This is a genomic window from Maribrevibacterium harenarium, from assembly GCF_006385675.1.
Lineage (GTDB): Bacteria > Pseudomonadota > Gammaproteobacteria > Pseudomonadales > Marinomonadaceae > Marinomonas > Marinomonas harenarium.
On sequence record NZ_VFRR01000001.1, the window covers coordinates 112,277 to 169,947 of the forward strand.

At 48.2% G+C, this 57,671-nt stretch carries 48 protein-coding genes (2 of these 48 running past the window's edge); 24 read left to right on the forward strand and 24 right to left on the reverse strand.

Annotated elements, in window-relative coordinates:
- A protein-coding gene (locus FJM67_RS00605; RefSeq protein ID WP_140586675.1) for an efflux RND transporter periplasmic adaptor subunit crosses the window boundary here: on the reverse strand, positions 1 to 405 show its beginning. Its footprint begins 690 nt before the window's first position; only the first 405 of its 1,095 coding nucleotides appear in the window; its start codon is at positions 403 to 405; the stop codon falls past the left edge of the window.
- 249 nt (positions 406 to 654) lie between these two features.
- Here FJM67_RS00605 and FJM67_RS00610 point away from each other — a divergent pair, with 249 nt between their 5' ends.
- The 4 genes from FJM67_RS00610 to FJM67_RS00625 are packed head-to-tail and all read left to right on the forward strand — an operon-like array spanning position 655 to position 7,592.
- The gene (locus tag FJM67_RS00610) at positions 655 to 2,559 is read left to right on the forward strand and encodes an ATP-binding cassette domain-containing protein (protein WP_140586677.1); all 1,905 of its coding nucleotides are present in this window, start codon (positions 655 to 657) and stop codon (positions 2,557 to 2,559) included.
- Positions 2,560 to 2,562: 3 nt separating this feature from the next.
- A complete protein-coding gene (locus FJM67_RS00615) occupies positions 2,563 to 3,150 on the forward strand; it encodes a DUF2760 domain-containing protein (RefSeq protein ID WP_140586678.1) in 588 nt (195 codons plus the stop codon).
- Positions 3,151 to 4,908 (forward strand): Hsp70 family protein, encoded by a 1,758-nt coding sequence (locus tag FJM67_RS00620; RefSeq protein ID WP_140586680.1) that lies wholly within the window; start codon positions 3,151 to 3,153, stop codon positions 4,906 to 4,908.
- Positions 4,905 to 7,592, forward strand: coding sequence for a hsp70 family protein (locus tag FJM67_RS00625; RefSeq protein ID WP_140586682.1), 2,688 nt, complete (start codon positions 4,905 to 4,907; stop codon positions 7,590 to 7,592). Before FJM67_RS00620 ends, FJM67_RS00625 begins: the two co-directional genes overlap by 4 nt.
- A gap of 43 nt (positions 7,593 to 7,635) precedes the next feature.
- Here FJM67_RS00625 and FJM67_RS00630 read toward each other — a convergent pair whose 3' ends face one another.
- The 3 genes from FJM67_RS00630 to FJM67_RS00640 all read right to left on the reverse strand — a co-directional run bounded on the left by FJM67_RS00630 (position 7,636) and on the right by FJM67_RS00640 (position 9,537).
- The gene (locus FJM67_RS00630) at positions 7,636 to 8,286 is read right to left on the reverse strand and encodes a GGDEF domain-containing protein (protein WP_181161393.1); all 651 of its coding nucleotides are present in this window, start codon (positions 8,284 to 8,286) and stop codon (positions 7,636 to 7,638) included.
- Between the two features lie 33 nt (positions 8,287 to 8,319).
- Positions 8,320 to 8,637 carry a hypothetical protein gene (locus tag FJM67_RS00635; protein WP_140586686.1) on the reverse strand — a complete coding sequence of 106 codons (318 nt, stop codon included), beginning with the start codon at positions 8,635 to 8,637 and terminating at the stop codon, positions 8,320 to 8,322.
- Between the two features lie 402 nt (positions 8,638 to 9,039).
- Positions 9,040 to 9,537 carry a hypothetical protein gene (locus FJM67_RS00640; protein ID WP_140586688.1) on the reverse strand — a complete coding sequence of 166 codons (498 nt, stop codon included), beginning with the start codon at positions 9,535 to 9,537 and terminating at the stop codon, positions 9,040 to 9,042.
- A 33-nt stretch (positions 9,538 to 9,570) separates the two neighbouring features.
- Here FJM67_RS00640 and FJM67_RS00645 point away from each other — a divergent pair, with 33 nt between their 5' ends.
- Positions 9,571 to 10,713, forward strand: coding sequence for a M14 family metallopeptidase (locus FJM67_RS00645; RefSeq protein ID WP_140586690.1), 1,143 nt, complete (start codon positions 9,571 to 9,573; stop codon positions 10,711 to 10,713).
- A 67-nt stretch (positions 10,714 to 10,780) separates the two neighbouring features.
- On the opposite strand, the gene FJM67_RS00650 is transcribed toward FJM67_RS00645, so the two are convergent.
- Both FJM67_RS00650 and FJM67_RS00655 read right to left on the reverse strand, forming a co-directional pair.
- Positions 10,781 to 11,254, reverse strand: coding sequence for a DUF934 domain-containing protein (locus tag FJM67_RS00650; protein ID WP_140586692.1), 474 nt, complete (start codon positions 11,252 to 11,254; stop codon positions 10,781 to 10,783).
- On the reverse strand, positions 11,238 to 12,899 hold the full coding sequence (locus FJM67_RS00655) for a nitrite/sulfite reductase (RefSeq protein WP_140586694.1): 1,662 nt from the start codon (positions 12,897 to 12,899) through the stop codon (positions 11,238 to 11,240). Before FJM67_RS00655 ends, FJM67_RS00650 begins: the two co-directional genes overlap by 17 nt.
- A 219-nt stretch (positions 12,900 to 13,118) precedes the next feature.
- On the opposite strand from FJM67_RS00655, the gene nfuA reads away from it, so the two are divergent.
- Positions 13,119 to 13,700, forward strand: coding sequence for a Fe-S biogenesis protein NfuA (gene nfuA, locus FJM67_RS00660; protein WP_140586696.1), 582 nt, complete (start codon positions 13,119 to 13,121; stop codon positions 13,698 to 13,700).
- Positions 13,701 to 13,762: 62 nt separating this feature from the next.
- On the opposite strand, the gene FJM67_RS00665 is transcribed toward nfuA, so the two are convergent.
- A complete protein-coding gene (locus FJM67_RS00665; RefSeq protein ID WP_140586698.1) occupies positions 13,763 to 14,839 on the reverse strand; it encodes a 3-deoxy-7-phosphoheptulonate synthase in 1,077 nt (358 codons plus the stop codon).
- Positions 14,840 to 14,960: 121 nt separating this feature from the next.
- Positions 14,961 to 15,722, reverse strand: coding sequence for a sulfite exporter TauE/SafE family protein (locus FJM67_RS00670; protein WP_140586700.1), 762 nt, complete (start codon positions 15,720 to 15,722; stop codon positions 14,961 to 14,963).
- 109 nt (positions 15,723 to 15,831) lie between these two features.
- Between FJM67_RS00670 and cysB the strand changes: the two genes are divergently transcribed.
- Positions 15,832 to 16,806, forward strand: coding sequence for an HTH-type transcriptional regulator CysB (gene cysB / locus FJM67_RS00675; RefSeq protein ID WP_140586702.1), 975 nt, complete (start codon positions 15,832 to 15,834; stop codon positions 16,804 to 16,806).
- A 46-nt stretch (positions 16,807 to 16,852) separates the two neighbouring features.
- Here cysB and FJM67_RS00680 read toward each other — a convergent pair whose 3' ends face one another.
- Positions 16,853 to 17,656 (reverse strand): ATP-grasp domain-containing protein, encoded by an 804-nt coding sequence (locus FJM67_RS00680; protein ID WP_235889951.1) that lies wholly within the window; start codon positions 17,654 to 17,656, stop codon positions 16,853 to 16,855.
- A 158-nt stretch (positions 17,657 to 17,814) separates the two neighbouring features.
- Between FJM67_RS00680 and FJM67_RS00685 the strand changes: the two genes are divergently transcribed.
- The 5 genes from FJM67_RS00685 to FJM67_RS00705 all read left to right on the forward strand — a co-directional run bounded on the left by FJM67_RS00685 (position 17,815) and on the right by FJM67_RS00705 (position 22,784).
- Positions 17,815 to 18,525, forward strand: a complete 711-nt coding sequence (locus FJM67_RS00685; protein ID WP_235889952.1) for a ZIP family metal transporter — start codon at positions 17,815 to 17,817, stop codon at positions 18,523 to 18,525.
- Positions 18,526 to 18,612: 87 nt separating this feature from the next.
- On the forward strand, positions 18,613 to 19,776 hold the full coding sequence (locus tag FJM67_RS00690) for a benzoate/H(+) symporter BenE family transporter (RefSeq protein ID WP_140586704.1): 1,164 nt from the start codon (positions 18,613 to 18,615) through the stop codon (positions 19,774 to 19,776).
- Positions 19,776 to 20,417, forward strand: coding sequence for a GntR family transcriptional regulator (locus FJM67_RS00695; RefSeq protein WP_140586706.1), 642 nt, complete (start codon positions 19,776 to 19,778; stop codon positions 20,415 to 20,417). The genes FJM67_RS00690 and FJM67_RS00695 overlap by 1 nt, the downstream gene beginning before the upstream one ends.
- 14 nt (positions 20,418 to 20,431) lie before the next feature.
- Positions 20,432 to 22,102: a tetratricopeptide repeat-containing response regulator gene (locus tag FJM67_RS00700; protein WP_140586708.1), complete on the forward strand. Its 1,671-nt coding sequence runs from the start codon at positions 20,432 to 20,434 to the stop codon at positions 22,100 to 22,102.
- A 10-nt stretch (positions 22,103 to 22,112) separates the two neighbouring features.
- Complete coding sequence (locus tag FJM67_RS00705) at positions 22,113 to 22,784, forward strand: sensor histidine kinase (RefSeq protein WP_140586709.1); 672 nt, start codon at positions 22,113 to 22,115, stop codon at positions 22,782 to 22,784.
- A 31-nt stretch (positions 22,785 to 22,815) separates the two neighbouring features.
- Here FJM67_RS00705 and FJM67_RS00710 read toward each other — a convergent pair whose 3' ends face one another.
- The 12 genes from FJM67_RS00710 to nadC form a co-directional block, all read right to left on the reverse strand.
- Complete coding sequence (locus tag FJM67_RS00710; protein WP_140586711.1) at positions 22,816 to 23,478, reverse strand: sensor histidine kinase; 663 nt, start codon at positions 23,476 to 23,478, stop codon at positions 22,816 to 22,818.
- Positions 23,479 to 24,699 (reverse strand): response regulator, encoded by a 1,221-nt coding sequence (locus FJM67_RS00715; protein WP_140586713.1) that lies wholly within the window; start codon positions 24,697 to 24,699, stop codon positions 23,479 to 23,481.
- A gap of 16 nt (positions 24,700 to 24,715) precedes the next feature.
- Entirely contained in the window at positions 24,716 to 24,940 is a 225-nt protein-coding gene (locus FJM67_RS00720) for a DNA gyrase inhibitor YacG (protein WP_140586715.1), read from the reverse strand.
- Positions 24,937 to 25,533 carry a dephospho-CoA kinase gene (gene coaE, locus FJM67_RS00725; RefSeq protein ID WP_140586717.1) on the reverse strand — a complete coding sequence of 199 codons (597 nt, stop codon included), beginning with the start codon at positions 25,531 to 25,533 and terminating at the stop codon, positions 24,937 to 24,939. Before coaE ends, FJM67_RS00720 begins: the two co-directional genes overlap by 4 nt.
- Positions 25,524 to 26,330: a prepilin peptidase gene (locus FJM67_RS00730; protein ID WP_140586718.1), complete on the reverse strand. Its 807-nt coding sequence runs from the start codon at positions 26,328 to 26,330 to the stop codon at positions 25,524 to 25,526. Before FJM67_RS00730 ends, coaE begins: the two co-directional genes overlap by 10 nt.
- On the reverse strand, positions 26,323 to 27,363 hold the full coding sequence (locus tag FJM67_RS00735) for a type II secretion system F family protein (protein WP_140586720.1): 1,041 nt from the start codon (positions 27,361 to 27,363) through the stop codon (positions 26,323 to 26,325). Before FJM67_RS00735 ends, FJM67_RS00730 begins: the two co-directional genes overlap by 8 nt.
- Positions 27,364 to 27,366: 3 nt before the next feature.
- The gene (locus FJM67_RS00740) at positions 27,367 to 28,281 is read right to left on the reverse strand and encodes a GspE/PulE family protein (protein ID WP_140586722.1); all 915 of its coding nucleotides are present in this window, start codon (positions 28,279 to 28,281) and stop codon (positions 27,367 to 27,369) included.
- An 8-nt stretch (positions 28,282 to 28,289) separates the two neighbouring features.
- Positions 28,290 to 28,721, reverse strand: coding sequence for a pilin (locus FJM67_RS00745; protein WP_140586724.1), 432 nt, complete (start codon positions 28,719 to 28,721; stop codon positions 28,290 to 28,292).
- Positions 28,722 to 28,777: 56 nt separating this feature from the next.
- Positions 28,778 to 29,542, reverse strand: coding sequence for a putative metalloprotease CJM1_0395 family protein (locus FJM67_RS00750; protein WP_140586726.1), 765 nt, complete (start codon positions 29,540 to 29,542; stop codon positions 28,778 to 28,780).
- Positions 29,543 to 29,610: 68 nt separating this feature from the next.
- Positions 29,611 to 31,707, reverse strand: a complete 2,097-nt coding sequence (gene pta, locus FJM67_RS00755; RefSeq protein WP_140586728.1) for a phosphate acetyltransferase — start codon at positions 31,705 to 31,707, stop codon at positions 29,611 to 29,613.
- A gap of 44 nt (positions 31,708 to 31,751) precedes the next feature.
- A complete protein-coding gene (locus FJM67_RS00760; protein WP_140586730.1) occupies positions 31,752 to 32,948 on the reverse strand; it encodes an acetate/propionate family kinase in 1,197 nt (398 codons plus the stop codon).
- Entirely contained in the window at positions 32,945 to 33,808 is an 864-nt protein-coding gene (gene nadC, locus FJM67_RS00765) for a carboxylating nicotinate-nucleotide diphosphorylase (RefSeq protein WP_140586732.1), read from the reverse strand. The genes FJM67_RS00760 and nadC overlap by 4 nt, the downstream gene beginning before the upstream one ends.
- 742 nt (positions 33,809 to 34,550) lie before the next feature.
- Here nadC and aceE point away from each other — a divergent pair.
- On the forward strand, positions 34,551 to 37,211 hold the full coding sequence (aceE, locus tag FJM67_RS00770; protein WP_140586734.1) for a pyruvate dehydrogenase (acetyl-transferring), homodimeric type: 2,661 nt from the start codon (positions 34,551 to 34,553) through the stop codon (positions 37,209 to 37,211).
- 85 nt (positions 37,212 to 37,296) lie between these two features.
- Positions 37,297 to 39,249, forward strand: coding sequence for a dihydrolipoyllysine-residue acetyltransferase (gene aceF, locus FJM67_RS00775; RefSeq protein ID WP_140586735.1), 1,953 nt, complete (start codon positions 37,297 to 37,299; stop codon positions 39,247 to 39,249).
- Positions 39,250 to 39,291: 42 nt separating this feature from the next.
- Here aceF and FJM67_RS00780 read toward each other — a convergent pair whose 3' ends face one another.
- Positions 39,292 to 40,413 carry a patatin-like phospholipase family protein gene (locus tag FJM67_RS00780; RefSeq protein ID WP_140586737.1) on the reverse strand — a complete coding sequence of 374 codons (1,122 nt, stop codon included), beginning with the start codon at positions 40,411 to 40,413 and terminating at the stop codon, positions 39,292 to 39,294.
- Positions 40,414 to 40,901: 488 nt separating this feature from the next.
- On the opposite strand from FJM67_RS00780, the gene FJM67_RS00785 reads away from it, so the two are divergent.
- Positions 40,902 to 43,049, forward strand: a complete 2,148-nt coding sequence (locus FJM67_RS00785) for a methyl-accepting chemotaxis protein (protein WP_140586739.1) — start codon at positions 40,902 to 40,904, stop codon at positions 43,047 to 43,049.
- A gap of 142 nt (positions 43,050 to 43,191) precedes the next feature.
- Positions 43,192 to 44,835, forward strand: a complete 1,644-nt coding sequence (gene pgm, locus FJM67_RS00790) for a phosphoglucomutase (alpha-D-glucose-1,6-bisphosphate-dependent) (RefSeq protein WP_140586741.1) — start codon at positions 43,192 to 43,194, stop codon at positions 44,833 to 44,835.
- A 39-nt stretch (positions 44,836 to 44,874) separates the two neighbouring features.
- On the opposite strand, the gene FJM67_RS00795 is transcribed toward pgm, so the two are convergent.
- A complete protein-coding gene (locus tag FJM67_RS00795) occupies positions 44,875 to 45,609 on the reverse strand; it encodes a spermidine synthase (protein WP_140586742.1) in 735 nt (244 codons plus the stop codon).
- A gap of 49 nt (positions 45,610 to 45,658) precedes the next feature.
- On the reverse strand, positions 45,659 to 48,724 hold the full coding sequence (gene ydiJ / locus FJM67_RS00800; RefSeq protein ID WP_140586744.1) for a D-2-hydroxyglutarate dehydrogenase YdiJ: 3,066 nt from the start codon (positions 48,722 to 48,724) through the stop codon (positions 45,659 to 45,661).
- Positions 48,725 to 48,828: 104 nt separating this feature from the next.
- Here ydiJ and FJM67_RS00805 point away from each other — a divergent pair, with 104 nt between their 5' ends.
- From FJM67_RS00805 to metH, 8 genes are all read left to right on the forward strand, one after another.
- Positions 48,829 to 49,743 (forward strand): 1-aminocyclopropane-1-carboxylate deaminase/D-cysteine desulfhydrase, encoded by a 915-nt coding sequence (locus FJM67_RS00805; RefSeq protein WP_181161394.1) that lies wholly within the window; start codon positions 48,829 to 48,831, stop codon positions 49,741 to 49,743.
- Between the two features lie 186 nt (positions 49,744 to 49,929).
- Positions 49,930 to 50,811 (forward strand): NAD(+) kinase, encoded by an 882-nt coding sequence (locus FJM67_RS00810; protein ID WP_140586748.1) that lies wholly within the window; start codon positions 49,930 to 49,932, stop codon positions 50,809 to 50,811.
- Positions 50,812 to 50,891: 80 nt separating this feature from the next.
- Positions 50,892 to 51,752, forward strand: coding sequence for a rhomboid family intramembrane serine protease (locus tag FJM67_RS00815; protein ID WP_140586749.1), 861 nt, complete (start codon positions 50,892 to 50,894; stop codon positions 51,750 to 51,752).
- A gap of 15 nt (positions 51,753 to 51,767) precedes the next feature.
- Positions 51,768 to 52,046, forward strand: a complete 279-nt coding sequence (locus FJM67_RS00820; protein ID WP_140586751.1) for a YeaC family protein — start codon at positions 51,768 to 51,770, stop codon at positions 52,044 to 52,046.
- On the forward strand, positions 52,043 to 52,864 hold the full coding sequence (locus FJM67_RS00825; RefSeq protein ID WP_140586752.1) for a DUF2797 domain-containing protein: 822 nt from the start codon (positions 52,043 to 52,045) through the stop codon (positions 52,862 to 52,864). The genes FJM67_RS00820 and FJM67_RS00825 overlap by 4 nt, the downstream gene beginning before the upstream one ends.
- 9 nt (positions 52,865 to 52,873) lie before the next feature.
- Positions 52,874 to 55,513 carry an aminopeptidase N gene (gene pepN / locus FJM67_RS00830; RefSeq protein WP_140586754.1) on the forward strand — a complete coding sequence of 880 codons (2,640 nt, stop codon included), beginning with the start codon at positions 52,874 to 52,876 and terminating at the stop codon, positions 55,511 to 55,513.
- Between the two features lie 204 nt (positions 55,514 to 55,717).
- Positions 55,718 to 57,517, forward strand: a complete 1,800-nt coding sequence (locus tag FJM67_RS00835) for a hypothetical protein (protein WP_140586755.1) — start codon at positions 55,718 to 55,720, stop codon at positions 57,515 to 57,517.
- Between the two features lie 145 nt (positions 57,518 to 57,662).
- Positions 57,663 to 57,671, forward strand: partial view of a methionine synthase gene (metH, locus tag FJM67_RS00840; RefSeq protein WP_140586757.1) — the 5' portion only. The gene runs 3,723 nt beyond the window's last position; only the first 9 of its 3,732 coding nucleotides appear in the window; it begins with the start codon at positions 57,663 to 57,665; its stop codon lies beyond the right edge, outside the window.

Here is a 57,671-nt window from a genome sequence, read left to right on the forward strand (position 1 = left end):
CTCTAGTACGCGTTGTTTGACTAACGAACGAGCTTCCACAATATTGGCTTCAAGGGCGCGAGTGTCCATTTTCAAGACAGCGGCGCCTTTTTCCACCAACTGCCCCTTTTTCACCAATACCTCCGTTACTTTTCCGCCAACAGCAGGAGTGAGCGTAAGTGTGTCCGTGGCTTGCGTGTGACCGCTCAAAGGTAACGTATTAGCGACGTATTCCGCCGTGATGGTTTTAGCTTGAACCTTTGCTAGTAAGCGCTGCTCCGGGTTCTCGGCAACTGGTGCTTTAGGTGGCGGAGTGGTATTACCTTGCGCAGTAGTAATGCCATTACCGCCAGCGACCATCCAAAATACCGCGGCCGACGTTAAGGCAACCGCGGATATTGGACCAACTCGATTTTTTAGACCCATTCGTTACTCCATTAGACAAAGATCGGTTAAAAGTATTTGGGAAGTATATGCGTAATTAAACGTAATTTTGACCATCATACCTAGTTATTACAGATAAAATGTAAAAATAAGGCGTAAGTGGCGTTAATTAACGATAGGTGTCATACGTAACCGATACTCTTTTGGGTCCCATGCCGTTTTGGAGCGTTAACCGAGCTGCAAATAAGTGGTAACATCGGCGCTCAAATTTGATAAAGCAGTATCCATTCTATGAGTTTGTTAACCCTTGATAGTGTCTCAGTTGCCTTTGGCCACAACCCATTGCTAGATCATGTTAGCTTTGCTGCCGAGCGGGGTGAGCGTATAGCCGTAATCGGGCGCAATGGCACCGGTAAATCCACCCTGTTAAAAGTGATCGCTGGTGACATCATTCCCGATGATGGAGTGGTGCGTATTGAAGGCGGTATGCGAGTCGCCCAATTGCCTCAAGAACTTCCCGAAGCGGCTAACAAAACCGTACGTGAAGTGGTCAGTGAAGGGGCTGGGAATTTGCACCTGCTGATGCAACGTTATCAACAACTGCTAACCGATATCAGTGTCGATCATCATGATGAATTGATGGAAATTCAGGGCGAGCTAGACAAACGCCAAGGATGGGATTTAGAGCAACGAGTCACCCACATGTTGCAGCGTCTCGACCTTCCTGGCGAAAAACTCATGGCAGAGTTATCCGGGGGCTGGCGTCGACGGGTGATTCTGGCTCAGGCGTTATTATCAAATCCAGATATATTGCTATTGGATGAGCCCACCAACCACTTAGACGTACCCACCATCGAATGGATGGAGGGACAGTTAAAAAGCTTTAACGGTCTTATTCTACTCATCACCCACGACCGACGCTTTCTGGAAAATGTTGCGACTCGCATCATCGAGTTAGACCGCGGCTCATTGTTGTCTTTTAATGGTGGCTTGACTGCCTTTTTAGAATTTAAAGATAAGCAGTTAGAAGAAGAAGCCCGCAATAATGCCTTATTTGACAAAAAGCTGGCGGAAGAGGAAGTTTGGATTCGCCAAGGCATAAAAGCGCGCCGTACTCGTAATGAGGGTCGGGTTCGGGCTCTGAAAGCCTTGCGAGAAGAGCGCAAGGCTCGTATTGAGCGCCAAGGCAACGCCAAAATACAGATCAGTAAAAATGAAAAATCTGGCAAGCTGGTAGCTGAACTTACACAAGTCAGCCATGGATTTGCTGGTCGGACTCTATTTAAACCATTTGATATTACTATCCAGCGCGGCGACCGAGTAGGACTTATCGGAGCCAATGGTTGCGGCAAAAGTACCTTCCTCAAAATCCTGTTAGGACAACTCACACCAGACCAAGGTGAGGTTCGCCTAGGTACTAAGTTGGATGTGGCTTACTTTGATCAGCTCAGGGAGCAACTGGATCCAGAAAAATCAGTTATTGACAACGTAGGAGATGGCAAGGATACCATCGAGATCAACGGTCGCTCTCGGCATCTAATCGGTTATTTGCAAGACTTTCTATTTCCGCCAGAACGGGCCCGTACCCCAGTCAAAGCCCTGTCCGGTGGTGAGCGTAACCGAGTGTTGCTAGCTAAGTTATTTACCAAACCTGCAAACCTGCTGGTGATGGACGAGCCCACCAATGATTTAGATGTGGAGACCTTGGAACTACTCGAAGAGTTGCTGGTGGAATACGATGGTACCTTGATCCTAGTTAGCCACGATCGGGCATTCTTGGACAACGTGGTATCCAGTACGATTGCTTTCGAAGGTAATGGTTCGGTTAGAGAATATGTTGGTGGCTACCTAGACTGGCTCCGCCAAGGTGGCAAGTTTACTGAAGCTGAGCCCCAACAGGGCCCGTCTAAAGCAACTAATGTTGAAAAAGACAAGCCTGCTAAAGCCTCTACGCCAGTGAAGAGCAAAGCGAAGCTGAGTTACAAGCTGCAACGGGAATTGGATGCTATGCCAGATACTATCGCTGAGTTAGAGGCAAACTTGGAGCGATTAAATGAAATTACTTCCGCTGCAGATTTTTATAGCCAAGAATCACAAACAGTACAGCAAATGCTTGAACAACTCGCCCAAGCAGAAGCCAAGCTTGAAGAAGCTATGGAGCGTTGGGTTGAATTAGAAGAAATGCAAAACGGATAACACATGAGCAAAACAATTTCCCCTGTTGGCTTTTTGCCACGTTTTTTTGGTGCTTTTGGGCAATTTTTTAAATATTTGGGCAGCGGCAACTACGCCGCACGTTGCCAGTTAATTGGGGCTGGCGAGAAGTTTGCCTTTGAGCAGGCTCCGGAAGTAGTTACCGAAACAGTCGAAGTGATACGTGAAGTGGAAAAGCCCACGTTAATGAGTGCCAGTTCTGATGGCGCGCTACAGCTATTACAGCTATTGCAGCAAGAGGCACGCTTTATTGATTTTGTGCAGGAGCCAATAGATGCCTATACGGATGCCGAAGTAGGTGCTGCCGCTCGACAGATTCATGCGGGTTGTAGCAAAGTTGCTCTGCAATACTTTAGTTGGGATAAGGCCTATCAAGGGGATGAAGGTGCCCGGGTAGAAGTGCCTGCTGGCTATGATCCACACCAAATTCGTTTAGAAGGTCGAATCCAAGGGGAGGGGCCATTTGCTGGTACCTTAATCCATCCCGGTTGGACGGTAACTCAAGTAGACCTGCCCCAAATCGCGGATACAGCAGCCCTTAAAATCATCGCGCCAGCTCAGGTGGAGGTGTAAATGGCACAATACTTTGTTGGCATCGACTTAGGAACAACCCATTGCGCCGTATTTTATGGTTGTCATGGGCAATCTGAATTAACTCAGTTGCTTATTCCACAGCTCACCGCACCGGGTAGAGTCGAAGCGCGACCACTTTTGCCATCTTTTGTATACACCCCCCATGCAAGCGAACTGCTAGATAGCGATCGCATTCTGCCATGGGGACGTAGCGAGACAAACGTGATCGTGGGGCAGCTCGCCCGAGATTTGGGCGCAAAGTCCCAAGGGCGGATGGTACAGAGCGCCAAAAGCTGGCTTTGTCACAGCAATGTGTCGGCAGACGAAGCAATATTGCCGGTCGACGCCGTTGACGATATCGATAAGATGTCGGCGAAAACAGCGTTAGAACACATCCTTTTCCACCTCGTTGCCGCATGGAACCATGCCTTCGCCGATGCTCCTTTAACAGAGCAAGAAGTGGTCATTACGGTGCCAGCCTCATTTGCCCCCGCAGCCCGGGTGAATACTGAGCAGGTTGCCCAGAATTTGGGCATCAATGCGCGTCTTATGGAAGAACCCCTAGCTGCTTTTTATGCATGGCTGGCGGATACCCCAGATTGGCAAAGCCAATTAGAGGTGGGCGATCAGGTATTAGTGGTGGATATCGGTGGTGGCACCACAGATTTATCTTTGATTGCTGTAACAGAAAATGCCGGTGAATTAGACCTAGAACGTATCGCCGTTGGAAGGCATATTTTGCTTGGCGGTGACAATATGGATATGGCCCTGACCTATCATGTTGCCAATAAGTTAGCGCAACAAGGTAAAACTCTGGAGTCGTGGCAAATCACCGGTTTGACCCAAGCTTGTTGTCAAGCGAAAGAGAGCTTGCTTGACGTTGGCGGCCCGGAAGAATTTTCCGTTACCGTCCCTAGTCGGGGGCGGAGTTTGTTTAACAATGCTATCACCAGCACGCTGAATAAAGACGAAGTGGTACAACTGGTGCTTGAAGGCTTCTTTCCGCAGGTCACCTTGGACGATCAGGTGCAGCAAGGGCCGCGGGAGGGTTTTGCGACCCTTAATTTGGATTATGAACGTGATCCAGCGATCACACGCCATATTTTAGATTTCTTGCGGCGCTCTGAAGCTCTCCCAACGAAGGTGCTCTTTAATGGCGGCGTGTTTAATGCCAAGCCAATTGCCGATTTGTTGCTACAACGTCTGCGCTCACTGCTGCCGGCGGATTGTGTTCTTGATCAGTTGCAACCTGCCCATTTGGATCACGCGGTCGCGAAAGGGGCAACCTACTATCAATACACCAAAGTAAACGGTGGCTTGAAGGTTAAGAATGGTCTAGCGGCAAACTACTATATTGGTATTGCTAGTCCAATGCCAGCTATCCCGGGAATGGCTCCGCCAGTGGATGCTTTGTGTATTGCACCGCTCGGTTTGGAAGAGGGGGGCGACGAGCAAGTGTTACCGAATGAGTTTTCATTGATCGTCGGCGAAACGGTGCGGTTTCGCTTCTTCCAATCGAATCACGCTCAAGCAGATCGCCTTGGTAATCTGATTAATTCCTTTGGTGTCGCCGCCTTGATCGAATTGCCACCGATAGAGCTAACCTTAGCAGCGGGCGAGTCTGCCCCTGGAGACATGGTGCGAGTCTACCTTTCTTGCCAAGTAAATGATCTCGGCATCTTGATGTTGCGCGCCCATGAGGTAAACAGTGATCGAAGTTGGCAAATTGAGTTTACCGTACGGGAGAGTAACGGGTGAGTCAGTTTCAAATTGGCATAGACTTGGGTACCACCAACTGTGTGCTGGCCTACCGACCAATGGAGGGTGGAGCTGCCCAAGTCTTGCAAATACCGCAGCGTATGGCGGACGGTTCGGTGCGGTCGTTTCCGTCTTTACCCAGCGCGATTTATCTGATCGGCAAAGATGAGCAAGGCGCTTTAGGTCAAGGCTTACCTTGGTCTAAATTGGAACAGCAGGGGTATATCGTCGGTAAGGGTGCCTTAGAGTTGGGGCAGCGCCGGTCTGGGCAGTTGGTGCAAAGCGCCAAAAGCTGGCTCAGTCATCGGCTGGTAGACCGACGCGAAGCGGTATTGCCATGGGGTAGTGATATTCCGAATAAAGTTTCGCCATTTAATGCGACGCAAATACTGCTGACTTACTTGGCTGACGTTTGGCGACATTCGTTTCCTGATGCGCCAATGCACGAACAGATGGTAGCGCTAACCTTACCGGCGTCCTTTGACGAAGACGCTCGGGCACTAACCTTGGCAGCAGCCAACGCCGCAGGTTTAACCAACTTATTCCTGCTGGAAGAGCCACAAGCAGCAAGCTATCACTATTTAGCGAACATAGATAATCACGACCAGTTAGCCCAAGCAAAGATGATGCTGGTGGTGGACATCGGTGGTGGCACAACAGATTTTAGTCTGGTGCGGATACGCTCCACCAATGACGGCAAAATTGCGCTTGCTCGAGTCGCTGTTGGTGATCATCTATTGCTTGGTGGTGACAACTTGGATCAAGCGTTAGCGTATCAACTAGATCCTCAGCAGATCGCGGGATTGTCCGCCACGCGTCTTGCCTCGGTGGTACAGCAAACGCGACAAGCGAAAGAATTGTTGCTATCCGACGGCGGCCCAGCCCAAGCAATCTTAACGGTTCTGGGGGCTGGAAGTCGCTTAATTGGAGGCTCGCAAAAATTTGTCGTAGAGCGCGATAAGTTGGTTGAGCAATTACAGTCCGGCTTTTTGCCCCTGTGTGACTTTTCCGACCAAGTGATTAAGTCCGGGTATGCCGTTCATACCCTGGGGTTGCCTTACGAGCAGGATGCTGCATTCACTCGTCATTTAGCTCAATTTCTTCGTACCCATCGCAGTGATATCGAACAAGCCTGTGACAGTGCCGTGCCAGATTTGGTTCTATTTAACGGTGGATTATTCAATAGCCCTCTTATTCGTAGCAGACTGATCGAGGCATTAAATCACTGGCGTGAAACCCCGGTCTCCATTTGTGGTTATGACGCTCCTAATGAAGGCGTAGCCCTCGGTGCTGTCCAGTATTTGCGCGCATTACAAGGGGACAGCTTACGCATAGAGAGCGGTGCGCCACATCATTTGTTGCTGCAAGTTGATGAGGACAAGTTTGTCACCTTGTTAGCGAAGGGAACTCTAACCGGAGCGGATGTTACACTGGAGCAGCGTTTTGTCGCCAAGATTGGTGATAGTGTTCAGTTCCCGCTTTATCGCGCCGATGATGCGTTCCAATTAGCAAGCGGTGACTTGGTCACTAATGAGCCTGACCGCATCCACTATGTCTCCAAATTGATTACGGAGCTGGACGGTGGTCACGGGGAAAACCTAGAAGTCTCTCTTAGCGCCTGCCTTACTGAAGTCGGGGTACTGCGGGTTTCTATCAGGAGTGGGGATGGACGCCAATGGGAATTGCATTTCGCCGCTCAAACTACTGGCAAAGCCTCTGTAGATGAAAGCCAAAGCAGTTTAGCGCTACATAAAAATATTGGTCAGGCGGAAGAGCTACTAGCCCACTGTTTTACCGCGGCGGGTCAAAAGGCTGATCCGGATTTGATAAAGTCTCTAAGAGGAAAGCTGGAGTCCCTGTTAGGGCCCCGTGAAAGCTGGAATCTCCCGACCTTACGTCGTTTAGGGGATAAATTTTTGGCGCTTAAATCAGGAAGAGGGAAATCCGCTGCCCACGAGCGTAACTGGTTACAATTGATCGGGTTCTGTCTGCGGCCTGGATACGGTGCCGAAGGGGATGAGCAGCGTATTCAAGCGTTAATTAATGCCACTCAAAATGGAGTGAAATTCGATGAAGCGGCGGTGTGGTCCCAGTATTGGACCTGTTATCGTCGAGTCGCTGGAGGTTTGGATGTTGCTCGTCAGCAGCATTTGTACCAACAGTTTGCTAAGTACTTTTCACCGGCGGGGCAACGTTCCCGAGCTTTGCAAAGTGAGCTACCTAAACGTGCTGCCGATGACCTCATTCGCCTAGTGGGGGCCCTAGAGCGGCTGCCTGAAAGTACCAAATTAGAATGCTCAGATTGGCTAATAAAGCGATTGGCTAAATCGAGTGAGCCTGATACCGGGTGGTGGACAGTGGGGCGTTTGTTCTCTCGACGCTTGCTACTTTCGGACGTCCAAGTGGCCTCCCAAGAGCGGGCGTTAAAAATGGTTCAAAAAGCACTGCAAGAGGACTGGCGTAAACGCAAGCAAGCAGGATTAGCTGCCGTGCTAATGGTGCAACCTAACGATGATGAGCCGTCAGAGATAGTAGCGCTACGTAACAAAGTGTCTGCGAAACTGACGAAAGAAAAGTGCCCAGATGCTTGGTTAGAGCGATTACAGCCATCAGGCGAATTCGATGATGAAGGTTTATCCCAGTTGCTTGGGGAATCCTTGCCGATAGGGTTACAGCTGGTGTAGCAGTTAAAATGGGCGACACAATGTCGCCCATTGTTCTTTGCAATTAGAAAAGGTCGATATCACCGGATTCAAGCTCTTCCTCTTCCACAAGTCCCCGCGCCTTCATGTCTTCATAGAAAGTAATCTGGTTGCGTCCGTTGTCTTTACTAAAGTAAAGCGCTTTATCGGCGTGGTCTAACAGGGTAATGTGAAATACCGTGTGATCGAAGCGCGTAGCGCCAATGCTGACACTGAGCTTTTCCCCTTCATTTACTAGGATACGTTCCACCGCTAAACGAAGGTTCTCGAGTGACTGCATGCATTCCTGTTTCGTTTGATCTTTCAGTACCACTACAAATTCTTCGCCACCGAAGCGGAATAATAAATCAGTCGGTTTAAAGGCCTGTTGTAGTGTGCGCGCCATGTGGATCAGGATTTCATCCCCATAGAGATGCCCATATTTGTCATTGATATGCTTAAACAAATCAATGTCAATGATGGCTAGCCAAGTACAGGGCGCCTGGTCCCCTTCCTGAGACATTGGGTCTGAAAAATGTTGATAAAGCTTGACGATTGACTCATCGAAGGTTTTGCGATTCATCAAGCCAGTCAACTCATCTGTCTGAGATTCTGCCAACAAATTACTGAAATTATTGTAGATGCTGAGCATACCTTTAATGATATATAACTCTGATTTGTTCAGCTTCTTATCCAATCCCATCACCAAAAACTGCGACTGTTGACGTGATTACTTCAGTAGATGGCAGTAAAAGTAAGTATCGCCGCTAGTGCTGACATGTTCCTCTAGGCTCCAGCTATGCATGTACTCGACGGCATCACTTACTACCTCTGGAATGACAATATTCTTATATTTGTATTGGCAGGTATCACTAACGATAGAGATCTGACTCACCGGTCGATCTCTATGGTCAAAATTGATAATGGATGCGTCCTGCGTTGCAAACATGCTCTTGATGCTTTTCAGCAAACTAAATGCCAATAGCTCTTTGTCACGTTGGGAAGTGAAATGCTCAATGTGGTGAAGCAAATTGTTGGATGTCGTCACGCAGTTTGTACCTATGTTTCGCTTTATCATCTCTCGACCAAAGTCGATGATTTTTATAATCGTCAGGCTAAATAATATCGCACCAGACTGAGGTATGCATGGGGTAAGTGAATGAGGTTACATTTTATTCCATTTGCATGGGTCTAAAGTGAGTTTGCATTCATTTTAATGCATAGGCGCTTACAAAAACATCGATCCAGCAATAAACCATATATATTAATAACTTATTGGTATTATTGCTGAGATCGAACCATCAACTGGCTGATTGAAGGTGATTAAGTTAATTTTAAGGTAATTAAATGTAAGTATTTGTTTGCCAGACAAAGTATCGCCTCTGAATCAAATGCTAAAGCTAAGTCGACTTACTTTTTCTAAAGTATGTGGTATTTCGCATTTTGTCGGTTAGGTAAGGTCGGGCAGTAGGTTGTTGTCAGCCGCGAGTTGCAAGATCAACAGTACTTGTTCATCTGGTGACATAAGGTGTAGCGGAGTAGAAAGTTCTTCACCTTCGATAATTGCGTGGAAATTTTCCCCCTGAAGTTGATACCATTCGCTAACAGATCGTACTTCGAAGCTAGGGTCTTGGTGTTTAACAGCAAAAATAGCTTCAACCAGTGGTGAGACCTGTTCAGGTTCTAAGGCATAGACTACATCGGTATCTAATTCGCTTAACCACTCTGTCAAAATATCTTGAGCCTCGTGGCCAAACTCGTAAAGTTGCTGTTCAGATATATGTTGGGCATTAGGTTCAATTGGCGCTTGCTCAAGCCACTCATCATCTGGAATAACCAATACTTCTTTGATTTCCCCATCGTGGTTAGACCAAGTAAAAAGCACAGGATAGATTGGATCATCGGCAGAGTTAGCGACAGCTGCAATGAATATCGGTAAACTTGACATAATGACTGAATAACACCTTTGTTAGGGATTTTTATGACGAATCATATCAGAATCAGTAGTTTTTTCGATGCTGGCAATATCGAAGTAGTTGATGCCAAAGCGCCCGAAGACATCCGCCTACGTATTCGTAAAGACAGCCAGTCCGAGTTTCTGCAGTGGTTCTATTTTCGCTTGCAGGGCGGTATGGGTGAAAATTGTGTTATGGTCTTGGAGAATGCCCAACAAGCCGCCTTTGCCGAAGGTTGGGAAGGATACCAAGCTGTTGCGTCATATGATAGAGAATACTGGTTTCGAGTGCCAACCAAGTACGTCAATGGTCAGCTAGTCATCGAACATACGCCTGATCAGGACAGTGTTTACTACGCCTATTTTGCTCCTTACAGCTACGAGCGCCATCTCGATATGTTGTCTTGGGCGGCTTCCCATGAGGACTGTATCACCCATCATCTAGGAGAGACGGCCCAAGGTAGAGATATAACCTTACTGGAAGTGAGCAAAACCCAAGGGTTAGCCAAAAACATTTGGATTATTGCTCGTCAGCATCCAGGGGAAACCATGGCGGAGTGGTTTGTAGAAGGTCTGCTAGAGCGTCTCTTTGATGAAAATCACCCAGTTGCGCGAGCGCTGCTACAGCAATGCCGCTTTTATATCGTTCCCAACATGAATCCAGATGGCGCGGCCTTGGGGAATCTGCGGGTAAATAGCAAAGGCGTGAACCTAAACCGTGAGTGGAACCGTGCCACTATGGAGCGCAGTCCAGAAGTACTTGCAGTACAGAAAAAAATGGCGGAGACCGGGGTCGACCTATTTCTCGATATTCATGGTGATGAGTCCATACCGGCGAATTTCGTAGATGGTTGCTCCGAAGTGCCAAATTTCACTGAGTCTATGGCAAAAGCTGAACAATTGTTTACCGACACTTTACTTGCGGTGAGTCCTGATTTTCAAACGGAACTGGGGTATGAAAAAGACCGCTACGGGGAGGCCAACCTATCCCTTGCATCTAAATGGGTTGGTAACACCTATGAATGTTTGTCCTTAACCCTAGAAATGCCGTTTAAAGATCATGATCCATTGCCTGACCCAATCACGGGCTGGTCACCAGAGCGCGCCAAAATATTGGGTGCGGATGTGCTCTACCCAATTTATCAGGTTATAAATGCCAAATTGGCTTGAAAGGCATAACTGATAAAAAAGGGGCCTAATCGCTGTTCGATTAGACCCCTTTTTATTGATTACCAAACTAGCTGCGACGTAAGAACAGCGGACGTGGGTCATGAACATCACCTTGGTAGGCAATGCTAAATGGCTTATGCAGTTTAAGCGCTTTTTCCAGGTCGACTTCTGGAGCGAACAGGAAGCTGCTGAACCCCACCCGTAACAAATAACCAAGTTGATCAGGGATGAATCCGCCTACGGCACGAACATCTCCGGTGTAGCCAAGGCGCTCGCGCAACAGACGGGCATAACTAAAACCGCGGCCGTCTGCAAAAGCTGGGAAGTGAACAGCGATAACATCAAATTGGGTAAGGTCGACATCCGCTAGCGCTTCCGTACCTTCGCCCGCATCGATCCAAATACCAGCAACCGTTGGCTTGTTTTCCAACCAAAACTGCATCGGCACGATACTATTGCTATCGATGGTTTGTTGCTCGACATCTTGAACCCATTCCTGGGAAGTGGTGACGATCTCGCCGTTCTTAATTAACTTTGGCATATGCCGCCTCCTTGAATGGTGCCATGCCGATGCGGCGGTAAGTGTCAATAAAGCGTTCTTCTTCAGTTCGATTAGCGATGTAAACACCGATAATTTTCTGGAGTACGCCGGCAATATCTTCTTGTGCAAAAGAGGGGCCTAGAATCTTACCGATAGAGGCATCATGACCAGATGCGCCTCCGAGGGAGATTTGGTAGAACTCTTCCCCTTTTTTGTCGACGCCAAGGATACCGATGTTACCCACATGGTGGTGACCACAAGCATTCATACAGCCAGAAATATTCAAATCCACGTCGCCAATATCATAGAGGTAATCTAAGTCAGCAAAGGCGTTTTGCACCTGTTCAGCGATAGGAATAGATTTGGCGTTAGCAAGAGCACAGTAGTCTCCGCCAGGGCAGCAAATCATATCGGTTAGTAGGCCCAGCGTGGGTGTAGCGAAACCATACTCTTTGGCCGCCTCCCAAACTTCGACTAATTGGTCTTGGCGAACATCTGCCAAAACGAGATTCTGTTCGTGACTAACACGCAGTTCACCAAAGCTGTATCTATCAGCCATTTCAGCGGCTTTGTCCATTTGCTCGGCGGTGGCATCACCGGGCGCTTGTCCCGCTTTCTTCAGTGTTAGTGTCACGATACGGTAGCCAGCTTGCTTGTGAGCAAAGGTGTTACGTTCAAACCAACGGGCAAAACCAGGACTTTGCGCCAGTTTTTCTTGCAGTGAATCAGGTTGGTCTGCTAGCGCTTCGTATGCAGGTGCCGTAAAGAAGCCCTGTAGGCGCTCGAACTCGGACATGGGTACTGTGCTTTCTTTACCGCGTAAATGGGCCCATTCCGCATCAACTCGGCGACGAAACTCGTCGATTCCTAGTGCTTTTACTAGGATTTTAATACGCGCTTTGTATTTGTTGTCACGACGACCATGTTGGTTGTAAACGCGAATAATCGCATCTAGATAGGTAAGTAGGTCTGCCCGTGGTACAAATTCGCTGATTACTTCGCCTACCATTGGCGTACGACCTAAGCCACCACCAACAATCACCTTAAAGCCGATGTTGCCGTCAGCATCTTTTTTGATGTGAAGACCAATGTCATGCACTTGGGTGGCGGCACGGTCAGCGGATTCGGTAGCGTTCACTGCAATCTTGAACTTACGTGGCAAGAAGGCAAACTCTGGGTGGAAAGTTGACCACTGGCGAATTAATTCACAGTAAGGACGGGGATCAACTACTTCGTCAGCGATGACGCCAGCGTATTGGTCAGTGGTGGTATTGCGAATACAGTTACCGCTAGTCTGAACAGCATGCATCTGTACTTGTGCCAATTCTTCAAGAATATCCGGCACTGTCTCTAGTTTTGGCCAGTTAAACTGTAGATTCTGGCGAGTTGAAAAGTGACCGTAGCCTTTATCATAACGACGTGAAATGTCTGCTAATTTACGTAGCTGGTCGCTGGATAGCATGCCATAGGGAATGGCAACCCGTAACATAGGGGCATAACGTTGCACGTAAAGGCCATTTTGTAAGCGTAGTGGCAGAAACTCTGCTTCACTAAGCTCTTTATTTAGATAGCGTTGGGTTTGATCGCGAAACTGAGCGACACGCTCTTCCACTAGTTGCTGATCAATTGCGTCATACTGATACATGAGGTGACTCAAACCGTTGTTTAGAATTTTGATCGGTAGACTCTAACAAAAATCCTTTATTCCTAAAATGAATATTTAACTATATCTTTAGGGTTTTTATTAATAAGGGATATTGAAACTAAGAAAAAATACCTTAGTTATTTACTAGGTCTTTTGTTTGCAAAAAATTGTCGGTAACATTAGCCATATACAACCGATAGCAGTGATGTAAGGGTACTTATGAATATTACGATTACCGAAGGTGCTCAAAACTACTTGGCAGGCTTGTTAGAAAAACAAGATGTGCCTGGTATGGCGGTGCGCATGTTTATCCAGCAGCCCGGCACCCCTTATGCGGAGACGTGCTTGGCCTACTGTCGCCCAGAAGAAGTCAACGAAACCGATGAGATTTTGGATTTTGCCAATATCCGTTTCTATATCGAAAAAACGTCGGTTCCTTTTCTTGATGAGGCCTTTGTTGACTACGCCACCGAAAAAATGGGTGGCCAGCTAACCATTAAAGCGCCTAATGCTAAGATGCCTAAGGTTACCGCAGACAGTCCGATACAAGATCAAATCAATTACGTGCTTTACTCTGACGTGAACCCTGGGCTTGCTGCCCATGGTGGTGAGGTGAAATTGATTGAGGTGCTTGAAGGCAACATTGCGGTGTTGCAATTCGGTGGTGGTTGCCAAGGGTGTAGCGCAGTGGACTTGACCCTTAAAGATGGTGTTGAAAAGACGCTAATGGATAAGGTTCCAGGATTAAATGGTGTGAAAGACGCAACAGACCATACTGTTACTGATAACGCTTTCATGTAATCTAAACTATGAAAGTCACAAAAAAACGCGCCGAGGCGCGTTTTTTTGTTTAATTGAAGCAATTAACTGCGTTGGCGTGCTGGTAACACCTCACGCAACGAGTTGGCTAGCTCCGTTAGACAATTTTCAGTCGTTGCCCAATCAATGCAACCATCGGTAATCGACACACCGTATTGCAACTCGGTTTTATCTGCTGGCACTTTCTGGTTGCCCCAACCAATGTTACTTTCAATCATCAAGCCCATGATTGACTGGTTGCCGGCAATGATCTGACGCGCAGCTTCGGCTGCAACTTCGGGCTGAAGCTCTGGTTTCTTCGCTGAATTTTCGTGAGAGCAATCGATCATGATGTTTGCCTTCAAGGAGGCTTTAGCTAACTCAGCCTCACTTGCTGCGATGTGGGCGACGCTGTAATTGGGCTGACCATTGCCGCCACGCAAGACGATATGACCGTACTCGTTTCCTTTAGTGTTAACGATACTAACTTGACCTAGCTCGTTGATACCTAGGAAAGAGTGGGGGTGGGATACTGACTGCATAGCATTCACAGCTACCGTCATGGAACCATCGGTGCCATTTTTGAAGCCCACTGGGCCAGAAAGGCCAGATGCCATCTCACGGTGTGTTTGCGATTCAGTAGTACGAGCACCGATAGCCGACCAGCTAATCAAGTCTTGATAGTACTGTGGTGAAATGGGATCAAGCGCCTCGGTAGCAAGTGGTAGGCCAAGCTCAACTAAATCAATCAGGAGCTTGCGCGCCACCCGCATGCCTTTTTCAATATCAAAAGAACCGTCTAGATTTGGATCGTTGATTAGGCCTTTCCAGCCAACGGTGGTACGTGGCTTCTCAAAATAAGCACGCATAATGATATAAAGAGTGTCACCCACCTGTTCAGACAGGGCTTTCAGGCGCTTGGCATAATCTAGCGCCGCTTCTGGGTCATGAATAGAGCAGGGGCCAATGACAACAGCAAGACGATGATCTTTGCCATCAAGAATATTTTTAATAACGTCGCGGGACTGAGCGACATGCTCTCGCACAGCTTCAGTCAGGGGTAACTCGGATTTTAAAGTCGCTGGTGTTACCAATGGAATCAAAGAGGCGACGTTTAAGTCCTCTAAACGGGTATCACTCATTATAGGTTTCCTAGTATTACTAAATGGTGCGTCTAAAAAACGCTTTTGTTATAGAAAGACCTACATTACCCGTTTTTACCTGCTTAATGAACCAGTTACCCTTAGAAAAAGGTCTTATTTACTAGAAAAATAGGTATTTAACACCGAATGCACCCAGCGCACTGGCAAGAACCGGTTGCAGTAGCTTATTGGGTACAAAAGTGGCCAAATGCGTACCAATATAAATGGCTGGAATAGAGCCGAGCAGTAATCCTGCTAATAGGTAGTAGTCAATGTTGCCGAGAAAAATATGACCAATACCCGCCACCAAGGTCAGCGGCACCGCATGGGCCAAATCAGTGCCTACCACATTTTTCGCTAGCATAGCGGGGAATAATAGCATCATCATGGCCGTCCCTAAGGCACCGGCACCGACAGAGGTAAGCGTAACCAATACTCCTAACACTAGACCGCAAATGAAGATATAAAGACGACCCTGACGAGGCGAAAAGTTTGGATTCAAAATATCGTGAAGACGTTTACGGAACACTATTACCAGTGCTGTTAGTAGTAACATAAGCCCAAGTGTTCCGGTCAATAGATCCTGATAGTGATGGGCTCCTTCGAAGGTAGAGAGCACATAGATAGTGGCTAACGAAGCCGGCAAACTACCCGCGGCCATGGCGAGCATTATAGGCCAATTCACATTGCCCCGCCGAGCATGCATGTAAACTCCAGTGCTCTTTGCAATACCGGCGTATAACAGATCGGTACCAATGGCGATGTGGGGTGGGAAGCCAAACATTAATAACAGTGGGGTCATGAGGGAGCCACCACCGACTCCGGTGATACCCACCGCCAAACCGACCCCAACACCCGCGACTATGTACCAAATAAAATCCATTGCGACTCAACTTAACGTGAATTGAAGTGGCAACCTTAGGTTTTTTTTACTATTCTATAAAGTAATATTTTCTTATGTTTTTAACTCTTTTTAGAATAAGAGGCGGCAAATGAAACTACAGCAATTGAAATATATCTGGGAAGTCGCCCGACACGACCTCAATGTGTCCGCTACCGCGCAAAGTCTATATACCTCCCAGCCGGGGGTAAGTAAGCAAATTCGGTTACTAGAAGATGAACTCGGTATCGAAGTGTTCGCCCGCAGTGGTAAGCACTTGACCCACGTAACGCCAGCCGGAGAAAAGATTATTGCTCTGGCGGGCGAAATACTGAGTCAGACACAAAATATTAAGAAAGTGGCAAAAGAGTTTAGTGATGAGCGTAAAGGCTCCCTAGATATTGCTACGACTCATACTCAAGCCCGCTACGCATTGCCGAAAGTGATACACAGCTTCATCGAAGATTACCCCGACGTGTCTCTCCATATGCATCAAGGGACGCCGATGCAAATTGCCGAAATGGCAAACGACGGGGTAGTGGACTTTGCAATTGCAACGGAAGCATTGGAGCTATTTGGAAATCTGGTAATGCTGCCTTGCTACCTATGGAATCGTTCGGTGGTAGTGCCCAAAGATCACCCATTGGCACAGGTGTCACAGCTGACTTTGCAAGAGTTGGCCAAGTACCCGATTGTCACCTATGTGTTTGGTTTTACTGGCCGCTCGCAATTGGATGAAGCCTTTCAGAGTGCTGAACTAGAGCCTAACGTCGTGTTCACTGCCGCCGATTCGGACGTGATCAAAACCTATGTTCGGTTGGGGCTCGGTGTTGGTATCGTGGCGACCATGGCTTTTGACGCCGAGCTAGATAGCGATTTGGTAGCATTGGATGCTTCTCATCTGTTTGCGGACAGTGTTACGAAGATAGGCATTCGCACCAATACCTTTATTCGTGGCTATATGTACGAATTTATTCGTTCCTTTGCTCCACACTTAACCAAAGATTTAGTGATAGAAGCGATGTCCGCTGGCGGTCGCCAAGAAGTCGAAGCATTATTTGCAGATATTGAGTTGCCGCGTTACTAATTAATACACTAACACACCGGAGCGACCCGAGGTCCTCCGGTATGAGTTAAGCCAATTGATTGAGTTCCAGTGTCTGATGGCTCAAATATTGAGTGTTTAGATAAGACAGGATCTCGTTATCTACCGCTTGTTGCAAATCGACTATTCCTTGATTACCGAATATGCGGTTGATTTCAATCAGATAGGCTTGAGAGCCTACCATTGCTACATCAAATCCGGCGTGATCAATATTGAGGTGATGAGCCACGTATTCCACTAGATCCAGCGCCTCTTTGGGTACTAGTGCGATCTCAACCTGTCCACCTTGACTAATATTGTTATAAAAGCCTTTCTCTGCTTGTAAGCGCCAATAGCCCGCAATCACCTTGCCTCCGACCCATACAATGCGCAGATCTCGGTCGATCGGCAGATATTCCTGTACATACAGCACTGATGAGCGCTCACAATACTGGCGCCAGTCAACTAGACTATCGATAAGATATACCCCTTGCCCCATACTACTGCGGGGAATCTTGGCGACAAATGGCGTGGGCATAATTGACCACAAATAATCCGCTTCATTTTGTGTATTCGGACGAATTTCCGTGTAAGGATGATTGGCAGGAATTATGGTCATAAAAGTGCGCGTCATTTCTACTTTGTCGTGACCAATCATGTACGTCTCTAGGCTAGGAAAAATCGGCTTATGCAAACCATGGACGAGTGCATTTATCTGCCAATATTCGGGAAAGAGTACGAAGTCGGCGGCGCGGATTTCTTCTAGATGCCCATACATATGTTCCGGTTTAATGTAGCGTACATTGGGGAGATGTAAGGTGCGTAGGGCATTAAAAGAAATCAGATTCATCATAGCGTTACCGAGTAATCAACATGGCGCGGATATTAAGGTGCGCGTGCTTAATTACCAAGCGATATTTGGTCGGAACTAGGCGCTTTATGGTGAAATTTATTCACCGACAGGGGCGTCTCAGTGTCGCCATCACTTTCGAATAATAAGGAGAGTTTGTCTTGTTTGAATGGCTATACATACTTTTATTGACGTTATTGGCGGGGCTGGCGATGCCGTTGGGTGGCGCTTTGGCATCGATCCCTGGCTTTGTGCCAGACTGGCTAGACGAGGAGTTTCGCCATAGTGTTACCGCGTTCGGCGCCGGTGCCTTATTGTCGGCGGTGGCTTTAGTGTTAGTGCCCGAGGGTATACCACAATTTGACACGCTGATGGTGGCGGTGTTGTTCCTATCTGGTGGTGTCGCCTTCATGGTGATCGATATCCTGCTGTATCGCTACCAAACCTCCGCGAGTCAGCTGGTCGCCATGCTGACAGATTTTATTCCTGAATCTATTGCGCTTGGGGCATCATTGGCGCTAGGCGGTGTTAACTCACTGCTATTGGCCCTGCTTATTGCTATGCAAAATATACCTGAGGGCTTTAATGCCTTCCGTGAAATTAAGGAATCTGGACGGATGCCCAATCGGCGCATAATTTTGTTGTTCACTATGCTGGCGTTTACCGGACCAATAGCCGCCTTAGGTGCCTACTTTTGGTTAGCTCAATATGAAGAGTTTGTGGCAGGCTTAATGTTGTTTGCCGCAGGTGGAATACTCTACGCCGTATTTCAGGATATCGCCCCTCAGGTGCGATTGGAGCGACATTGGGGGCCACCGCTTGGGGCGGTAATGGGCTTCATGTTGGGTATTATTGGTTATATGTTGACTTAGGGCACGCTGTATACACAAATTAAAATGTATACAATATTTATCGGGTTCGCTATTCTGCGATCAACGTAGCATTAAGGAGTTCTAGTCGTGTCCCTATTAAAGGATATCTCCCCCAGTACTATCAGTGCAGGATTTGTCGCCGTGTTGGTTGGCTTTGCCAGTTCTGTGGCTATCGTATTTCAGGCAGCCAATAGCGCGGGTGCGAATGAGCAGCAGGTAGTGTCTTGGATTTTCGCGCTCGGTATTGGTATGGGCGTTACCTGTATAGGCTTGTCTTGGTATTACCGCGCGCCGGTGATCACCGCGTGGTCTACCCCTGGGGCGGCATTATTAGCAACCAGTTTAGACGGCTTAACCTACGCCGAAGCAATCGGTGTGTTTATCTTCACGGGTGCTCTCATTTTTATAACCGGTATTAGCGGTTTGTTTGGTCGATTTATGGCGATAATCCCAACATCCATCGCCAGTGCCATGTTGGTAGGGGTTTTGGTGCCCTTTGGCTATGGGGTATTCACTCCTTTTGCTGAAGCACCTTGGGTCATTGGTCTTATGTTAGTGAGTTATTTGCTGGCTAAGCTTTGGTTACCCCGATATGCCGTTATATTAGTGTTAGTGGTCGCTATCATTTGTGCCTTCTATCAAGTTGGCGAGTCAGTTCAGCTCAATTTCTCGATGAGTACTATGCTTTGGCAGACCCCCGATTGGAATATCGGGGCCTTGATTGGTGTAGGCATTCCGTTGTTTATTGTTACCATGAGTTCCCAGAATATTCCTGGTGTCGCTGTCCTTAAGGCGGAGGGGTATCAAACGCCAATTTCGCCATTGATTTCGACCACGGGGTTAGTCAACATGGTGATGGCGCCATTTGGTGGTTTTGCATTTAATTTAGCAGCCATTACAGCGGCAATTTGCGCCGGGAAAGAAAGTCACGAGGACAAGAATAAGCGTTATGTGGCGGGCATTTTTGCCGGTATTTTTTATCTCATTGCTGGGGTTTTTGGGGCAACGCTAGTTGCGCTATTTTTTGTGATCCCTAGTTATATTGTTGCTGCATTGGCTGGTATTGCCCTCTTTACTACCATAGCAAATAACCTGCATGTGGCTATGGCGGATGTAAGTCAACGGGAAGCCGCACTGCTGACGTTCTTGGTCACCGCATCCGGCGTGAGTTTTATGGGTGTTGCTTCCGCATTTTGGGGAATACTGGTAGGGTTAACCACTTATTACTTATTTGCAAAAAGAGCCGTTTAATGAACACAGCTCCTACGGGCGATTTATATAACACGCTAAAAAACGATATTGTAAGCGGTGTGCTCCCCAGAGGGTTACCGTTGCGCCAGCAAGACTTATCGGAGCGCTACCAGGTAAGTCGTATCCCAGTTCGGGATGCCATGATGCAGCTCAAAGCAGAGGGGTGGCTAGTGCCCCACGGTAAGGCAGGCGTCATGATCCCGAAACTGAATTGGCTAGAGGCGGAAGATCTCTACCAGATGCGTGCCTTATTGGAAGTACAGTTATTAGCCTATGCCATACCAGGTATCAATCATGAGGTGTTGGGGCGCGCTCGGGACATCAATCACCAGCTCAATGCACCACATTTAGATTTGCTCGGACGAGGACAGTTAAACTGGCTTTTTCACGCCACTCTTTACCAATGTGCTTGCCGTCCAGCCTTATTTCGCACCGTAGAATCCTTAAATGATCAGGTTCGCCGTTATATGGGGTTCCAATATGGGCCTTTGGGTTATCAAGACACCAGTCAACAGGAACATGATCGCTTACTTACTTTGCTAGAGCGCAAGCAACAGGCAGAGGCGATGAAACTATTGCAGCAACATATCGAGGAAGCAGGTATATTGCTTGTTGATTATCTTCAAAAACTAGAACAGTAAGAGCAAGACGTTCAGTGGATACAAATATATTAGTTGGTCGCGCAAACAGTCAGCCATCGCCTTACGCCAAGTTACGAGCCCTGGTTGCGGATGAGTTTGAAAATTCGCGGCAATCTATCAGGCAGATGCTGATCGCATTGGGAGTCGCCAATGTCGACGTTACATCAAATGGTAAAGGTGTCATTGACTCCTGCCGCGCCCATAAGTACGACTTAATTTTATGCGACTTTCGTCTCGGTAATGGCAAAAATGGTCATCAAGTTTTAGAAGAGCTGCGGGCCCTAGGTTTGCTGAAAAGTAACGCCATGTTCGTCATTGTCTCAGCGGAAACCTCCCGTGACGTAGTCATGGGAATTATGGAGGCGGGGCCTGATGAGTACCTGAGTAAACCTTTTACGCAAGGGGTATTAGCTCGGCGTCTTGAGCGCTTATTCAAGCAAAATAAAGCGCTCGAGAAAATCAAACAAGCTCAAGCGGCGGGTGACAACAAGATGTTGATAGCCCTGTGTCGCCAGCATATTGAAAGTGAGGGGCGCTTTTCTGCTTGGTGCAAAAAAGCCCTGGTGGAGGCCTACATAAAGACAGGTCAGTGGCAGTCTGCCAAGCATCTTTGTTTGCAAGAACTAGAAGCGCGTGACCTAGACTGGGCCTTGCTTGGCCTAGCGCAAATTAGCATAGCCAAGAACGATCTTGATGACGCCATTCAGCACTTAGAAAAGACCTTACAATTGTTTCCTCAAGCGATTGCTGCCTATGACCTACTAGCAGAATGTCTTGAGAAGAAGAATAAAACTCTTGATGCCCAGCGAGTCCTAGAGGATGCATTGAAGCTCTCTCCAAGAATTCATCATCGGCAGCGTAAGATGGTCGATGTCTCCCTGCTTAATGGGGACACACAAACCGCACTGAAAGCCAGTCAAACCACTTTGCGGTTAGCCACTAACTCTATCCATGAAAATCCAGATGATTATGTGAAGCATGTGGATGTGGCGTCAGAGGCGGCAGGTGACATAGGTAACAGTGCTGATAAAAAGCGTCTTTTGAATGAAGCGGCTGCTGCACTTTCCCAATTAGGGAAACGCTTCAACGACGATCCTTCTGTAAAAGTGAGAAAAGCCCTTGCAGAGAGCCGCTTCCATGCCTCACAGGGTAATAAGATAGACTCCGAGAAGGCGCTTAAGGCTGCACGTAGCGCAATGCAAGAGTCTCCAGAATCGTTGTCGATGGAAACCCAAATAGAATTAGGGAAAACACTTTTTGTATCCGGGAAGGAAGAAGAAGCAGAACGTTTATTCTCTACGCTCGTTGGTGATCAGCACGTTGATCCTCAACTAAAGCAGAAGATAAACGACTTTATGGATGAGCCGGTATCACCGACGGCAAAAGCCAAAGCTAAGGAATGCAACAGTGTTGCTTTGGCAGCCTACGCTAAAAAAGATTTTCCTGCCGCTATTGCTGCTTTTAAAGAAGCCCTTGAGTACTCCCCGCGGCACCCCGGTTTAAATCTAAACCTAGTACAAACCTGTCTTAAATTGATGGGGAAAGAGGGAGAGCAGCGTTACCTTATTAATGAATGCCTAGAAGCCATGAGACGAGTACGGCATATCAACCCCTCCCATCGGCAGTATACCCGTTATGAGAACTTAAAGGACTTTCTCAAAACTAACTACAAGATCGTGATTTAGGAAGATGACTGTGCAAGAGAATACCAACACACCAAGCTTTGAACATCTGCTAAGTGCGTCCGTGAATGACATGAAAAACTCCTTGTCTATGGTGTTGCAAACCTTAGATGGCCTTCCTGCCGAGCATCAACAGACTCTCGGTACGGTTCAGTACGAAGCCACACGCATGCAGAATACCTTGACCCAGCTCTTGGGACTTTATCTTATAGAGCGCGGCACCTTACCGGTACAAATGTCAGAGCACTATTTGATCGACATTGTCGAAGAGTGTGTTATCGCTCAGCGTTCCTTGTTGGAAAGTAAAGGAATACAAGTGGAATTGGATGTTGATGATATTAGCTGGTATATGGATGCCCAGTTAATCTCCTCGGTAGTCAATATTGCATTGGTTAATGCAGTTCGCTACACCAAGAGTCAAATATCCATTAGTGCGGGCATGAGTGACGGTTATCTATATCTGCATGTTGATGATAATGGGCAAGGTTACCCGCCAATAGTGCTGGAGAAATTTCAGCAACTGGTTTCTGATCAAGCTGCTTTGGATGCTAGCAGCCAGACATTGGGTTGGTACTATTGTGAGCGAGTGGCTGCGATACATTGCAATCAGGGACGCAAAGGGAGTACGCGCTTGAGTAATGAAAGCCAACTAGGTGGCGGCCGTTTGAGTATTATTCTGCCTTAGGCAGATAATACTCATAACGAAGAGTGAACCGTTATTGGGGCAGGTAGATGGACAAGCGGGCACCACCTAACTTTGGCGCTTGCCCCCTCTTAATAAGTCCGTGTTTTTCCTGGGTGCGATGCGCATTTGCCGCTAGCTCAGCGAAATAGAGACCTAGGCCAGTGTGACTAGTATCGTCATCGTGATGGGCTTTTGCTGAAGTAGTGGAGACAAACCCTTGGCCATCATCGTCAACATGAATTATCAAAAAATCACCCTCACGTTCTGCCGAGAGCTCAATAGCAGTCTTTGCGAAACGTAGGGCGTTGTATACCGCTGTGCTGATCACAGCCGTCATGAGTCGTTCGTCAAATACCCCCACCAAGCTAGCATCAACAGAGAAACTTAAGTCCAATTGCTTCGCTGCCGCAGCGGGTTGGAGGGCAAAAACCTGATCGTCTAGAAATTCTTCCACAGACCAGCAGTCGTAATGCAGCTCATAGCCATTTGAAGATAGCCGGTAGAGGTAAAGATACTCCACCCACTCATCATTTATTTGCTTGAGCCCTTCTTCGATCTGCTGCACCACGCCCATGCCAGTGGTGCCCTCCACATGAGGTTTCAGACTTTGCAGCTGAAATAATAGATTACCAACATGGTTTTTGCTTTCGTGTATGGCACTGGCAAGAACAGTACTTAAGTCGAGTTTTTTCATTTAGCTGGCCGCTTGAATTTTACTAATAAGTGCTTTGGTACTCGAGTTTGGTGAGCTCGCGACACCGCTTTCAATGTCATGAAGCCAGACTTCTATGAGCTGCTTTGCTGTTGGTACTTCTCCGGTAGCATAATACAGCTCTATCTCAGCCGCATAGGAATCTGCTCTTACTTGTGGGTTATCACTGTGATTTTGTTGTAACTTTTTCAGAGAGTTCTGAAAATTATCAAATTGGCGGGGCAACAACTCACCAGTGTGCGCAATAGCAACAATAGAGCGCAGATGTTGCAAATATACCTCGGCGTCATCAAAGCACGAGTGTTTAGCTAAAAACACTGCTCGGCGATAAGCCATTTCCGCTAGCGTTGGATCGTTGATAAGTAGACTCAAGCGACCTAATTCCATTTGACGCAATAAGTTTTTCGGCGAGCGCGACACCGCATTCATTAACACACTATGGGCTTGCTCAATATCTTGCTTTTCTTCGAGGGTTTTCGCCAACCAATCGTAGGCACTGACAAAGAATTTGTTATCTAAGGTAAGCTGACGGAATTTGTCTTCAGCAGTATCGAATTGACCGAGATAGTACAGCGCTCTTGCTTGACCAAACAAAGCCCAAGGCATTTTTCGTTCGGCAAGATTGCGTTTGAAATGCTGCAGCGCTTCTTGATATTTGCCTAGCTTCAGTAAAGCATCACCAATAATTCTTTGGCATTTGCCAGCGAGTACGGGAATTTCTGTAGCAATACTCTGTGCTTTACGAATTACATCCTCATAGTCCGATGCATCTAAGGCGCTATTTACCGGCTCAAGTTGGGCTTTTACCTTCAATAGCTTTAACAGGCGTCGTTGCAGCATCGCTTGGGAGAACGGCTTGGTAATGTAGCCGTCGGGCTGAAATTCGATCGCTCCCATGACCATTTCAATCGAGGTTTCCGCGGTAACCATTAGGTAAGTGGAGGTATGAGGTACAAGATTGGAATGGCGTATCTCTTCCAGCAATTGCTGACCATCCTTGCCATTGCCAAGGTTGTAGTCGGACAGAATTACGTCGTACTTGTGTCGCTTTAAGAGATCAATGGCGCTTTCTGCTTTCATTGCAATTTCAATGTGCTTAAAACCAAAGTCTTGCAACATTTTCTTTTGCAGAATCCTCGCTTCTGCCATGTCTTCGATAAGTAAGGCGGTCTTACTGCTGAAATCGATTTCAATCCCTTTCATTGGCAACTACTCCCAACTATAAAAAGGAACGGTTAGGGTTAGCGACGAGGTCGCCGGAAAATACCTCATCTTCTTCGGAATCGATTTGAGCAATGCTGTAGGTTCCACTTGCCCATTCACCTAAGTCGATTAGCTTGCAACGTTCACAACAAAACGGTCGGTAGGGATTCTCTGGACTCCATTGCGCATCTTTACGACAAGTCGGGCAGGGAATACTCTTATTTTTTTGCGTCAAACTCATACTAGCTGCAACTGTAACATATTGTGAAGGCTAAGAACCTTATCATTCAATTCGTCCGCAGTGCCAGTGTTCTTGATAATAAAATCCGCTTTAGCGCAGCGTTCTATGTCACTTAATTGGGTTGCGAGGATATTTTTAACCTGTTGCTGGTTGTTCTGATCACGCTGCATGACTCGCTCAATTTGCTGTTCTGGCGTTACGCTGATAGCAATGGTCCACTGGCATAAGGCTTCATGTCCCTTTTCGAAGAGTAGTGGATGTACCAGAAGGCAATACTGGCCGCTACATGCAGCAAGCTCTCGCTTAAGTTGCTCCCGTATGGCAGGGTGAGTTAATTGTTCTAGCCATTCACGTTCCTTATCCTCTTGGAAAATGATTTTGCGGAGTGCGGCTCGGTCTAACTCCCCGGTGGGTGTACGTATGCTTTCGCCAAAATGTTCGAAGATCGCAGCTAGGCAAGCAGAACCAGGCTCGACGACTTTTCTGGCAACCAAGTCGGCATCTACATATTGCACGCCAAGTTTGGCGAAAGCATTTGCTACTGTCGTTTTACCGGAGCCGATACCCCCGGTGAGTCCTACGATTACAGCCAAAAGGTTTCTCCTAAAAAATACACGTAAGCCGCTCCGGCAAGGTAGGGGCCAAAGGCAATATGACGGTGCTTATGCCGTCGCCAAACTGCGATAACCAAGCCTGTTAGGGAGGCCAATAACAGCACCCAGCTGAGTGCATCTAAACCTAGCCATACGATAAGCGCAGCTAAAAATTTTGCATCCCCCAACCCGATCGCCTCAACGTCTCGAAGATAAAAATACAAGCTTCGTAGCAGATAGATAATTGTAAAAGCAGCTAATCCTGCGAGTAAATGGTTTGCGAGCAGAGCAGGGGTGGGCTGATATTGAAGGATTGCGATAGCAATAATCCCGAATGATACAAAATCGGGTATCCAATAATGTTCGCGATCAATCACCGCACCAATTAACAGCAACACAATAATGAGTGAAATTGCTAGTAGCTGTAACTGGCCAAGGTTCATCCAAAGCAGCGGAAGAGCAAGTAATAGGGTTAATAGTTCTATTGTTGGGTAACGGTAAGAAATAGGGTGCTGGCAATAGCGGCAGCGCCCTTTACTGCTTAAAAAGCTGAAAACGGGAAGCAAATCCCGCCATGCTAATGAGTGATTACAGTGTGGGCAGACGGAACGCCCCTGATGAAACCCAGCTGGCTTAGGTTCTGAAGGTTGGCGAGCAATACCAAGCAATTCACGAGCTTCATGGCGCCACAAGTAATCCTGCTGTCGTGGCCAGCGATAAGTAAACGCAGCGATGGCGCTGCCAGCACACAGCCAAAAGACTCCAAATAATAGGGAGGTGACTAGATTTTCAAGCAAACTGGTTCATCTCCAGCAGGGGGCCATAAATTGAAACTAGGGCGTTTGCAACCGTTAGGGCAGCGATCATCATGCCAATTATTGGCGCAACTCGTTTGACTCTCCTCAGTATACACGCCACTTTTTCTTGGTGGTATTCATGGGTGTAGTGAAAAGCTTTAATACTATCGCCTGTGGCACGAATATCCTCTATATAGCTCCAGCCGATGGCATCGAACCAAGACTTCGGCAGGGCTTCGGTTAAGTCTTTACCGTTGTGTAAATTCAGATTGGCTTCCCATAGCTCTATTTGTTGTGTTGCGGGTTTTGGAAGAGTCGTTAGATTCAGTAGTGCGGCATGTAGTGGCGTCCCACACTTTAGTTGCGTCGTTGTCAGTGCAAAAATATTTGCAAGGGAAAAGCTTTGATGTGTTTGATTAAGCCAGCGTGGCAACCAGCCGGAGAGGGTTAAGAGCAAGAAAAGGCCACAAAATAGGATAATGCCCAGCATTATTATGTTATCTACAAAGGTTGCTGTAGCCATGCCGAGATTGGTAAGTGCAAATTTGATAAGCACGCTACTTATCATAATGAACATCGGATACCACGCCGCTTGCAGTAATTGGTTGCGCAGAGATGACTGCTTATCCAACTGCGCCATCACCGACTCAAGGGCAATTAAATAACTCTGGCTACTGCTGAAGTTTGGTAGAAGTGCAAAAAAGCTAGCCAATTCTCCGTGGCAGATTTTACTTAAACTAGTGAATAATGGATGTCCTTGCCTCAGATAATACTCAAGCCCCAATAGACAAAGTCTCTCTCGTGATGAACTAGCGTCAGTAAGCTGCTGTAGCGCTTCGCGAATAGACCACCCTTGCTGTAGTCGCAACAAGAGTTGTTCCAACAGTTTTCTCATCTGTTTATGGGTGAGTGTTGGGATAGAGACCGGTTTTATATTTCGCCATGGTTTGTTTGTAGCTTGTGAATACGCGATTAAATCCATTTCGTCCGATGCTAGGAACAATTCCCGCTGATCAAATAAATACCATTGCATAGGTTATATCCAGTACCAGTTGCTTGGCTCATTGATAAGCGCCTGATAGTGAGCGGGAAGCTTCGTTGTCCAGTTAGGAAATATGGCGCTGAACTGTGGCCGGTATCCTTGGGCGTCAAAGCTCATGGTTTGATGTACGACTAGCCGTAAAATGCTGGCTAAAGAAAAGTAGTCAATCTGCCAGTGTTGTAACCTTTGTATAGCACCAATTGGGCTGTGTGCATGCAATGTGGCCAATACCAAGTGGCCCGTCATCGCGGCGGCAATAGCCAATTCCGCCGTCTCTTGGTCGCGTATTTCACCCACGAGAATCACGTCAGGATCTTGGCGCATAAAGGACTTTAATAAATAGGTGCTATAGATGCCAATATCGTTATTGGCTTGGCATTGATACACCCCAGGAAGGTCCACCTCAACTGGATCCTCTATGGTGAAAATGGTGCGGCTACCATCATTTAAATGTTGCAGCGCTGAATATAAGGTGGTGGTTTTACCGGCTCCAGTCGCCCCACATACCAGTATCAAGCCACTTGTTTGGGACAATGTGTCTCGCAGTAGTTGCTGAAGCGGCACAGGCATAGCCAGCTCTTCGATTGTTAGTAGCCTGGCGGGCGTGAGTAACCGCAAGGCGACCTTTTCCCCTTCCGTCGTCGCGATCACGCTAACGCGTATTGATGTGATGTTACCATCGTAACGATATTCGAATTGCCCCTCCTGAGTGCGGCGGTGTTCACCGATATCAAGGTTAGCTTGAATTTTAATTCTATTGAGTAGTAGCCCGCTTTTTACCAATACCTCACGACGACAGATTGTCCCATAGCGGCGAAATAATACGGTGCTTACATCGTTCGTGATATGAAGGTGGATATCACTGCAATTTTCAGCCAATGCTTGATCTAGAAGTTGCTCCAAAGTCATGGCGGCTCCTAGGGTGTGGCAAGGGTGCAGTTTTCAGGTAGGAGTTCCGCAGGCAAGCTTGAAGTGCATTGCCAGCTACCATCGCTTTGGCGCGAATAAACCAGGTTTTTTCCAGCTTCTAACCCTGTGGTTGCCGCGAGGGTAACGGTTAAGGTTCCAGTACCAGCGGTTTGTCCCTTATTCAATGCAACCGATGAGACGATCGGCACAGTAGCGCTCGAAGCAATAAATGCGTCACTGGCGGAGCTAGGGAAGTCATTGTTAAGCAAAACATACTCGTTGATATTGCCAATCGCTTGACTAGCGTACAGTTCGCCGTCGAGTAGTTTTGCTTTAGTGAGGTAGCGGGTGAGTTTTGGGGCGGTAAAAGTCGCTAAAACCGAGATAATAGCGATTACTACCATAAGTTCTACTAAAGTGAAGCCGCTGCGGGTGCGCATGGTAATCCTCCTTGATTATGTCAATACTTCTATCCTTGAAGTGTTAGACGCCTTGCTTAGGCGCTAGCAATAATATTGGGGCGAGGCTCGGTCATTGTCGATTGATATATCTCAAGACTTTTGCGATTTGCTGAACTTGCGTTGGCCTGTGGTGGTTCTGCGGAGGATGTATCAGGACGATTGGAGTCACTGTTCTCCTTGGGCGCTGGGTTGCCATTTGTTACAGACTCGGCACGGGCTTCGCTGATGGTATTTTGCGCTTCGCGGGCCACCGCATGATCTGCTGCTGAAGGTTCAGCTGGAGCCATAGCTGCACGTATTACCTGCTGCATTTTGGTGATCGTCGCTTGGGGGTCACCAGCGACCTTGGCAACATCTATGGATACTTCTCCATCAGTTATATAGCGCTTTCCATCTGGGCCTTGGGTATAGCTGTAGCTGGGTGCACCAGCATACTGTCCGCCGGCGCTGCGGTGGGCTTCCTCGTGGGTTCTGACTTCTTGGTCACGGGCTTGCAAGCGATCTACTTCGGCCTGCTCATCTTCTGAAAGCTGCTGTTGCGCCTCGTCTTCTACCCGTTCTTGTCGCGGTGTTTCATTAGCTTCTTCCGCTTGAGTTTCTTGCTGCTCTGCGGAGCTATCGTCTGAGCCTAGCTGTTGCGCTTGTTCCGATAGGGACACGGTGTAGTCTGAGAGATTGCGGCTAGCGATAGGCGAGCCCGAGTCGCTAGCCTCGTTGGCGAATGTTGCAGGGATAGATGTATTACCACGTGAAACCGTGTAGGGATAAGTTTCGATGGATAACGCAACACTTCCAGACATGGGACAGGGCTCTTACAAAAACGAATAAATTAAAGTTAATGGAAGAACCCTGTTTTGTCTAGGGAATGTCAAGCACCTATCGACCCAGCTTGGATAGCGGTAATTGCGATGGTGTAAACGATGTCATCCACGAGCGCGCCCCGTGAAAGGTCGTTTACTGGTTTTCTGATGCCTTGCAGCATTGGACCGATGCTAATGACATCAGCGCTTCGTTGCACGGCTTTGTAGGTAGTATTGCCGGTGTTTAAGTCCGGGAAAATAAACACCGTGGCTTTACCTGCAACCTTGCTGTTTGGCGCTTTTTGCTGGGCCACTTTTTCCATGATAGCGGCATCATATTGAAGAGGTCCGTCAATCAACAGATCAGGTCGACGGGACTGCGCAATGCGAGTGGCTTCCCGCACTTTTTCTACGTCATTACCACTACCTGAGCCCCCAGTGCTGTAGCTGATCATGGCAACTCTCGGGGCAATACCAAAGGCACGGGCGGAGTCAGCACTTTGAATCGCGATCTCTGCGAGTTGTTCCGCACTTGGATCTGGATTGATGGCGCAGTCACCATAGACTAATACCTGATCCGGTAAACACATAAAGAACACCGACGATACCAAACTTGAATCAGGTGAAGTTTTGATCAACTGCAGAGCTGGACGAATGGTGTTAGCGGTGGTGTGTACCGCTCCAGAGACAAGACCATCAACGTGGTTTTGTTCCAACATCATGGTTCCAAGCACGACTTGGTCTTGCAGTAGCTCCCGGGCCACGATATCGGTGAGACCCTTGTGCTTACGGATTTCCACCATAGGGGCCACATAGCGTTCGCGAATGGAATCAGGATCTAGAATCTCTACGCCATGGTTCAGCTCGATACCATTATTCTGGGCAATACGGCGGATTTCTTCTTCTTTGCCAAGCAGGGTGCAGCGAGCGATACCGCGCTCGGCGCAGATAGACGCAGCCTGAATAGTACGGACTTCTTCGCCTTCCGGTAGGACAATCCGCTTATTAAGCGCGCGCGCTTGCTCAATCAAGCGGTAACGGAATGCTGGTGGTGATAGCTTACGCTCCTCGTGATTGAGGGCGAAGGAGTTTATCCAGTCGTGGTCGATACAGCGGGCAATATGTTCCTTCACATTGAGAATGCGCTCTTTGTCATCCAGAGGAATTTCTTGGTTGAATGACTGCATCTTAATGGCGGTATCCCAACTGTTGCTTTCTACCGATAGGATAGGGAGCCCCTTAGCCATAGCTTTACCGCAGAGCGCAATCAACGCCGCACTTGGTTCATAGCCGCCAGTCAACACCAGTGCAGCAATTTTAATATCGTTGAGCGCCGCAATAGCGGTAGCCATGATTACATCGGTACGGTCGCCAGGAGTAAATACCAATACTCCCGGACGCAAGGCTTCTAGTACATTTTCAACGCCCCGAGCACACAGAGTGTAAGACTGGATGCGTCGAGTATCCATTTCACCGGCGTTGATAATTCGCGCACGTAAAAACTCAGCAACGTCTTTTACACGCGGATAGGTAAGTTCTTCAGCGACAGGAATTTGACCGAGTAGGGCAAAGTTACGCTTAAAGATCGGCCGACGGGCAAATTGATCGCCGTAAGATTTTGCCCCCAGCGACCCTGGTATGGTTTTATTCAGAATGCAGCCGATGACATCATGGGCCTTGATACCGCCGTAGGATCCTGCCGCGATTTCCACATGGTGTTCTAAATCTTGAACCCGCATGTCGTTTGGTGCAGTAACTAGGACTAAACCGGCGTCCAAGGTTCTCGCTATCGCCTTATTTAACCGCGTGGCGTAGGGGTGGCCAGGAATTTGCGCCAAGCCTTCCACAATGATGGTTGAGTCGTTATCGACACTGGCCTGAAAACGTCCGACCACTTCCTCCATCAACTCATCAATATTGTCGTTGTATAAATAGCGCTCCGCTTCATGCAAGGGTATTGGTTCAACCGGACGTAGAGAAGATCCTTGTGCCACCATCGCGGTAGAACGATCCGGGCCTTCATCCCCAGGATGAGGTTGGGCGATAGGTTTAAAAAAGCTAGCCTTTAAACCTTGTTGCTCCAAAGCCCGGACTAAGCCGACTGAAACCGAGGTCAGTCCAACCCCTGGTCCCGTAGGTACTGTCATAAGTACATTTGTGGTCATAATATAAAATAAAAACCTTTTTCAGATAGTAGGTCTGACACCAATTAACGACGGTTAATAACCAAAGACAGTGTGTCCCGAGCGATCATCAGTTCTTCATTTGTAGGAATGATCCAAATCTCAGGGGTTGATTTACCAATTGAAGCTTCCGCACCCCGTGGAGTCTCATCATTTTGTCGGCTATCTAGTCGCACGCCAGCAAATGCCAATCGACGGCAGATACCAGCACGTATGTAGCTCGAATTTTCACCAATGCCGCCAGTAAAAATGAGTGCATCAAAACTGTCTAACGTGGTCGCGACGCTAGCAATTTGTTTCGCCGCCCGAGAAGCGAACATATCTAATGCGAGCTGCGCTTTTTCATCCCCCGCAAGCATGGCCTCTTCAAGTGTGCGGCAATCGTTCGAGAGCTCCGACACTCCCAGCAAACCGCTCTCTTTATTGAGAATATCGAGGGCAGCGGCGGAGCTTATATTGTCGGCGTTTTTCATGAAAGTAATAAGACTTGGATCCAAACTGCCAGAACGGGTACCCATCATCATACCTTCCAGAGGCGTAATGCCCATGCTGGTGTCCCGCGCTTGCCCCTGTTGCACCGCACAAACACTGGCACCGTTACCCAAATGAGCAATAATCAAGCCAGCTGCTTTAGCATCTGGTTTAATTTGCGCGAAGCGTTCTGCAACATAACGATAACTTGAACCGTGAAAGCCAAATTTACGCAAACGATTGTTACGGTAGTAGCGCATTGGAATAGGGTAAAGAAATTGCTCTGGGCTAAGAGTTTGATGAAACGCGGTATCAAACACCGCCACTTGATCAAGCCCAGCAAACAAACGAGCAGCTTCGTTAATGCCTATTAGATGGGCTGGATTGTGCAAGGGGGCAAAGCGCGCGCAGTCTTCGATGCCTTGCAATACATCCTGATCGATAAGGGCAGAGGAGGTGAAGGTTTCACCCCCATGCACCACTCGATGGCCAATGCCCACTAAACGTTCGGCTATGTGTGGGTAGCGGTTGAGCCATTCCCGAATCGCGCTAATCGCAGCCGCGTGGGAGCTTTCCTCTAGAGGGTGCGTGACTTTGGTTCCTTGGTATTTAAAGGTGATACTGCTGTCTGAACTGCCCAGTTTATCGGCAATACCTTCAACCATTAATTGGCCTGGATGCTGCCCCATGACAGCGAATTTTAACGAGGAACTGCCACAGTTTATGACTAAAACGAGAAAGTTATCACTCACAGATTGGCTTCCTTTACTACTCTTAGTGATAAGTCGATCGCTTGGACATGCTTGGTGATGGCTCCAACCGAAATGAAATCCACGCCAGTGGCGGCGACCGCCTTGATATGTTCATCCGTCATATTTCCGGATGCTTCGAATTTTACCTGGCCGCGGTAGGTGTTAACCGCCGTTTTCATGTCTTCGAGAGAGAAATTGTCCAACATAATAATGTGGGCACCAGCGGCTACCGCTTGAGCAACTTCATCAAGGTTTTCGGTTTCTATTTCAATCGGTTTTCCCGGAGCAATGTGCTCAGCCTGTTGCACCGCGGCCGCAATCGAACCGGCCGCCATGATGTGGTTTTCCTTAATCAAAAAGGCATCATACAACCCAACACGGTGATTGGCCGCGCCACCAATTGCAACGGCATACTTCTGGGCGAGACGTAAGGAAGGGATTGTTTTACGCGTATCCAAAATGGTTAATGGGAACCCAGTTGCTTTGGCGATATCGGCATAGCGGCGCGCTACGCTGGTGGTATAGCTTAAAAGTTGTATGTAGTTCAGGGCAGTCCGCTCCCCAGTGAGTATGCTGCGCGCAGAACCAGACAACGTTAAGAATGGCTCATTAGGGGGCAGATCATCTCCTTCTTCAAAGTGCCAAGTGAGTTGAACCTTATCATCTAGTTGGCGAAAAACTTCCTCGGCCCAAGGACGGCCACATAACACGGCGGCTTCTCGGGAAATCACGGTGGCGACAAGCGTATTTTCTGATGGAATAAGCTGAGCGGTGATATCTCCACTGCCAATGTCTTCAGCAAGAGAGAGGGCTACGTGGTGCTGAATGTCATTAAGCAGCAGTTGCTGGTCTATGGTCATGCCTAATTCTCAATATGTTACAAGTAGTTACACTATTGTATACGCTAACGAGAAGGACGTCAGTGACGTCGGTAGGCTTTCCTTTAAATTGCACCAGATTGTCATTCATTTCGTTAATGATGACTATATTTTTTTGAAATAAAGAAGTATAAAAAGGGGGCTTAGAAACGGGAAAGCAATGAAATTTGCACCACTATGGCGCAAAAATGCAGCTTTGAGTTCAGAAAACACCCAGCCTTATACTGGTTAAGGAGGGGGGAGAGGGCAACATCTAGGCGTTTTTAGAATTAGATGGTACTCTTAGCCGCGAATTTAACGTACCAATTCACGGAAAGTTAGATGTCGTTTCGCCGCAGCAGGCAGAAATAGAGAAAGCTGGTGACCGATAATTTTTTGATAAAAGTCACGTTTCTCACCATCTAACACCCCAGAAAACGTTGCTGGTACTGTACAACAGCAATGTGACGTTTTTTGGTAAAGGTTTGTGAAACATTAACCAATGGAAACAGGCTAACCTCAGCAATCCTGAGGTGGTTGATACGAGCAAGCAATAACTAATAAAAATAATGAATAGATTGCTCACGATTGCTTTATCCAGCTTTCAGTATCGGCTGGTCTCTCGTTAAACCCGTTTAATGAGAACCTATGAGTCTGTTTAAACGACTACATGTTTGGCTACAACACTAGCGTTTTACCAGCATGTCGTTATTGAACTGTTCTAATAGCGGGGGTTATTAACACTATGACGGAGCAGCATATCCTTGAGGATATCGATCCTATCGAAACGAAAGAGTGGGTCGATTCACTCGAGTCTGTCCTAAGAGAAGAAGGCCCTGAGCGTGCTCAGTACCTTTTGGACCGTCTTAATAAAGAGGCTGTGAAGTCTGGCACTCCAATGCCGGCATCTATCACCACGCCTTACCGTAATACCATTCCACCTCAAAATGAGAAGCCACTTCCAGGCGATTTGTTTATGGAGCGTCGTATTCGCTCTATTATTCGCTGGAACGCTTTGGCTATGGTAATGAAAGCAAACCGCCAAGATTCTACTTTGGGCGGCCACATTACTAGTTTCTCTTCTGCAGCTACATTGTATGACATTGGCTTTAACCACTTCTTCCGTGGTGCCAGCGATACTCAAGAAGCGGATATGGTGTTCTTCCAAGGGCATATTGCCCCCGGTATCTACGCACGTTCATATGTAGAAGGTCGTTTAACCGATGAACAACTAGACAACTTCCGTCGTGAAGTCGATGGAAAAGGTTTGTCTTCCTACCCACACCCTTGGTTGATGCCAGATTACTGGCAGTTCCCGACCGTTTCTATGGGTCTTGGTCCATTGCAAGCGATCTATCAAGCCCACGTAATGAAATATCAACATAGTCGTGGTCTTGTGAATCAGGGTGACCGTAAGGTTTGGGCATTCCTAGGTGACGGTGAGTGTGATGAGCCGGAATCACTAGGTGCTATCGCACTTGCAGGCCGCGAGAAGCTAGATAACCTAATCTTCGTGATCAACTGTAACCTACAGCGTCTAGATGGCCCTGTGCGCGGTAACAGCAAAATCGTTCAAGAGCTTGAAGGTGTGTTCCGTGGTGCTGGCTGGAACGTAGTGAAGTGTCTATGGGGCCGTCACTGGGATCCGCTATTTGAAAAAGACCATAAAGGTCTGCTGCAGAAGCGCATGGACGAGGTTTGTGACGGTGAGTTGCAAAACTACAAGGCCAATGGTGGTGCTTACACTCGCGAACATTTCTTTGGTAAGTACCCAGAATTGCTAGAAATGGTTAAGGATTTGTCTGACGATGACATCATGAACCTTAACCGTGGTGGTCACGACCCTTACAAAGTCTACGCAGCATACGCCGCCGCAACTTCACACAAAGGTCAACCAACCGTTATCCTTGCGCAAACCGTTAAGGGTTACGGTATGTTCAAGGCCGCAGAAGCGCAAAACACCGCTCACCAGACCAAGAAACTGGACGAAGAGTCATTGGCGCAATTCCGTGACAAGTTTGGCATTCCAATCAGCGATGAAGAGCTGAAAGACCTACCTTACTACCGTCCGGCAGAAGACAGTCCAGAGATGAAATATCTGCGCTCACGTCGCGAAGCGCTACATGGCCATTTCCCAGTGCGTCGTCGTGACTGTGAAGCGCTTGATGTACCGACTTTGGAAGATTTCAAAGCGCAAATCAAAGGTACCGCTGGTCGTGAAATTTCTACCACCATGGCCTTTGTGCGTTGCTTGAACAATATGGTCAAGCACAAAGGTATTGGTCAGCGCGTAGTGCCGATCGTTGCAGACGAAGCACGTACCTTTGGTATGGAAGGTATGTTCCGTCAGCTAGGTATTTACTCTTCTGAAGGTCAACGCTACACCCCACATGACCATCAGCAAGTGATGTTCTATAAAGAGTCAGAGTCAGGTCAGATTCTACAAGAAGGTATCAACGAAGCAGGTGCTATGTCTGCTTGGTTGGCGCTGGCGACTTCTTATAGCAACAGCAACTACCCAATGATCCCAGTGTACATCTACTACTCCATGTTTGGTTTCCAACGTATTGGTGACTTAGCTTGGGCGGCAGGTGACTCACAAGCCCGTGGCTTCCTATTGGGTGCTACCGCTGGTCGTACAACCCTAAACGGTGAAGGTCTACAGCACGAAGATGGTCACTCCCATATTCTTGCGGGCACTATCCCGAACTGTGTGTCTTACGATCCAACCTACTCCTACGAAGTAGCGGTCATTGTACAAGACGGCCTACGTCGTATGTACCAAGAGCGTGAGAGTGTTTTCTACTACCTAACGGTAATGAACGAAAACTACGAGCACCCAGATATGCCAGAAGGTGTCGAAGAAGGCATCCTTAAAGGTATGTACAAGCTGAAAACTGTCGAAGCTAAAGGCGAGAAAGTTCAGCTACTAGGTGCAGGCGTTATTTTGCGCGAAGTCGAAGCAGCGGCTCAAATCCTTGCTGAAGACTTCGGTATTGCCTCTGATGTTTGGAGTGTGACCTCTTTCAACGAACTACGCCGTGAAGGTTTGGATGTATCTCGTTGGAATCTTTTGCACCCAACTGACGAGCAACGCGTTTCATATGTAGAGCAATGTCTTGGTAACGAAGGTCCAGTGATTGCATCGACCGACCATATCAAACTTTATGCGGATCAAATTCGTCCGTTTGTTAACGGCACATACAATGTGTTGGGTACAGATGGCTTTGGGCGCAGCGATACCCGAGAAAAATTACGTCACTTCTTCGAAGTGAACCGTTACTGGGTAGTGGTTTCTGCGCTAAGTGCATTAGCGAAAGATGGCAAAGTGAAGCCAGCTGTCGTTGCAGAAGCGATCGCTAAATTCGGTCTTGATCCTAACAAACCAAACCCAGTTACTTGCTAACTCGGTTAGGTATTCTGGAGTGGCATCCTTGCCGCTCCAGGTTAGTTAAAGTTTGATTCGTCTATTACAGACAAAGGAGATTTCCGTGAGTACTGAAATTATTCGAGTACCGGATATTGGTGGCGCTACCGACGTTGATGTGATCGAGGTGAGCGTTAAAGTCGGCGACATCATTGAAGTCGACCAATCCATTATTGTGTTAGAGACTGATAAAGCGTCTATGGACGTACCATCTCCTCTAGCAGGCAAAGTGACCGCTATCTCTGTGAAAGAGGGTGATACGGTTTCTGAGGGTAGCGATATCCTAACTCTTGAAGTAGTTGGTGCAACTGCCACAGAAGAACCGGTCAAAGAAGAAGCAAAGGTTGAAGCAGCTCCTGCTCCCGTTGCTGCTGCGCCAGCTCCTGTGGCGGCTTCTGCGGAACAGACTGTTGTTGTGCCAGATATTGGCGGCGCTACCGGCGTTGACGTTATCGAAGTATGTGTGGCTGAGGGGGATGTGGTTCAAGAAGGTGATTCCATTATCGTGCTTGAAACCGACAAAGCTTCAATGGATATTCCTTCGCCATTCACTGGTAAAGTAACTAAGTTGCTTATCAAAGAAGGTGCGACCGTATCTGAAGGTGATGACATTCTGGTAATCATGGCGGAAGGTGCAGCACCTGTTGAGACTGCACCAGTCGCCGCGTCTCAACCAGCTCCTGTTGCTGAGGCTGCGCCAGCTCCTGCTGCCGCGCCAGTGGCTGGCGGCGTTGAAGCAGTGAATGTTCCTGATATCGGTGGCGCAACAGATGTGGATGTCATTGAAGTGTCTGTAGCTGTCGGTGATAAGGTTTCTGAGGGTGATTCTATTATCGTTCTGGAAACTGACAAGGCTTCAATGGATATTCCAGCACCTAAGTCAGGTGTGGTTAAGTCGGTCGCGATCAAAGAAGGCGATAAAGTATCCGAAGGTACTTTGATCCTTGAGCTTGAAGTTGAAGGTTCCGCTCCTGTGGCGGCTGCTCCGGCACCGGCTGCAGCTCAAGCGTCTGCACCAGCTCAACCTAAGCAAGAGGTAGCGCAAGCTGCTGCGCCAGTGGTTGACCAAAATGCCGTGCTAGCAACGCCAAACACCAAGGTTCATGCTGGACCAGCGGTTCGCCTATTGGCTCGTGAGCTAGGCGTAGATCTAGCTCTTGTGCGTGCGACGGGTCCTCGCGGTCGTATCACCAAAGAAGATCTACATGCTTACGTGAAAGCTGCCGTACAAAAAGCGGCTGCTGCTCCAGCGGCGTCGGCAGCACCTGTAGCCGAAGGTGCAGGTATTCCACGTGTGCCTGAGATTGATTTCAGCCAGTTTGGTGAAGTTGAAGTTGTTAAAATGAGCAAGATTCAAAAGATCACGTCATTCAACATGACGCGTTCTTGGTTGAATGTGCCTCACGTAACACAATTCGACAAAGCCGATATTACGGATCTTGAAGACTTCCGTAAGACCTTGAAGCCAGAAATGGAAAAACAAGGTATTAAGCTGACGCCACTACCATTTATGATCAAAGCTGTTGCTCAGGCACTAGTGAAGAATCCGGCCTTCAACGTTTCACTTCATGCTGACGGTGAAAGCGTTGTGCAGAAGAAATACGTTCACATCGGTATCGCAGTAGACTCGCCAGTCGGTCTGGTGGTGCCTGTGCTACGGGATGCGGATAAGAAGTCTGTATTGCAGATTGCTGCCGAGGCGGGCGAACTGATTAAGAAAGCGTTGGCGAAGCAGCTTAAACCTGCTGATATGCAAGGTGGCTGTTTCACTATCTCTAGCCTTGGTGCTATGGGTGGTACCGGCTTTACCCCAATCGTGAACACGCCTGAAGTAGGTATCCTAGGGGTATCGAAGGCCGATGTTGAGCCACGTTGGAATGGTAAAGAGTTTGAGCCACGTACCATGTTGCCATTGTGCTTGTCTTACGATCACCGTGCGGTAAACGGCGCTGATGCAGGTCGATTTATGACTTATCTGAATGCGTTGTTGAGCGATGTACGTCGTTTAACTCTGTAACGAAGAGTTAGCGTCCAAAAAAGCAGCTTTCGAGCTGCTTTTTTATTGCTCAAAAAAAATATTGAGTTTTGCCTGTTGCGCCATGGCATCCTGATAGCCAAGATCTATCAATGCACCACAATATTCCCCTGTGAATAATAGATAGCTAGCGGCTGAAGCGCCGCGAGTACGGTTATCGCCAGTGGCTATTTTTAAAAGCTTTTGCAGTCCTGATGGAAGTGAGTCAAGGTGATCCAAGGCGACTTCATCTAGCCCTCTACTTGGGGTAATCACTTCCACTTGAATTGGGCGGTAACTTGAACGTGCTCCGGTCGCTAATACAGGAGTAATCATCTTATTTACCATTTCCACTCGGCGAATATCGTCCGCCAGGGGGTCAAGAAAAGCACCGTTAAACAGATGTCCGATAACTTGTACGATCGTGGGTGGATTAAAGGGGGTATCGTCAGCTTCTGGACGCCTTGTATTAGATAAGCCAATCACCAAAATTTTATCGGCGCCTAGTTTTATGGCAGGACGCAGACAAGATCCTTGGCGTATCGCGCCATCACCGAAATACTGTCCTTCGATAGCTTGTGGTGGGAATAGGCCGGGTAATGCGCTAGATGCCATCAGATGATCGCAATTTAGCTGAGTGTTCGCACCGGTAGTGCGAGGTTCGTCCCAGCTCTCATGTTCGGTGCAAGTCTCGATAAATGTGTGTGAAACGCCGGTGCTGTAATTGGTTGCAGTTATTGTGAGTGCACCCAATAGTTGCGCGTCGATATTGCGATGTAATTGATCAAAGTTAATCTCCTGCTGCAGTAAGTTTTGTAAAGGAGAGTTGTCCATTAAAGATAGGCTAGTCCCTTGAGACTGTTTCATAAAGGCGTTGATGATGGTGCGACCAATGGAGGAGGCGATGGGCCACTGGCTCATTTGGAAAACCTGCTCGGGGCTTAAGTGCTGCCAAATGCGTTCAAGCTCTAAAACGCCCTGATGTAAATTGGGCAAGCTGGCACCATAGTGGCAAGCATTCAGTGCACCAGCAGAGACGCCACACACAATATCAAAAGGTGAATGGTCTTGTGAGCCTGTGAGTTGTGCTAGGGCTTTTAATACGCCGACTTGGTATGCCGCTCTGGCTCCACCGCCGGCTAGTACAAGGGCTTTTCGATTTGTCATATTCACCTCCTGTTCTAATCAGTATGGCTTATTTACAACGAGTCGGAAGAGATAAATGTAATGGTTTTGTTCGGCTATGTTGCTTGGTTGGTGCATGTTCGATGCTTTGCATTGAAGTGGTGCGGATTTTTTTCTTACTGCGCTATATTGGGGCTTATGTCGTGAATAGGAATATTTAATGCCCGCTAATATTCGCTCATATCGTTGATATGTCGGTAAAATTAACTCTTTTGTAAAAATGTAACGATCTGTAATTGGCGTAATTACAAAACTTTATTCTGTCGTTTACGGTTGATCTCAGAAGAATCGAATGACATTTTGGTATTTGGTTGTGCAATTTAGTTGTGCTGCCTATTATCGCTTCTTGCTTTTGCGTGCTTTGGTATAAAAGTTGCCAATTAACGCCATATCACCCCCGCGCGACCCCTTATTTTGGTCGCTTTTTGGCTCTTTCCCCATGAGAGTCGAATTCAAATTGAGGAGAAAGTATGGCCGAGCTTGGCAGTAATAAGATGGCACTTAGTCACTCTGAACGCCGTTGGTTACCATTAATTGGACCAACAGGAAAACTATCCATGGGTTGGAGTTGCTTTCTGAATCGCAATTCCTATGCAGATATAGAAGCTACCTTCGAGGGAATTGCTGCCACCCGCAAGCGTTTGTTGATGATGTTTGCTACCTCCATCTGGGATAAGGCAGCGGCGATCGCAAAGTCCATCGAGTTAGCTCAAGGCTCAGAAAAATCCATGTTACAGCAGCTCCTACGCTCTATACCTGAAGCCTCGGAGGTTGCTTTAGTGGGAGAGGACGGCATTGTCCATTATTCTACCGTGAGCACTAGGGTAGGAGTTGAGTATGAAAACAAGTCTGCCTTAGCCAGAGCAGGTAAGGGGCGCTTCCTTCATGGTCCGTACCGGGATCCCGTCACCCTGAGCCTTGGGTCGACAACGTCACGTTTTCACGATCAAGTTAGTCTGATGTTCTATCAGCCGCTAGCAGACGAAAATAGTAAAATACGTAAATTTATTACCATTCGTGTGCCCAATGATGTTTTGGGAGACCTTATTCAGCGGGAAGCCGGACACATCTATCACGAGTCTGGTGACAACTATCTATTCATGGTGAAATCGGTTTTCGATCCTAGTATTGAGTCCGGGGTGGCTTTATCTCGCTCCCGCTTTGAAGACGATACATTCTTTCTAGGTGATAACCTCAAACAAGGTGTGCGCACCAAATATGGCACTGTAACAGTAAAAGAACACACCGAATTGGAATTGCGTTTTACTGACCCAGCCACGGGGCAACTGCATCCCGGTGTGCGAGAAACCATTCGCAATGGTGCCAATATTTATGTGAAGTATCCTGGCTACTCGGACTATCGTCATATTCCCGTCATTGGTAAAGGTGTCACTTTCCAAATGCCTGGCTCTGACGACACTTGGGGAATGATGTGCGAAGCGGATCTGGAGGAGGTGTACCGTCCCCGTTCTGTAAAAGTCACCACTATGGGATGGTACTGGTTGGCGATGTTGGTAACCATCTTGGCTCAAGCTAGCTTGGAAAGTTTGGTTGGGCTAAGTGGCTGGATGAGTGGGCTAGCGGTGCTACCAATCGCGATCATGTTATCTTACTTATTCAACAGGGTGGGGCCTGGTCGATTGGCGCGTCAGCTTAATGGTATGACTCGGGTTATTCGCGAATTGGCAGAGGGGGAAGGTAATTTAACCCAAAGGATGGATGTACAGAAACTGCCGCCCAATGAAGCGGGTAATCTTGGTCGTTGGGTGAATAGCTTTATCGATAACCTAGACAATATCGTTGGTGAAGTGATTGTCTCGGCCAAAGAGGTGAATAAACTTGCCACGCAAATGGAACAACTCAACAATGAAGTGAAGCTAGCGTCTTCTCAAGTTAGTAACGCTGCCGCTGAATCATTAACCCTTGCCAATCATCAAACTGGGTATGTGGCGCAAGCTTCAACTACCGCACAAAACATGCGTCACAGTATGCAAGAGGCGGTGCGTAACGCTCAGCAGCAATACCTTTTGGTGCGCCAATCGACAGAGACCATACGCGATGTGGTTAGATCCTCTGCAGACGCGGTAAATCGTCTATCGGAACAAGCTTCTAATGTCGGTCAGTTTGTTGAGGAAATTACCGATATCACCAGTCAAACCAATTTGTTGGCACTGAATGCGGCGATTGAGGCAGCTCGAGCTGGTGAGTTTGGGCGTGGCTTTTCTGTTGTGGCCGACGAGGTTCGTGCCTTGGCAAACCGGACGGCTTCTGCCGCGGCCGATATCGGTAAGGTGGTAGAAGGGATTCGTCTTGAAACGGACAAGGCTGTAGTGTTTATGGAAAAAGGGGTGGCCGATGTGAATAGCAGCTTAGCGAAAAACGAGGCAGCGACCAATGACAGTGAAAAACTAGCGGAAATCGCGGGCGAAATGTTCGATGTCATTGAGCTAATTGCATCCAGCACCGAGCGTCACGAGGATCAGGCCCATTTAGTGGCAGCTAGTGCGACGCAAATGACCACGAGTATGCGCACTCTGAGCGCCAGTTCTGAGCAAGTACGTGATAAAAGTGAGTCATTGTCACGTCTAGTGGGGCTGTTCAAGGTTAGCGCCGCCTAGTATGCTGAACTTAATCTGGTATCAGCCAATGGGGTTGGTACCAGAATGCTGATATTCGTCGTCACAATGGCATTGAAACTGTCATAATCTTCAGACAACATAATCATAACTCTGTATCAGAATACGAAAAGGAACCTTGTCTATGGCGTCCCACCCTCAAGCAGGGCAGCTTGCTCCACTTTCATCTCTTGTCAATGTACCCGCTTTGGTGAGTGCCTATTTTGAGTACCAGCCAAATGTGGAAGAAAGCACTCAGCGTGTAGCCTTTGGCACTTCAGGTCATCGGGGCAGCGCCCTGAACTCAAGTTTTAATCAAAATCATATTTTAGCCATTACCCAAGCCATTGCAGATTACCGCATCAGTGAAGGTATTGCTGGCCCGGTGTATGTGGGCAAAGATACCCACGCGTTGTCGGAAGCGGCATTTGGCACCGTGTTGCAAGTGCTAGTAGCGAACGGAATCCATGTGCGTGTGCAGCAGGGTGGGGGCTTCACTCCGACGCCGGTTATTTCCCATGCCATCCTAACGCACAATAAACATCACCCCCAGTTGGCGGACGGTATTGTTATTACTCCATCTCATAATCCACCAGAAGATGGTGGTATTAAATACAATCCACCCATGGGTGGGCCAGCGGACAAAGATATCACCGATGTGGTTGCCGCCAACGCCAATGCCTTGCTTGCCAATGGTTTGACCGACGTAAAGCAAGTGAGCTTGGCTGAGGCGTTAGCCAGCCCATTGGTACAACAGTTTGATTACATAGATCATTACGTTAGTGATTTAGGTAATGTGATAGATATGGAAGCCATTCGCAAAGCGGGTGTGCGTATCGGCGTTGACCCAATGGGTGGTTCCGGTATCGCCTACTGGCAACCAATCGCTGAACAGTATGGTCTTGATATCACGGTCGTAAACGAAAAAGTTGACCCTACATTTAGTTTCATGCCGTTGGATAAAGATGGCAAAATCCGTATGGATTGCTCTTCGCCTTTCGCCATGCAGAACTTGCTGAAACTCAAAGATCAATTTGATATTGCTGTTGGTAATGATCCGGACTATGACCGTCATGGAATCGTTTGCCCAGATTCAGGTTTGATGAATCCAAATGCGTATTTGGCGGTGGCAATCGGCTATCTGGCTGCCCACCGGCCTAACTGGCCGAGCGACATTCAATTTGGTAAAACACTCGTTTCCTCCGGCATGATTGACCGAGTCGTGGCGGGACTAGGTAAAACGCTATGTGAAGTGCCGGTTGGTTTTAAATGGTACGTTGATGGGCTGTTTAACGGCACCATGGCGTTCGGCGGCGAAGAGAGTGCCGGTGCGTCGTTCTTGCGTAAAGACGGTACTGTTTGGTCAACGGATAAAGATGGATTTATTCTAGCTCTGTTAGCGGCGGAAATTTTGGCAGTAACTGGCAAAACACCCCATCAATTGTCTGAAGAGCAGGTAGCTAAATACGGGCGTCCTTATTACAAGCGTATTGATGTGGCGGCGACGCCGGAGCAAAAACGTATCTTGCAGAATCTTTCAGCAGAAATGGTTGCGCAGGAGGAGCTAGCGGGTGATCCTATTACCCAAAAGCTTACCCATGCACCGGGTAATAATGCAGCAATCGGCGGGCTTAAAGTTGTCACCGATAACGGCTGGTTTGCTGCCCGTCCATCCGGCACGGAAAACGTGTATAAAATCTATTTAGAAAGCTTTGTTTCTGAGACTCATCTTGATGAGTTAGAACGAGCTGCAGTGGCGTTGGTGGATCAGGTGCTAGCTGGCGCCTAAGTGAATGTTACTGTCCTAAAGGCGCCGATTGGCGCCTTTTTATTTAACGCACTCCAGTCGTTGCCACCATTTCTGCAGTGAAAAACCTAAGCTGCTTTCGAGTTGTTGGCAGTAGTCTTTAGCTGCTTTATTACTTAGCTCTGGCCAGTGGTTGGTCGCAAATATCACCCAGTTACCCGCACCAGTATCGATTCCGTAAATATGGGCAAAATGCTGGCTCAAGGCATCGTTTAGATCTGGGTGAGTGCGGTGCTCCGTCCAACAATTTAATATCAGCATGCCGTCGCTTTTTAATTGCTGTTTGCACTGGGCAACAAAATGCTCCGCTAATACGCGCTTATCCATGCCAAAATGTTGGTATAGATCGGTCATTAGCCAGTCTTGTTTCTTTTCTATGGGGTTGTCCAGATAGGCAAAGGCGTCCCCTTGTTCTAGGGTAATGCGCTTGCCGGAAGGTAGACGAAAAAACTCTTGGGCGATGGTAATAATCTCGTGGCGTAGTTCGACTGCATGGATATGGGCTTTGTTGCACACCTGATTTAGTGCGCCAACTAGGGTGCCGCCCCCAAGCCCCAGCAAAGTGATGCGTTTAGGCGCGGCGAATAACAACGGTAGAACCATGGCTTGGGTGTATTCATGTTGCAGTACATGGGGCTTTTGTAGCCAAATGCGGGATTGTTCATCCCCTTCGGCAAATGAGAGTAGGCGAAATTTGCCATCATCGATCACGCTGATTTGGCCAAACTCGTCTTGGCATTGATAAATAACCGTCATGGGGATTCCTAAAAGAGGAGCCGACCAAGTGGTCGGCTCCTGTAGCACGTTAGATCGCTTTAACGTGTTCTAAAAGTACCTGAGCAGGGTGTTTGATGATGGCGTCATCGAAGCGTTTCACCTGACAGCGACAGGAGTAGCCGGTGGCCACCAGTTTATCTTGCAGGGCAGGGTCATTGACCTTGTCTTTCCAAGACAGCTCGTAGATCTTCTGGGAGGTTTCCTTGTTGGCGGTTTCATGACCATAAGTACCTGCCATACCGCAGCACCCCACGTTCTCCACTTTCAGGGATAGTCCAAGCAATTTGAACACTTGCTGCCAATCGCCTATGGACGGGGCCGCATTGGTTTTCTCGGTACAGTGAGCCATCATATGGAAGGTGCGATCTGCCGGAGTAATACCACGCTTTTCTAAATGATGAGTTTGTTCCGCCAGCCATTCTTGCAGCAACTGAACTTTTGGCACCGGACGAGTGTTGCCAAAGGCTTTGGCGTATTCGGAACGGTAAGTCAGTGTCATGGAAGGGTCTATACCAACTAATGGCAAACCATAAAATGACAGATTTTGCAGCATGTCTAAGTTCTTACGGGCGGCTTTGTAGAAGGCCCGCATAAAACCATGCACATGTAGAGGCTTACCATTCGGCATATAGGGGGCGAGGTAGGCTTGGAAACCGAGGCGCGTTAACAGCTCCATGATGTCTAGCACTAGCTCGGTCTCAAAGTAGCTGGTAAAGGCATCTTGCACCACAATCACTGCCCGTTTGCGATCTTTCGGGCTAAGTGCCTCAATCGCCATGGGAGTGGCAAGACGTATTCCTCGACGGGCCATTTCTTTCTTCAAATTGTACTTAGAAAGTTTCGGACTATCGGATACCCCTAGGTATTTTGCGGACAGGGTATTAAACCAGCCTTGCCCCATGAGCCAGTTATAGGGCTGTGGGAAATGAGCCATAGTCGGCATCATGTATTCCAATGCGCCGATAAAATAATCCTTGGCAGGACGTAGGTAGCGGCTGTAGTAAAGCTCAAGGAATTTAGCGCGAAACTCAGGTACGTCGACTTTGATCGGGCACTGACCAACGCAGGATTTACAGGCTAAACACCCCATCATGGATTCGTGAACTTCATGGGAGAAGTCGTACTCCCCCCGTTTTTTCGCTAGGGTGTTTTTCAAGCGCGGGAAGAAGCTTGCCACAAACCCAGTGTGTTGGGCGATATGGCTCTGCTTTTTCACATCTACGCCTTGATTGCTCATGCCGCGCAGCCATTCCCGCATCAGAGACGCGCGCCCTTTCGGTGAGTGAATACGCTCCCGGGTGCCTTTCCAAGACGGACACATAGCATCGTGGGGGTCAAAGTTGTAGCAGGCACCATTGCCGTTACAGTACATGCCTTCTTTGAATTGATCCCGGTTACTTAGGGGAATTTGCCGATCAAATTGACCGCGCATGGGCACTTCGTCAATTTTTAGTAATTCTGCACCCAATTCGAAAGGAGTAGCAATTTTACCGGGATTCAATTGGTTACGGGGGTCAAAAGCACCTTTGACTTGCTGGATAGCGGGATACAGGTCGCCGAAAAATTCGAGTGCGTATTCGGAGCGAACCCCTTTACCGTGTTCGCCCCACAATAGCCCGTTGTATTTCTGTGTCAGGGCGGCTACTTTATCGGTGATTTCTCTGATCAGTGGTTCTTGCTCTTCTTCTTTCAGATCCAAGGCAGGGCGTACGTGTAACACCCCAGCATCCACATGACCGAACATGCCGTAGGCTACCCCGTAGCTATCGAGCACGGCACGGAACTCCATAATGTAGTCGGCAAGGTTTTCCGGTGGTACGGCAGTATCTTCCACAAAGGCCACTGGTCGACGCTCCCCTTGGGCATTGCCTAGTAAACCAACGGACTTTTTGCGCATCCCCCAGATTTTATTTACGTCGGCGTGACCATTGGCAATAGTGTAGCCAAGGGTGCTTTCCCCCGGTTTCCCCACGACTTGATCGAGGCGGTCGGTCAGCACTTTAATCTTGCCGAGCACTTCCTGCTCGCTATCGCCGGTGTATTCCACCAAGTTGATGCCCTGTATGTCTTCACCAGCATTTTCGGGGAAAAATTCTGCCACCGACCCCCAAATAATATCGCCTTTGGCCAACCCTAATACTTTAGAGTCAACCGTTTCAATTGAGGTTGGACTGGCCGCAAGTAGTTCTCTGGCGTGGCGTAGCGAAGCCTCAAAACTGTTATAGCGAATGTTAACCAGCGCGGCATATTTAGGAATGCGTAGTAAATTAACTTTGGCTTCAACAATAAAGCCTAAAGTGCCCTCTGAGCCGCAGAGGATATTATTCATATTGAAGCGGCCGTCTTCATCACGGATGTGGGCTAAATCATAACCCGTCAGACAGCGGTTCAGCTCTGGAAAAGTGGCTTTAATCTGTTCTTGCTTGGTCTCGGCAATATTGTTCACCACCCGGTGGGCGTGGGCGGCGTAGTCACTGCCTTGGCAAATAACGTGAAGCTCATCATCGCTGATGGAGTGAGAATCAAGTAGGGTACCGTCTAACAGGACAGTCTTGAGTTCCAGTACATGATCACGGGTTTTGCCGTACATCACCGAGCCTTGTCCGCTGGCGTCGGTATTGATCATGCCACCAATGGTTGCCCGGTTACTGGTGGATAGTTCTGGAGCGAAGAACAGCCCATAGGGGGCGATGGCCTTGTTCAATTGGTCTTTAACAACGCCGGTTTGTACTCGCGCCCAACCTTCTTCAGCGTTGATTTCCAAGATTTGGTTCATGTGCTTGGATAAATCAACCACCAAACCATCGGTAAGAGATTGGCCATTGGTTCCGGTGCCGCCACCGCGAGGGCTTAGGACGATATCGTGAAATTCCTTGTCATTGGCAAGGCGCGTTAAAAGCTGAATATCGGCGGTGTTCTTGGGGTAAATCACCCCTTGTGGTAATACCTGGTATATTGAGTTATCAGTGGCAAGTACGACACGGTTGGCGTAGTCTGGATTGGTATCACCGGAAAATCCTGAAGCCTTCAGGCGCTCGATAAATGCGAGGTATTTGGCCTGAACGGGCGAGACTTCAGAGAGCTTAGGAATCATGTTACTGTCTCCGATTTATGGGGGTAGGGTGATTCTATCAAACATTGCTCCTGCTTCGTGATTTTCTTGCATGAAAAATAGAGTTGATATAGATCAAAATGCTCATGGCGAAACTTCCAATACACACTGCAGCGAGAATGACGAATGCCTTGGTTGACACTATTCAATTACCCAATCAACCCACCGGGGTAGAGCTCTATCTCTATCGAGGTGACAAGGAGCATCCTGACGCTCCGGGTAATAAATGGCACAAGCTCAAACACCACCTGCAGCGTGCGTTATGGGAAGGATACTCCTATATCGCCACCTTCGGTGGTCCCTACTCCAATCATATACACGCCTTTGCCAGCAGCTGCGCCAAGGCCGGCTTGACGCCCTTGGTAGTGGTGCGTGGCGAGACGGCTCCCCAGCTTACTCCAACTTTAAAGGATGCCGTTGCCGCAGGGGCTATACTCTTTCCCAGTTTACGTAAGGATTATCGACTTGGTTTAAATGCCTCGGTAAAAGCCGCTATAGATCAGGAATATGGGCGAGTGTATTGGGTGCCGGAAGGCGGTGGCGGCGACTTGGGTGTCCAAGGGTGCCGTGATTGGGGGTATGAAATTGGGCAACGTACTCAGGCGCTTGGTTGTGACGCCTGGGCCGTGGCAGCAGGAACCGGCACTACCGCTATTGGACTTATCCAAGCCCAACAAGTAGAGAATTTGTGTATTTTCAGTGCACTGCAAGGAGCCTCGGTACAGCACCAGCAAATTGTAGCGCAAGTGGGCCAAGGTAAAACGTGTCTGAGCTTCTGGGATGATGATTGGAATGGTGGTTTTGGCAAGCTTTCCGACCCCCTACGGCAATTTATCGAAGTTTTTCATGAGCTTAATCCCAGTGTACGACTCGATCCTATTTATACTGGAAAAGCGTTGTACAAAATAAATGCGCTGATGGGCAGTGGTCGATGGCAGTACACCCGCACGCTGGTGATTCATACCGGTGGCTTGCAAGGGTGGCGTGGTTTTAACGGGTAAAATTTATCTGCCGAGAATCGGGTGAATAGCGCTAATAGGTGCTTCCGTGATAAAGTCAGCTCGCCCACTGGGTTAACAACCCAGCGTTTCGGGTGTTTTTATACGAGAGTGCGTCATAACGCACCGAGACCTCCTTGATTTGGTATCAAGTACCCCTTTTACATAGCAGACGGAAGAGAGCGGCACATGAGTCTTTTTAAACGCGTCGGTATTATTGCCCGCTTAGACAAGCCACAAATTTTAGATACAGTGAAACGCCTGATGGATTTCTTGATCGAAAAGGGCGTTGCGCCGGTGTTAGAGTCTGACCTAGCGGCCATGTTGCCCGGTGTTGAGGTCGATAATGCGCCGCTAAAATCGTTAGGTGAAGTTTGTGATCTGGTCACGGTTGTCGGTGGTGACGGTAGCTTTCTAGGAGCCGCTCGCGCTATTTGTGCTTACGATGTGCCGGTGATTGGTGTTAACCGCGGCACACTGGGCTTTTTGACCGATATCTCCCCCCAGAGCTTTGAAGAAGACCTAACGCCAATACTCAATGGCGAGTATCTTGAAGAAAAACGCTTCATGATTGAAGCGAAGATCAAACGCCAAAATCGCCCTAGCGGTGAAGGTTTAGCCTTGAATGACTTGGTGTTGCACCCCGGCAAATCCGCGCGCATGATTCGTTTTGATTTATTTATCGACGATCAATTCGTGATGAATCAAAAATCCGACGGGCTAATCGTGGCAACACCGACTGGCTCCACAGCCTACGCCTTGTCTGCTGGTGGACCAATTATGCTACCCAAGCTTGAAGCCCTGGTGCTTGTGCCGATGCATCCTCACACCCTCAGTAATCGTCCTATTGTCATTGATGCCAACGCAAAAATTCGCATCGTAGTGTGTGAATCCAACTTGACCTATCCCAGCGTAAGTTGTGACGGTCAGCTCAATATTACTGCCGCGCCGGGGGACGAAATCTTTATCAACCGCCGTGCTGGTGCGTTACGTTTGATTCATCCGAAAAGTCACGATTTTTACGATGTTTGTCGAACGAAATTGGGTTGGCAAAGCGGTTATCGCCCCTAGTAATGAACATCGAGTGGAAGCAACTTTCGCTGGTGTTCCGTGAACGTTGCTTTCAGTGATAGTAAGCCCAGAGTGTATCCATGATATTGATTTACGAATTTGCAGTTGGCGAAGATCCGGGAGAACTAAGTAAGCGCCTTTGGGCCAATTCTATCGGGCATAGAATCATGCCGTCTGATCGTGGTATGCAAGTCTGGCTTTATGATCCGAACCATATTGGTGCAGCCACCGCAGTCATTCAGCAGTGGCAACAACACCCTGAGATGGCAGTTTCAGCCAAAGTCAAACTTAAGCCATCAGGGATCGCTGCTACCTTCTTAGGCTCCCCTGTAACCACTCTTATTCTTTTACTTACTGCTACTGTCGCGCTATTGACCTCGTTGGGGGAAGACCTCGCGACAGTGAGCTGGTTCACCATTACCCCATTTTACGTCAGTGGCAACAGCCTGCATTTTCTAACCTTGGATCAGGTGTTGGAGCAGGGCCAATGGTGGCGTTTGCTTACCCCTGCTTTTTTACACTTTGGCATGATGCATATCGTCTTTAACAGTTTGTGGATCTGGGATTTAGGGCGCAAGATCGAACAATTGGTGGGTAAGCTCGCCTACCTGATCGGGTTTTTACTGGTTGCGGTCGGTAGTAATTTAGCCCAGTTTGTGATCGACGAATATCCGGTTTTTGGCGGACTATCTGGCGTGGTTTATGGCCTAGTGGGTTTTGCGTGGCTATTGCCACTATTACTTCCCCGCATACCGACGCTTATCTCCAAACCCTTGATGGTGTTCTTTTTGATTTGGTTGGCGTTAGGTTATACCGATTTACTAGGTAGCGTTGGACTGGGCAATATGGCGAATACAGCCCATTTATCTGGCCTCGTCGGCGGCATTTGTGGTGCCTTGTTGGTGCGCTTGGTGTTCCGACGCCTTGGCAGTAAGTTTTGAGAGCGGAGTAAGACAATGAATTTTAGAGACATGATCGACAACATGACGCCAGCAGTATATGGGCGTTTAAAACAAGCAGTAGAGCTCGGCAAATGGCCAAATGGCGTCAAGCTCACTGAGGAGCAAAAGGAATTGTGTTTACAGGCTGTTATTACGTACGACTATACCCGTAAGAACGAAGAAGATCGAGTGGGTTACATTAGCCGGGAAGCTCACTCTGGTTGTGACAGCAAAACCGATACCTTGGAACACGACACCGTCAAGTGGGTAACAAACCCGGACGGTAAGGCATGATTGGCAACCTAAGAAAAATGCGTACCGCTGTGAACGAGCAGGGCGCGGTGAGTTACCAACTACAGCTAAACGATGAAACTGTGCCTTTAGCCCCTTACATTGGGCAGTCAGTGTCCTTACGTTTTAGCGGCGCAATCCGCTGTATCGGTTGTTCCCGACCGACGAAAAAGTCCTTTAGCCAAGGGTATTGTTTTTCTTGCTTCAAGAAGCTTGCCGCTTGCGACAGCTGCATTATGAGCCCAGAAAAGTGCCATTACCATTTAGGTACCTGCCGCGAGCCAGAGTGGGCCGAGCAGTACTGTATGCAAAGCCACTATGTATACCTTGCCAATTCCTCTGGTTTAAAAGTCGGTATTACCCGTGGTGATCAGCTCCCAACCCGTTGGTTAGATCAGGGCGCTACCCAAGCGCGTGCCATGTTTATCGTCCCTAATCGACGTCTATCCGGTTTAGTGGAAACCATCTTCAAAGATGTGGTCGCCGACAAAACCAATTGGCGCACCATGTTGAAAGGCCCCAGTGAACTTATTGATTTGGAAGCAGAACAAGAGCGTTTGATTGGGCAGGTATGGCAACAGTTAGATGGCTTGCAATATGAGTTTGGTATTCAAGCCATTACCGAAGTGGAATACGGCCAAACACATCAATTTGACTACCCAGTATTGTCCTATCCGACCAAAGTAGTCAGCTTAAATGCGGAAAAACAGCCAGAGATTAGCGGTACCTTGTTGGGTATCAAAGGCCAGTATTGGATTTTAGATACGGGGGTGATTAACCTTCGTAAGTACACCGGATATGAAGTGGAATTTACTGCCTAGGAGCGCACCATGAGCGAGAACAAACCTGCCGCCATTTACTTGAAAGATTATCGCGTCCCAGATTTCTTAATTGATCGCACCGAGTTGGTGTTTGATCTAGACGACAGTGTTACCGTGGTGACCTCGAAGCTGCATATGCGTCGCAATCCATCAGCAGGTCGTATCACTACGCCCCTCGTACTTGACGGTGGGGAAGATGTGAAACTGATCGGTGTCGCCATCGATAACTACACCTTGCCAGCGGAAGAATACCATATTAATGCCGAGCATCAGCTGGTGATTACAGCGACGCCAGATCAGTTCCTGCTGACGGTGGAAACTGTTATCGAGCCCCAAAACAACACCCGATTAGAAGGTTTGTATCGCTCCTCCGGTATGTTCTGTACCCAGTGCGAAGCAGAAGGCTTTCGCCATATTACCTACTATTTAGATCGTCCCGATGTGATGTCGATTTTCACCACAACATTGATCGCAGATGGCGAGAAGTACCCCACATTGCTTTCCAATGGTAATGAGGTGGAACGTGGCGTCAGTGACGAAGGTAAAACGATAGTCACTTGGCATGATCCTCATCCGAAACCTGCTTATTTGTTTGCGTTGGTTGCCGGTAATTTGCAGCACATTAGTGATACCTTCACTACCAGTAGTGGCAGAGACGTTACGCTTAAAATCTTCACTGAGCCACACAATATCGACAAAGTAGACTATGCCATGGGGGCGTTAAAACGCTCCATGAAGTGGGACGAAGATGTTTACGGTCGTGAATACGACCTGGATATCTTTATGATCGTGGCGGTGGATGATTTCAATATGGGGGCCATGGAAAACAAGGGCCTGAATATTTTTAACTCATCTTGTTTATTAGCACGTCCTGATACCACCACGGATGATGCTTATCTACGTATCGAAGCCATTGTTGCCCACGAGTATTTCCATAACTGGTCTGGTAACCGAGTGACGTGCCGTGATTGGTTTCAACTAAGTCTAAAAGAAGGCTTTACCGTTTTCCGTGACCAAAGTTTCTCTGAGGATTTGCATTCTGAAACAGTGAAACGAGTGGAGGACGTGTCCTTCCTGCGTACTGCCCAGTTTGCTGAGGATGCCGGCCCGATGGCGCACCCAATACGTCCAGCGTCCTACATCGAGATTTCCAATTTCTATACCTTGACCGTGTATGAGAAGGGTTCGGAAGTAGTGCGTATGATCCACACCTTGTTGGGGGCAGAGGGCTTCCGTAAAGGCTCGGATTTGTACTTCTCCCGCCATGACGGCCAAGCGGTAACCTGCGATGACTTTGTCAAAGCCATGGAAGACGCTAATGGCGTGGACCTAACCCAGTTTAAACGCTGGTACTCTCAGGCGGGAACACCAAGAGTGCAAGTGACCGATGAGTACGACGAACAAGCGCAAACCTATACCCTCAATTTTTCCCAGATGACACCGGCAACCCCAGGGCAGCCGACCAAGCTCCCCGTCGTGATTCCGGTTAAAATGGGCTTAATTGGCCAAGATGGTAGTAGTTTACGTTTCAACCTAGCAGGCGAAACAACGACAGAAACCGTCATCACCTTGACGCAAGGTGAAGAGTCGGTGGTATTTGAACAGGTTGCAGAACGCCCTGTGCCATCTTTGTTGCGTGGCTTTTCAGCACCGGTGAAACTTAGCTACGACTACACCACCGAGCAACTGGCTCTCTTGCTTGCCCATGATAGTGATGGCTTCAACCGCTGGAATAGCGGTCAGCAAATCGCTGTGAATGAATTACAAGCCTTGATTGCGCAGGTGCAGTCCGGTGAATCCCTCAATCAAGAATCCGCCTTGGTGTCAGGCTTCAGCCAGCTATTGGCTGATGAGCAATTGGACTCTGCCATGGTCGCCCTTATCCTGACCTTGCCCTCTGTTGCCTACTTATCCGAATTGGCGGAGCAGATCGATCCGCAAGCCATTAAAACGGCTCGTGACCATCTCAAGGGACAGATTGCCAAAGCCTTGTCGGAGTCATTCGCTAGCACTTATGAGCGTTTGAACGTCCAGGAAGCTTATCAGCCCAACGAAGCGCAAATTGCTCGCCGTGCCTTGAAAAACGTGGCACTGAGCTACTGGGTAGCCTCCGGTGATGAGCAGGCGCAACAGGCCTTGGTAAACCAATTCCGTAATGCGGATAACATGACAGATCAGTATGCGGCTCTGGCGACTGCGGTTGATCAGGACTTAGAAGTAGCTGATGAATTGCTGGCGTCGTTCTATGAACAATGGCAGCAAGAGTCCCTCGTGGTGAATAAGTGGCTAACCCTAAGCGCCAGTCAAACCAGCGCTGAGGGGCTTGGCCGTATCGAACGCTTGATGCAGCACCCAAGCTTTGATCTGAAAAACCCGAACAAACTGCGTGCGGTGTTTGCAGGGTTAACGCAAAACGTCACCTTGTTCCACGATGCCTCTGGTGCTGGCTATCGCTTCTTAGCCGATCAGATTGCGGTACTGGATAAGCGTAATCCGCAAATCGCATCCCGTCTTTGTACCCCACTGACCCGTTGGCGCAAGATGGTTCCGAGTTTGTCCGATCCAATGAAGTCCGCTTTACAGCAACTGGCGGCAGGGGACTTGTCGAAAGATGTGTACGAAGTGGTATCAAAAAGCTTAGCGGATTAATACGGATCAATGTTGCTAACCGCTTGATAGCGCCACCTACGGGTGGCGTTTTTGATTGTAATAATTCGTTAAAAGGTCGTTTCTAAGATCAATCTTAGGGCTATTCTGTGGCAAGTGCTTTGCAATTCACTGGCAAATCTGGCATAACCAAGTAAAACTATGATAATCGCTTGTTCTGTTTAACAAAAAGGCGGGAGTGGGAAAATGAGAAGCGTTGCTAGGCTAACACCAATAGCCCTTGCTTTGACCTTGGCAGCATGTAGTACAACTCAGCAAAACCAAGATGTGGGAGCAATCGAGTCAGATGCCGCGCCAGTTGCCGAAACGGTGGCTGCTCCAGTTACTCCCACGCCTGCTGTCGATCCCGAGCCAGTGGCGTCAGTTCAGACAGATAACTCCGCGGAGATTGCTTCGTTAAAGGCGCGTATCAAGGAACTAGAGCAAGATGTCTCCGCTAATCAAGCGACTATCGCTGAATTAAACCGTCAACTCAATGAACGGGAAGCACGTATCGCTGAGTTAGAACAAGCGCCGGAAATGGCCCCCACCCAACTGTCGGAATTAGAGCAAGTTAAGGCTCAGCGGGATCAGCTTGAAGACGATTTTTTACGTCTACAAACGGAAAATACTCAGCTCAACCAACGCATCGAACAACTCAACCAACAGCTCCTTGCTAGCCAACAGCAGCAAGCAAATTTAGCGCTTGCCCAAACAGAGCCTACGCCACCTACAAAACCTAAAGTCGAGTCAACGCCAACCGTCGTTCCATCGGAGCCCATGGTAAGCGAAGCCGACTTTATGCAGCTTAATAAAGATTATCGTACCCTCGATAGTAAGCATTACGCCCTTAGCCAAGAGTATCGTGACTTGCAACTGGAACATGCGCAATTACGTTCCGACTATAACCGCCTCAAGCAAAGCAACAGTTCATTAACGGCTCAGCTGGCGGATATTAAAGCGGAAAACCTACGTCTTGGTGGTGCACTGTCTGACGCACGGGCGCAGCATCAAGTGCTGTGGGATAAGATTCGAGTGCAGCGGGATGTGATTGATGATCTGGAAGCACGTAATGCGGAACTAGGTAAAGAGAAAATGGTGCTTGTAAGTGCACCAGCTACCTCTGAGACGACTACCGAAGTGCAGGATAACAACGCGGAACTGGAAGCCAAAATTGATCGTTTACGTTCTGAGCTTACAGCACAAAATAAGCTACTAGCAGATTACCAAGACCAGATTGTGCGCTTAGAAGCGGAGTTGGATGCGGGAACTCATTATGAGCGTCAGTTACAGGCATCAGAGCGCCAGTATCAACAGTTGGAGAACAAGCACAAAGCGCTCACGGTGCAAATTGCCATGTTGGAATCCGAGCTAGCCGCTGAGAAAGAGAAGGTTACAGAGCTAGAGCAAGCCCTGCAAACGAGTCGCCAACAGCAACAAGCGCTGCGAGCTGAGCTTGATCAAATTAAGCAGAAAAGTGCGGCAGACGCGGATTTGCGTACGTCACTAGAAGCCCAAGTTAACAACCTGATTCCCTTTGAAGGGGCAGTCCTTTCCCTCAATCAGCAGCTCACTACCCAATTGGCCAATGTACGTTGGCAGTTGCCAACCAGTGCAAATATCAATGATGTGTTCGAGGTGTTGGTCACTGCCGATGTGCAAAATAGTGTACCGGGGCAGCGTTTCTACGCGGAGTTGATTAGTGATAGCGCGTTGACCTTAATGAGTGCCGCTGAAGCCGATGCTCAAGTTGATAACGGTCGTGTCACCTTCCGTTGGCGTGTCAGTGGATTGAATGAACAACCAGAAGCGCAGCTTCATCTGATCGTTCACCAAGGTATGAATTACTCGGATACCCGCTTTAACCGAATGGTTTACCGTGATGATGTGGCTGTATCCCTTACCGATCAAGATTGGTTTGGTAAATATTGGCCTTGGGGTGCAGCCGTGTTAGCTGGCTTAGCGGGCGGTTTCCTGTTCGGACGTTTAAATAAGCGCAACAGTTAGTCGTAGCTAACTAAGCAACCGGTTGAAAAAGAGGCATAATGCCTCTTTTTTCTTATCTGATTCATTTCGGTATTACTAAAATTCAACACCATACAGCAGAACTTGCATTATAGTACCGTAGCTAAAATTTTTTGAGGTAGTCCAAGTGGTTAAG

What these genes read in the sequence shown, in the direction of transcription:
- aceE (WP_140586734.1), top strand. Translation starts at nt 34,551, where the DNA reads ATGACGGAGCAGCATATCCTTGAGGATATCGATCCTATCGAAACGAAA.
- FJM67_RS00825 (WP_140586752.1), top strand. Translation starts at nt 52,043, where the DNA reads ATGATTGGCAACCTAAGAAAAATGCGTACCGCTGTGAACGAGCAGGGC.
- FJM67_RS00695 (WP_140586706.1), top strand. Translation starts at nt 19,776, where the DNA reads ATGAACACAGCTCCTACGGGCGATTTATATAACACGCTAAAAAACGAT.
- FJM67_RS00650 (WP_140586692.1), bottom strand. Translation starts at nt 11,254, where the DNA reads ATGCCAAAGTTAATTAAGAACGGCGAGATCGTCACCACTTCCCAGGAA.
- FJM67_RS00745 (WP_140586724.1), bottom strand. Translation starts at nt 28,721, where the DNA reads ATGCGCACCCGCAGCGGCTTCACTTTAGTAGAACTTATGGTAGTAATC.
- FJM67_RS00610 (WP_140586677.1), top strand. Translation starts at nt 655, where the DNA reads ATGAGTTTGTTAACCCTTGATAGTGTCTCAGTTGCCTTTGGCCACAAC.
- nfuA (WP_140586696.1), top strand. Translation starts at nt 13,119, where the DNA reads ATGAATATTACGATTACCGAAGGTGCTCAAAACTACTTGGCAGGCTTG.
- FJM67_RS00815 (WP_140586749.1), top strand. Translation starts at nt 50,892, where the DNA reads ATGATATTGATTTACGAATTTGCAGTTGGCGAAGATCCGGGAGAACTA.
- FJM67_RS00795 (WP_140586742.1), bottom strand. Translation starts at nt 45,609, where the DNA reads ATGACGGTTATTTATCAATGCCAAGACGAGTTTGGCCAAATCAGCGTG.
- nadC (WP_140586732.1), bottom strand. Translation starts at nt 33,808, where the DNA reads ATGACCATAGACCAGCAACTGCTGCTTAATGACATTCAGCACCACGTA.
- FJM67_RS00640 (WP_140586688.1), bottom strand. Translation starts at nt 9,537, where the DNA reads ATGTCAAGTTTACCGATATTCATTGCAGCTGTCGCTAACTCTGCCGAT.
- FJM67_RS00785 (WP_140586739.1), top strand. Translation starts at nt 40,902, where the DNA reads ATGGCCGAGCTTGGCAGTAATAAGATGGCACTTAGTCACTCTGAACGC.
- cysB (WP_140586702.1), top strand. Translation starts at nt 15,832, where the DNA reads ATGAAACTACAGCAATTGAAATATATCTGGGAAGTCGCCCGACACGAC.
- FJM67_RS00750 (WP_140586726.1), bottom strand. Translation starts at nt 29,542, where the DNA reads ATGTCTGGAAGTGTTGCGTTATCCATCGAAACTTATCCCTACACGGTT.
- pta (WP_140586728.1), bottom strand. Translation starts at nt 31,707, where the DNA reads ATGACCACAAATGTACTTATGACAGTACCTACGGGACCAGGGGTTGGA.
- FJM67_RS00620 (WP_140586680.1), top strand. Translation starts at nt 3,151, where the DNA reads ATGGCACAATACTTTGTTGGCATCGACTTAGGAACAACCCATTGCGCC.
- FJM67_RS00835 (WP_140586755.1), top strand. Translation starts at nt 55,718, where the DNA reads ATGAGAAGCGTTGCTAGGCTAACACCAATAGCCCTTGCTTTGACCTTG.
- FJM67_RS00615 (WP_140586678.1), top strand. Translation starts at nt 2,563, where the DNA reads ATGAGCAAAACAATTTCCCCTGTTGGCTTTTTGCCACGTTTTTTTGGT.
- FJM67_RS00645 (WP_140586690.1), top strand. Translation starts at nt 9,571, where the DNA reads ATGACGAATCATATCAGAATCAGTAGTTTTTTCGATGCTGGCAATATC.
- ydiJ (WP_140586744.1), bottom strand. Translation starts at nt 48,724, where the DNA reads ATGATTCCTAAGCTCTCTGAAGTCTCGCCCGTTCAGGCCAAATACCTC.
- FJM67_RS00810 (WP_140586748.1), top strand. Translation starts at nt 49,930, where the DNA reads ATGAGTCTTTTTAAACGCGTCGGTATTATTGCCCGCTTAGACAAGCCA.
- FJM67_RS00655 (WP_140586694.1), bottom strand. Translation starts at nt 12,899, where the DNA reads ATGTATCAGTATGACGCAATTGATCAGCAACTAGTGGAAGAGCGTGTC.
- pepN (WP_140586754.1), top strand. Translation starts at nt 52,874, where the DNA reads ATGAGCGAGAACAAACCTGCCGCCATTTACTTGAAAGATTATCGCGTC.
- FJM67_RS00820 (WP_140586751.1), top strand. Translation starts at nt 51,768, where the DNA reads ATGAATTTTAGAGACATGATCGACAACATGACGCCAGCAGTATATGGG.
- FJM67_RS00780 (WP_140586737.1), bottom strand. Translation starts at nt 40,413, where the DNA reads ATGACAAATCGAAAAGCCCTTGTACTAGCCGGCGGTGGAGCCAGAGCG.
- FJM67_RS00740 (WP_140586722.1), bottom strand. Translation starts at nt 28,281, where the DNA reads ATGACTTTGGAGCAACTTCTAGATCAAGCATTGGCTGAAAATTGCAGT.
- pgm (WP_140586741.1), top strand. Translation starts at nt 43,192, where the DNA reads ATGGCGTCCCACCCTCAAGCAGGGCAGCTTGCTCCACTTTCATCTCTT.
- FJM67_RS00680 (WP_235889951.1), bottom strand. Translation starts at nt 17,656, where the DNA reads ATGATGAATCTGATTTCTTTTAATGCCCTACGCACCTTACATCTCCCC.
- FJM67_RS00735 (WP_140586720.1), bottom strand. Translation starts at nt 27,363, where the DNA reads ATGCAATGGTATTTATTTGATCAGCGGGAATTGTTCCTAGCATCGGAC.
- FJM67_RS00665 (WP_140586698.1), bottom strand. Translation starts at nt 14,839, where the DNA reads ATGAGTGATACCCGTTTAGAGGACTTAAACGTCGCCTCTTTGATTCCA.
- FJM67_RS00715 (WP_140586713.1), bottom strand. Translation starts at nt 24,699, where the DNA reads ATGAAAGGGATTGAAATCGATTTCAGCAGTAAGACCGCCTTACTTATC.
- FJM67_RS00670 (WP_140586700.1), bottom strand. Translation starts at nt 15,722, where the DNA reads ATGGATTTTATTTGGTACATAGTCGCGGGTGTTGGGGTCGGTTTGGCG.
- FJM67_RS00720 (WP_140586715.1), bottom strand. Translation starts at nt 24,940, where the DNA reads ATGAGTTTGACGCAAAAAAATAAGAGTATTCCCTGCCCGACTTGTCGT.
- FJM67_RS00710 (WP_140586711.1), bottom strand. Translation starts at nt 23,478, where the DNA reads ATGAAAAAACTCGACTTAAGTACTGTTCTTGCCAGTGCCATACACGAA.
- FJM67_RS00805 (WP_181161394.1), top strand. Translation starts at nt 48,829, where the DNA reads ATGGCGAAACTTCCAATACACACTGCAGCGAGAATGACGAATGCCTTG.